Origin of the sequence: Klebsiella sp. CN_Kp075, assembly GCF_040065055.2 — a bacterium.
Taxonomy (GTDB): Bacteria; Pseudomonadota; Gammaproteobacteria; order Enterobacterales; family Enterobacteriaceae; genus Klebsiella; species Klebsiella aerogenes.
Genome location: NZ_CM198050.1, coordinates 57,129 through 114,575, shown reverse-complemented (window position 1 = coordinate 114,575; position 57,447 = coordinate 57,129). Strand labels below are relative to the sequence as shown.

At 57.0% G+C, this 57,447-nt stretch carries 52 protein-coding genes and 1 tRNA gene (2 of these 53 running past the window's edge); 31 read left to right on the top strand and 22 right to left on the bottom strand.

What is annotated here, in order from left to right; all coding sequences use genetic code 11:
* From rpoZ to fpr, 6 genes are all read left to right on the top strand, one after another.
* On the top strand, nt 1-263 hold the 3' portion of the coding sequence (gene rpoZ, locus ABLV78_RS00530) for a DNA-directed RNA polymerase subunit omega (protein WP_000135058.1). 13 nt of this gene lie to the left of the window's left edge; only the last 263 of its 276 coding nucleotides appear in the window; its start codon lies off the left edge, out of view; it ends in the stop codon at nt 261-263.
* Nucleotides 264-281: 18 nt separating this feature from the next.
* Nucleotides 282-2,402: a bifunctional GTP diphosphokinase/guanosine-3',5'-bis pyrophosphate 3'-pyrophosphohydrolase gene (gene spoT, locus ABLV78_RS00525; RefSeq protein ID WP_015369143.1), complete on the top strand. Its 2,121-nt coding sequence runs from the start codon at nt 282-284 to the stop codon at nt 2,400-2,402.
* Nucleotides 2,403-2,498: 96 nt separating this feature from the next.
* Complete coding sequence (trmH, locus tag ABLV78_RS00520; protein ID WP_047047644.1) at nt 2,499-3,188, top strand: tRNA (guanosine(18)-2'-O)-methyltransferase TrmH; 690 nt, start codon at nt 2,499-2,501, stop codon at nt 3,186-3,188.
* Between the two features lie 5 nt (nt 3,189-3,193).
* Nucleotides 3,194-5,275 (top strand): ATP-dependent DNA helicase RecG, encoded by a 2,082-nt coding sequence (gene recG, locus ABLV78_RS00515; RefSeq protein WP_020077678.1) that lies wholly within the window; start codon nt 3,194-3,196, stop codon nt 5,273-5,275.
* A gap of 51 nt (nt 5,276-5,326) precedes the next feature.
* Nucleotides 5,327-6,337 (top strand): class II fructose-bisphosphatase, encoded by a 1,011-nt coding sequence (gene glpX, locus ABLV78_RS00510; RefSeq protein ID WP_015703815.1) that lies wholly within the window; start codon nt 5,327-5,329, stop codon nt 6,335-6,337.
* Between the two features lie 95 nt (nt 6,338-6,432).
* A complete protein-coding gene (gene fpr / locus ABLV78_RS00505; RefSeq protein WP_032709404.1) occupies nt 6,433-7,179 on the top strand; it encodes a ferredoxin--NADP(+) reductase in 747 nt (248 codons plus the stop codon).
* Here fpr and ABLV78_RS00500 read toward each other — a convergent pair whose 3' ends face one another.
* A complete protein-coding gene (locus ABLV78_RS00500) occupies nt 7,180-7,608 on the bottom strand; it encodes a DUF805 domain-containing protein (RefSeq protein WP_045390577.1) in 429 nt (142 codons plus the stop codon).
* 112 nt (nt 7,609-7,720) lie between these two features.
* Between ABLV78_RS00500 and ABLV78_RS00495 the strand changes: the two genes are divergently transcribed.
* Nucleotides 7,721-8,320 carry a DUF1454 family protein gene (locus ABLV78_RS00495; protein ID WP_015369137.1) on the top strand — a complete coding sequence of 200 codons (600 nt, stop codon included), beginning with the start codon at nt 7,721-7,723 and terminating at the stop codon, nt 8,318-8,320.
* Between the two features lie 108 nt (nt 8,321-8,428).
* Nucleotides 8,429-9,196 (top strand): triose-phosphate isomerase, encoded by a 768-nt coding sequence (gene tpiA, locus ABLV78_RS00490; RefSeq protein WP_002922909.1) that lies wholly within the window; start codon nt 8,429-8,431, stop codon nt 9,194-9,196.
* A 98-nt stretch (nt 9,197-9,294) separates the two neighbouring features.
* On the opposite strand, the gene ABLV78_RS00485 is transcribed toward tpiA, so the two are convergent.
* The 4 genes from ABLV78_RS00485 to zapB form a co-directional block, all read right to left on the bottom strand.
* Nucleotides 9,295-10,599: an SLC13 family permease gene (locus tag ABLV78_RS00485; protein WP_015369136.1), complete on the bottom strand. Its 1,305-nt coding sequence runs from the start codon at nt 10,597-10,599 to the stop codon at nt 9,295-9,297.
* A 64-nt stretch (nt 10,600-10,663) separates the two neighbouring features.
* Nucleotides 10,664-11,428, bottom strand: a complete 765-nt coding sequence (locus ABLV78_RS00480) for a CDP-diacylglycerol diphosphatase (RefSeq protein WP_047047638.1) — start codon at nt 11,426-11,428, stop codon at nt 10,664-10,666.
* A gap of 244 nt (nt 11,429-11,672) precedes the next feature.
* Nucleotides 11,673-12,662 (bottom strand): sulfate ABC transporter substrate-binding protein, encoded by a 990-nt coding sequence (locus ABLV78_RS00475; protein WP_015369134.1) that lies wholly within the window; start codon nt 12,660-12,662, stop codon nt 11,673-11,675.
* Nucleotides 12,663-12,813: 151 nt separating this feature from the next.
* Nucleotides 12,814-13,059 carry a septal ring assembly protein ZapB gene (gene zapB, locus ABLV78_RS00470; protein WP_020077673.1) on the bottom strand — a complete coding sequence of 82 codons (246 nt, stop codon included), beginning with the start codon at nt 13,057-13,059 and terminating at the stop codon, nt 12,814-12,816.
* A 438-nt stretch (nt 13,060-13,497) separates the two neighbouring features.
* Between zapB and ABLV78_RS00465 the strand changes: the two genes are divergently transcribed.
* Both ABLV78_RS00465 and glpK read left to right on the top strand, forming a co-directional pair.
* A complete protein-coding gene (locus ABLV78_RS00465) occupies nt 13,498-14,346 on the top strand; it encodes an MIP/aquaporin family protein (RefSeq protein WP_015369132.1) in 849 nt (282 codons plus the stop codon).
* Between the two features lie 21 nt (nt 14,347-14,367).
* Nucleotides 14,368-15,879, top strand: coding sequence for a glycerol kinase GlpK (glpK, locus tag ABLV78_RS00460; protein ID WP_047047635.1), 1,512 nt, complete (start codon nt 14,368-14,370; stop codon nt 15,877-15,879).
* Nucleotides 15,880-15,993: 114 nt separating this feature from the next.
* Here glpK and gltS read toward each other — a convergent pair whose 3' ends face one another.
* On the bottom strand, nt 15,994-17,196 hold the full coding sequence (gene gltS / locus ABLV78_RS00455; protein ID WP_015703819.1) for a sodium/glutamate symporter: 1,203 nt from the start codon (nt 17,194-17,196) through the stop codon (nt 15,994-15,996).
* A gap of 287 nt (nt 17,197-17,483) precedes the next feature.
* On the opposite strand from gltS, the gene ABLV78_RS00450 reads away from it, so the two are divergent.
* The 4 genes from ABLV78_RS00450 (at nt 17,484) to ABLV78_RS00435 (ending at nt 23,903) form a co-directional block, all read left to right on the top strand.
* Entirely contained in the window at nt 17,484-18,875 is a 1,392-nt protein-coding gene (locus ABLV78_RS00450; RefSeq protein WP_015369129.1) for a nucleobase:cation symporter-2 family protein, read from the top strand.
* A gap of 161 nt (nt 18,876-19,036) precedes the next feature.
* Nucleotides 19,037-20,734 (top strand): AsmA family protein, encoded by a 1,698-nt coding sequence (locus tag ABLV78_RS00445; protein WP_047047633.1) that lies wholly within the window; start codon nt 19,037-19,039, stop codon nt 20,732-20,734.
* A 216-nt stretch (nt 20,735-20,950) separates the two neighbouring features.
* Complete coding sequence (locus ABLV78_RS00440; protein WP_045390562.1) at nt 20,951-22,510, top strand: PTS transporter subunit EIIC; 1,560 nt, start codon at nt 20,951-20,953, stop codon at nt 22,508-22,510.
* A 13-nt stretch (nt 22,511-22,523) separates the two neighbouring features.
* Complete coding sequence (locus tag ABLV78_RS00435; RefSeq protein WP_047047630.1) at nt 22,524-23,903, top strand: family 4 glycosyl hydrolase; 1,380 nt, start codon at nt 22,524-22,526, stop codon at nt 23,901-23,903.
* A gap of 168 nt (nt 23,904-24,071) precedes the next feature.
* Here the strand turns inward: ABLV78_RS00435 and ABLV78_RS00430 are convergent, their stop codons facing one another.
* The 3 genes from ABLV78_RS00430 to ABLV78_RS00420 all read right to left on the bottom strand — a co-directional run bounded on the left by ABLV78_RS00430 (nt 24,072) and on the right by ABLV78_RS00420 (nt 28,667).
* A complete protein-coding gene (locus ABLV78_RS00430) occupies nt 24,072-24,794 on the bottom strand; it encodes a MurR/RpiR family transcriptional regulator (RefSeq protein WP_015369125.1) in 723 nt (240 codons plus the stop codon).
* 147 nt (nt 24,795-24,941) lie between these two features.
* Complete coding sequence (gene yicI / locus ABLV78_RS00425; protein ID WP_047047628.1) at nt 24,942-27,260, bottom strand: alpha-xylosidase; 2,319 nt, start codon at nt 27,258-27,260, stop codon at nt 24,942-24,944.
* Nucleotides 27,261-27,272: 12 nt separating this feature from the next.
* Entirely contained in the window at nt 27,273-28,667 is a 1,395-nt protein-coding gene (locus tag ABLV78_RS00420; RefSeq protein WP_015369115.1) for a glycoside-pentoside-hexuronide family transporter, read from the bottom strand.
* 291 nt (nt 28,668-28,958) lie between these two features.
* Between ABLV78_RS00420 and ABLV78_RS00415 the strand changes: the two genes are divergently transcribed.
* Nucleotides 28,959-29,053, top strand: a tRNA-Sec gene (locus ABLV78_RS00415).
* A gap of 282 nt (nt 29,054-29,335) precedes the next feature.
* Nucleotides 29,336-30,880: a reverse transcriptase domain-containing protein gene (locus tag ABLV78_RS00410; protein WP_088389899.1), complete on the top strand. Its 1,545-nt coding sequence runs from the start codon at nt 29,336-29,338 to the stop codon at nt 30,878-30,880.
* On the opposite strand, the gene ABLV78_RS00405 is transcribed toward ABLV78_RS00410, so the two are convergent.
* Nucleotides 30,881-31,072: a hypothetical protein gene (locus ABLV78_RS00405; protein ID WP_047047624.1), complete on the bottom strand. Its 192-nt coding sequence runs from the start codon at nt 31,070-31,072 to the stop codon at nt 30,881-30,883.
* A gap of 136 nt (nt 31,073-31,208) precedes the next feature.
* On the opposite strand from ABLV78_RS00405, the gene ABLV78_RS00400 reads away from it, so the two are divergent.
* Together ABLV78_RS00400 and ABLV78_RS00395 are read left to right on the top strand one after the other, a co-directional pair.
* Nucleotides 31,209-31,496, top strand: a complete 288-nt coding sequence (locus tag ABLV78_RS00400; RefSeq protein WP_047047622.1) for a SymE family type I addiction module toxin — start codon at nt 31,209-31,211, stop codon at nt 31,494-31,496.
* A 223-nt stretch (nt 31,497-31,719) separates the two neighbouring features.
* A complete protein-coding gene (locus tag ABLV78_RS00395) occupies nt 31,720-32,757 on the top strand; it encodes a virulence RhuM family protein (protein WP_047047620.1) in 1,038 nt (345 codons plus the stop codon).
* 284 nt (nt 32,758-33,041) lie between these two features.
* Here ABLV78_RS00395 and ABLV78_RS00390 read toward each other — a convergent pair whose 3' ends face one another.
* Nucleotides 33,042-34,238: a porin family protein gene (locus ABLV78_RS00390; RefSeq protein ID WP_015703847.1), complete on the bottom strand. Its 1,197-nt coding sequence runs from the start codon at nt 34,236-34,238 to the stop codon at nt 33,042-33,044.
* Nucleotides 34,239-34,736: 498 nt separating this feature from the next.
* Between ABLV78_RS00390 and ABLV78_RS00385 the strand changes: the two genes are divergently transcribed.
* The 3 genes from ABLV78_RS00385 (at nt 34,737) to ABLV78_RS00375 (ending at nt 37,253) form a co-directional block, all read left to right on the top strand.
* Complete coding sequence (locus ABLV78_RS00385; RefSeq protein ID WP_047047618.1) at nt 34,737-35,744, top strand: zinc-binding alcohol dehydrogenase family protein; 1,008 nt, start codon at nt 34,737-34,739, stop codon at nt 35,742-35,744.
* On the top strand, nt 35,745-36,047 hold the full coding sequence (locus ABLV78_RS00380) for a putative quinol monooxygenase (protein ID WP_047047615.1): 303 nt from the start codon (nt 35,745-35,747) through the stop codon (nt 36,045-36,047).
* Nucleotides 36,048-36,203: 156 nt separating this feature from the next.
* Nucleotides 36,204-37,253, top strand: a complete 1,050-nt coding sequence (locus ABLV78_RS00375) for an NAD(P)-dependent alcohol dehydrogenase (protein ID WP_047047612.1) — start codon at nt 36,204-36,206, stop codon at nt 37,251-37,253.
* Here ABLV78_RS00375 and ABLV78_RS00370 read toward each other — a convergent pair.
* Complete coding sequence (locus ABLV78_RS00370; RefSeq protein ID WP_047048047.1) at nt 37,250-38,203, bottom strand: GlxA family transcriptional regulator; 954 nt, start codon at nt 38,201-38,203, stop codon at nt 37,250-37,252. The genes ABLV78_RS00375 and ABLV78_RS00370 overlap by 4 nt on opposite strands.
* Nucleotides 38,204-38,224: 21 nt before the next feature.
* The gene (locus tag ABLV78_RS00365) at nt 38,225-39,004 is read right to left on the bottom strand and encodes an MBL fold metallo-hydrolase (protein WP_047047610.1); all 780 of its coding nucleotides are present in this window, start codon (nt 39,002-39,004) and stop codon (nt 38,225-38,227) included.
* 167 nt (nt 39,005-39,171) lie between these two features.
* Here ABLV78_RS00365 and ABLV78_RS00360 point away from each other — a divergent pair, with 167 nt between their 5' ends.
* Nucleotides 39,172-39,714: an NUDIX domain-containing protein gene (locus ABLV78_RS00360; protein WP_047047607.1), complete on the top strand. Its 543-nt coding sequence runs from the start codon at nt 39,172-39,174 to the stop codon at nt 39,712-39,714.
* On the opposite strand, the gene nlpA is transcribed toward ABLV78_RS00360, so the two are convergent.
* Nucleotides 39,715-40,524: a lipoprotein NlpA gene (gene nlpA, locus ABLV78_RS00355; RefSeq protein ID WP_047047605.1), complete on the bottom strand. Its 810-nt coding sequence runs from the start codon at nt 40,522-40,524 to the stop codon at nt 39,715-39,717. It lies immediately after the preceding gene.
* A 130-nt stretch (nt 40,525-40,654) separates the two neighbouring features.
* On the opposite strand from nlpA, the gene ABLV78_RS00350 reads away from it, so the two are divergent.
* Entirely contained in the window at nt 40,655-40,909 is a 255-nt protein-coding gene (locus tag ABLV78_RS00350; RefSeq protein ID WP_081051108.1) for a hypothetical protein, read from the top strand.
* Between the two features lie 155 nt (nt 40,910-41,064).
* On the opposite strand, the gene murP is transcribed toward ABLV78_RS00350, so the two are convergent.
* From murP to eefA, 5 genes are all read right to left on the bottom strand, one after another.
* Complete coding sequence (gene murP, locus ABLV78_RS00345) at nt 41,065-42,498, bottom strand: PTS N-acetylmuramic acid transporter subunit IIBC (RefSeq protein ID WP_047047603.1); 1,434 nt, start codon at nt 42,496-42,498, stop codon at nt 41,065-41,067.
* Between the two features lie 24 nt (nt 42,499-42,522).
* Nucleotides 42,523-43,425: an N-acetylmuramic acid 6-phosphate etherase gene (gene murQ / locus ABLV78_RS00340; protein ID WP_047047600.1), complete on the bottom strand. Its 903-nt coding sequence runs from the start codon at nt 43,423-43,425 to the stop codon at nt 42,523-42,525.
* A gap of 216 nt (nt 43,426-43,641) precedes the next feature.
* Complete coding sequence (gene eefC, locus ABLV78_RS00335; protein WP_032715335.1) at nt 43,642-45,006, bottom strand: multidrug efflux RND transporter outer membrane subunit EefC; 1,365 nt, start codon at nt 45,004-45,006, stop codon at nt 43,642-43,644.
* Nucleotides 45,007-45,009: 3 nt separating this feature from the next.
* Nucleotides 45,010-48,117: a multidrug efflux RND transporter permease subunit EefB gene (gene eefB / locus ABLV78_RS00330; RefSeq protein ID WP_047047595.1), complete on the bottom strand. Its 3,108-nt coding sequence runs from the start codon at nt 48,115-48,117 to the stop codon at nt 45,010-45,012.
* Nucleotides 48,117-49,241: a multidrug efflux RND transporter periplasmic adaptor subunit EefA gene (eefA, locus tag ABLV78_RS00325; protein WP_047047594.1), complete on the bottom strand. Its 1,125-nt coding sequence runs from the start codon at nt 49,239-49,241 to the stop codon at nt 48,117-48,119. Before eefA ends, eefB begins: the two co-directional genes overlap by 1 nt.
* Before the next feature lie 288 nt (nt 49,242-49,529).
* Here eefA and ABLV78_RS00320 point away from each other — a divergent pair, with 288 nt between their 5' ends.
* Nucleotides 49,530-49,946, top strand: coding sequence for a GNAT family N-acetyltransferase (locus tag ABLV78_RS00320; protein ID WP_047047591.1), 417 nt, complete (start codon nt 49,530-49,532; stop codon nt 49,944-49,946).
* A gap of 148 nt (nt 49,947-50,094) precedes the next feature.
* On the opposite strand, the gene ABLV78_RS00315 is transcribed toward ABLV78_RS00320, so the two are convergent.
* Nucleotides 50,095-50,742 (bottom strand): TetR/AcrR family transcriptional regulator, encoded by a 648-nt coding sequence (locus ABLV78_RS00315; RefSeq protein WP_032709455.1) that lies wholly within the window; start codon nt 50,740-50,742, stop codon nt 50,095-50,097.
* A gap of 80 nt (nt 50,743-50,822) precedes the next feature.
* On the opposite strand from ABLV78_RS00315, the gene ABLV78_RS00310 reads away from it, so the two are divergent.
* Nucleotides 50,823-52,316 (top strand): MDR family MFS transporter, encoded by a 1,494-nt coding sequence (locus ABLV78_RS00310; RefSeq protein ID WP_047047588.1) that lies wholly within the window; start codon nt 50,823-50,825, stop codon nt 52,314-52,316.
* On the opposite strand, the gene ABLV78_RS00305 is transcribed toward ABLV78_RS00310, so the two are convergent.
* Entirely contained in the window at nt 52,313-53,284 is a 972-nt protein-coding gene (locus ABLV78_RS00305; protein ID WP_165430616.1) for a LysR substrate-binding domain-containing protein, read from the bottom strand. The genes ABLV78_RS00310 and ABLV78_RS00305 overlap by 4 nt on opposite strands.
* A 39-nt stretch (nt 53,285-53,323) precedes the next feature.
* Here ABLV78_RS00305 and ABLV78_RS00300 point away from each other — a divergent pair, with 39 nt between their 5' ends.
* Both ABLV78_RS00300 and ABLV78_RS00295 read left to right on the top strand, forming a co-directional pair.
* Nucleotides 53,324-53,953: a pyridoxamine 5'-phosphate oxidase family protein gene (locus ABLV78_RS00300; protein WP_015703862.1), complete on the top strand. Its 630-nt coding sequence runs from the start codon at nt 53,324-53,326 to the stop codon at nt 53,951-53,953.
* The gene (locus ABLV78_RS00295; RefSeq protein WP_015369090.1) at nt 53,953-54,423 is read left to right on the top strand and encodes a nuclear transport factor 2 family protein; all 471 of its coding nucleotides are present in this window, start codon (nt 53,953-53,955) and stop codon (nt 54,421-54,423) included. Before ABLV78_RS00300 ends, ABLV78_RS00295 begins: the two co-directional genes overlap by 1 nt.
* 19 nt (nt 54,424-54,442) lie before the next feature.
* Here the strand turns inward: ABLV78_RS00295 and ABLV78_RS00290 are convergent, their stop codons facing one another.
* Entirely contained in the window at nt 54,443-54,979 is a 537-nt protein-coding gene (locus tag ABLV78_RS00290; RefSeq protein WP_015369089.1) for a carboxymuconolactone decarboxylase family protein, read from the bottom strand.
* Nucleotides 54,980-55,095: 116 nt separating this feature from the next.
* Between ABLV78_RS00290 and ABLV78_RS00285 the strand changes: the two genes are divergently transcribed.
* The 4 genes from ABLV78_RS00285 to ABLV78_RS00270 form a co-directional block, all read left to right on the top strand.
* Nucleotides 55,096-56,001: an AraC family transcriptional regulator gene (locus tag ABLV78_RS00285; protein WP_047047585.1), complete on the top strand. Its 906-nt coding sequence runs from the start codon at nt 55,096-55,098 to the stop codon at nt 55,999-56,001.
* Nucleotides 56,002-56,064: 63 nt separating this feature from the next.
* On the top strand, nt 56,065-56,967 hold the full coding sequence (locus tag ABLV78_RS00280; protein WP_015369087.1) for an EamA family transporter: 903 nt from the start codon (nt 56,065-56,067) through the stop codon (nt 56,965-56,967).
* Between the two features lie 101 nt (nt 56,968-57,068).
* On the top strand, nt 57,069-57,359 hold the full coding sequence (locus ABLV78_RS00275) for a YicS family protein (protein ID WP_045390509.1): 291 nt from the start codon (nt 57,069-57,071) through the stop codon (nt 57,357-57,359).
* A 27-nt stretch (nt 57,360-57,386) separates the two neighbouring features.
* A protein-coding gene (locus tag ABLV78_RS00270; protein WP_047048044.1) for a hypothetical protein crosses the window boundary here: on the top strand, nt 57,387-57,447 show its 5' end (the start). 509 nt of this gene lie beyond the right edge of the window; only the first 61 of its 570 coding nucleotides appear in the window; the start codon lies at nt 57,387-57,389; its stop codon lies beyond the right edge, outside the window.

The window sequence follows — 57,447 nt, the reverse complement described above, 5'->3', positions numbered from 1 at the left end:
CTGTTCAGGACGCTGTAGAGAAAATTGGTAACCGTTTTGACCTGGTACTGGTCGCCGCGCGTCGCGCTCGTCAGATGCAGGTAGGCGGAAAGGATCCGCTGGTACCGGAAGAAAACGATAAAACCACCGTTATCGCACTGCGCGAAATCGAAGAAGGTCTGATCAACAACCAGATCCTCGACGTACGTGAGCGCCAGGAACAGCAAGAGCAGGAAGCCGCTGAATTACAAGCCGTTACCGCGATTGCTGAAGGTCGTCGTTAATCACACAGCGGGTCGCCCTTGTATCTGTTTGAAAGCCTGAATCAGCTGATTCAAAACTACCTGCCGGAAGAGCAAATCAAGCGCCTTCGGCAGGCGTATCTCGTTGCACGTGACGCTCACGAGGGTCAGACACGTTCAAGCGGTGAACCCTATATCACGCACCCGGTAGCGGTGGCCTGCATTCTGGCCGAGATGAAACTCGACTACGAAACGCTGATGGCCGCGCTGCTGCATGATGTGATTGAAGATACCCCTGCCACCTACCAGGACATGGAACAGCTTTTTGGTAAAAGCGTCGCCGAACTGGTAGAGGGGGTGTCGAAACTTGATAAGCTCAAGTTCCGCGATAAGAAAGAGGCGCAAGCCGAAAACTTCCGCAAAATGATCATGGCGATGGTGCAGGATATCCGCGTCATCCTCATCAAGCTTGCCGACCGCACCCACAACATGCGCACCCTGGGCTCGCTACGCCCGGATAAACGCCGTCGCATCGCCCGCGAAACGCTGGAAATTTATAGCCCTCTGGCGCACCGTTTAGGTATCCATCACATTAAAACCGAGCTCGAAGAGCTGGGCTTTGAAGCGCTGTACCCTAACCGCTACCGCGTCATTAAAGAAGTGGTCAAAGCGGCGCGCGGCAACCGAAAAGAGATGATTCAGAAAATCCTCTCTGAGATCGAAGGGCGTTTACAGGAAGCGGGGATCCCCTGCCGCGTTAGCGGTCGCGAAAAGCATCTGTACTCTATTTACTGCAAAATGGTGCTCAAAGAGCAGCGTTTTCACTCGATTATGGACATCTACGCCTTCCGCGTTATCGTTCACGATCCCGATATCTGCTATCGCGTGCTGGGCCAAATGCACAGCCTCTACAAGCCGCGTCCAGGCCGTTTCAAAGATTACATCGCCATTCCGAAAGCGAACGGCTATCAATCTTTGCACACCTCGATGATTGGCCCCCACGGCGTCCCGGTCGAGGTACAAATCCGTACCGAAGATATGGACCAGATGGCGGAGATGGGGGTTGCGGCGCACTGGGCTTATAAAGAGCACGGGGGCGAAAGCAGCACGACCGCGCAAATCCGCGCTCAGCGCTGGATGCAAAGCCTGCTGGAACTGCAGCAGAGCGCCGGTAGCTCGTTTGAATTTATCGAGAGCGTTAAATCCGATCTGTTCCCGGATGAGATTTACGTTTTCACCCCGGAAGGGCGCATTGTCGAACTGCCTGCCGGCGCCACGCCGGTGGACTTCGCCTACGCGGTGCATACCGATATCGGCCATGCCTGCGTTGGCGCGCGCGTCGACCGTCAGCCCTATCCGCTGTCGCAGCCGCTCTCCAGCGGCCAGACTGTCGAAATCATTACCGCGCCGGGCGCGCGTCCGAATGCCGCATGGCTGAACTTTGTCGTCAGCTCGAAAGCGCGCGCCAAGATCCGCCAACTGCTGAAGAACCTTAAGCGCGACGATTCCGTCAGCCTTGGCCGCCGATTGCTCAACCACGCGTTAGGCGGCAGCCGCAAGCTGGCAGAAATCCCGCCGGAGAACATCCAGCGCGAACTTGACCGCATGAAGCTTGCCACGCTTGACGATCTGCTGGCGGAAATCGGTCTCGGTAACGCAATGAGCGTGGTGGTGGCGAAAAACCTGCAGCAGGGCGAAGCCTCTGCCGCACCGGTGCCGGCCAACGCGTCGAATCACGGCCATCTGCCGATCAAGGGCGCCGATGGCGTGCTGATTACTTTCGCCAAGTGCTGTCGTCCGATTCCGGGGGACCCGATCATCGCCCACGTCAGCCCAGGCAAAGGGTTGGTTATCCACCATGAATCCTGTCGTAACATCCGCGGCTACCAGAAAGAGCCTGAGAAGTTTATGGCGGTCGAATGGGATAAAGAAACTGCGCAGGAATTTATCGCCGAAATTAAGGTGGATATGTTCAACCACCAGGGCGCGCTGGCTAACCTGACGGCCGCAATCAACACCGCGTCTTCCAATATTCAGAGCCTGAATACGGAAGAAAAAGATGGCCGCGTATACAGCGCCTTTATCCGCCTGACCGCGCGCGACCGCGTGCATCTGGCGAATATCATGCGCAAAATTCGCGTCATGCCGGACGTGATTAAAGTCACTCGTAACCGAAATTAGCTTTTACAAAAATCGAATCCCCAGGAAGGTACTGAAGTACGTGACTGGGGTGAGTGAGTGCAGCTAACGCCGAGGCAGTTCGAAGGATTAAGTAGAATGAATTCACAGCGTTATGCGCGTATCTGCGAGATGCTCGCCAGGCGTCAGCCTGATCTGACGGTCTGCATGGAGCAGGTCCATAAACCCCATAACGTCTCTGCGGTCATCCGCACCGCAGACGCCATCGGCGTACACGAAGTACACGCCATCTGGCCTGGCAGCCGCATGCGTACCATGGCCTCTGCCGCCGCCGGCAGCAATAGTTGGGTGCAGGTGAAAACACACCGCACGATCGGCGATGCCGTCAGCCACTTAAAAGGCCGGGGCATGCAAATCCTCGCGACGCACCTTTCCGACAAAGCCATCGATTTTCGCGAAATCGACTATACGCGCCCGACCTGCATCCTGATGGGCCAGGAGAAAACCGGCATCACCCAGGAAGCGCTGGCGCTGGCAGACCAGGACATCATTATTCCAATGGTCGGTATGGTGCAGTCGCTGAACGTCTCCGTCGCCTCCGCGCTGATCCTTTACGAAGCGCAGCGTCAGCGGCAGAACGCCGGAATGTACCAACGCGCCAATAGCATGCTGCCGCCTGAAGAGCAGCAGCGGCTGCTATTTGAAGGCGGTTACCCGGTGCTGGCACGCGTCGCCAGGCAAAAAGGTCTGCCTTATCCCCACGTCAACGAGCAGGGCGAAGTCGAAGCCGATGCCGAGTGGTGGGCAACGATGCAGGCGGCGAGGTAAATCCGATGTCAGGCCGCCTGTTAGATGCCGTACCGCTCAACTCGCTGACCGGCGTTGGCGCCGCACAGAGCAGCAAACTGGCGAAAATCGGTCTGCATACGGTTCAGGACCTGCTACTACACCTGCCGCTACGCTATGAAGACCGGACTCACCTGTACCAAATCGGCGAACTGCTGCCGGGCGTCTACGCAACCGTAGAGGGTGAGGTGCTCAACAGCAATATCACCTTCGGCGGCCGCCGGATGATGACCTGTCAGATAAGTGACGGTTCCGGCATCCTGACCATGCGTTTTTTCAACTTCAATGCGGCGATGAAAAACAGCCTGGCGACCGGTCGTCGCGTGCTGGCCTACGGCGAAGCTAAACGCGGCAAGTTCGGCGCCGAGATGATCCACCCGGAATATCGCGTGCAGGGCGATATGAGCACCCCGGAGCTGCAGGAAACCCTGACTCCAGTCTACCCGACCACTGAAGGCATTAAGCAGGCGACGCTGCGCAAACTCACCGATCAGGCGCTTGAGCTGCTGGAAACCTGCGCGATTAGCGAACTGCTGCCGCCGGAGCTGGCGCAGGGGATGATGAGTCTGCCGGAGGCGCTGCGTACGCTGCACCGCCCGCCGCCGTCGCTACAGCTCAGCGAGCTGGAGAGCGGTAAACATCCGGCACAGCAGCGTCTTATCCTGGAAGAGTTGCTGGCGCATAATCTCAGCATGCTGGCGCTCCGCGCCGGTGCCCAGCGCTACCATGCGCTGCCGCTCAGCGCCAACGACACGCTGAAAACCCAGCTTCTGGCTTCTCTACCCTTTAAACCAACGGGCGCGCAGGCGCGCGTCACCGCGGAGATCGAGCGCGATATGGCGCTGGACGTGCCGATGATGCGCCTGGTGCAGGGCGACGTCGGATCCGGTAAAACGCTGGTCGCCGCGCTGGCCGCCCTGCGCGCTATCGCCCATGGTAAGCAGGTGGCGCTGATGGCGCCGACCGAACTGCTGGCCGAGCAGCACGCCAATAATTTCCGCAGCTGGTTCGCGCCGCTGGGCATTGAAGTCGGCTGGCTGGCTGGCAAACAAAAAGGCAAAGCGCGCCAGGCGCAGCAGGAAGCCATTGCCAACGGCGAAGTGCAGATGATTGTCGGCACCCACGCCATTTTCCAGGAGCAGGTGCAGTTTAACGGCCTGGCGCTGGTGATTATCGACGAACAACATCGCTTTGGCGTTCATCAACGCCTGGCGCTGTGGGAAAAGGGCCAGCAGCAGGGCTTCCACCCGCATCAACTGATCATGACCGCTACACCGATTCCACGCACCCTGGCGATGACCGCCTATGCCGATCTCGATACCTCGGTTATCGACGAGCTGCCGCCGGGCCGTACCCCGGTCACTACCGTCGCTATCCCGGACACCCGCCGCAGCGACATTATCGACCGCGTGCGCAACGCCTGCACCCAGGAAGGTCGCCAGGCCTATTGGGTCTGTACACTGATTGAAGAGTCCGATCTGCTGGAAGCCCAGGCGGCGGAAGCCACCTGGGAAGAGCTCAAGCTGGCGCTGCCGGAACTTAACATCGGTCTCGTTCACGGGCGAATGAAACCAGCGGAGAAACAGGCCGTGATGCAGGCCTTCAAGCAGGGCGAGATGCACCTACTGGTCGCCACCACGGTGATTGAAGTCGGCGTTGACGTCCCTAACTCAAGCCTGATGATTATCGAAAACCCGGAGCGTCTGGGTCTGGCGCAGCTGCACCAGCTACGCGGGCGCGTCGGGCGCGGCGCCGTCGCCTCCCACTGCGTGCTACTCTATAAATCGCCGCTCTCCAAAACGGCGCAGAAGCGCCTGCAGGTGCTGCGCGACAGCAACGACGGTTTCGTCATCGCCCAGAAAGACCTTGAAATCCGCGGCCCCGGCGAGCTTCTCGGCACCCGCCAGACCGGCAACGCCGAGTTTAAAGTGGCGGACTTGCTGCGCGATCAGGCCATGATCCCCGAGGTTCAGCGCATTGCTCGCCATATTCACGAACGCTATCCGCTGCAGGCACAGGCGCTGATTGAGCGCTGGATGCCGGAAACCGAACGCTATTCCAACGCGTAGCGCGTCCTTTTTGCCGCGCTACGGGCAACTTTTCTACACAATGAGTGGATTATGAAACGAGAACTGGCCATCGAATTTTCGCGTGTCACCGAAGCCGCCGCGCTGGCGGGCTATAAATGGCTGGGCCGCGGCGATAAAAATACCGCCGACGGCGCAGCGGTTAACGCCATGCGCATTATGCTTAACCTCGTCAATATCGACGGCACCATCGTCATCGGCGAGGGCGAAATCGATGAAGCGCCGATGCTCTATATCGGCGAAAAAGTGGGTACCGGCAAAGGCGACGCGGTGGATATCGCCGTCGACCCAATTGAAGGCACCCGCATGACGGCCATGGGCCAGGCCAACGCGCTGGCGGTGATGGCGGTCGGCGATAAAGGCTGCTTCCTCAACGCGCCGGATATGTATATGGAAAAGCTGATTGTCGGCCCCGGCGCTAAAGGCGCTATCGATCTCAATCTGCCGCTGGAAGAGAATTTGCGCAACATCGCCCGCGCGTTGAATAAACCGCTCGCTGAACTGACCGTCACCGTGCTGGCGAAACCCCGCCACGACGCGGTCATTGCGCAACTGCAGCAGTTGGGCGTGCGCGTATTCGCGATCCCCGATGGCGACGTGGCGGCCTCTATCCTTACCTGCATGCCGGATAGCGAAGTCGACGTGCTGTACGGCATCGGCGGCGCGCCGGAAGGCGTGGTTTCGGCGGCGGTGATCCGCGCGCTGGACGGCGATATGCAGGGCCGCCTGCTGGCTCGTCACCACGTGAAGGGCGACAGCGAAGAGAACCGCCGTATCGGTGAAAACGAACTGGCGCGCTGCAAAACCATGGGCATCGAAGCGGGCAAAGTGCTGCGTCTTGATGAAATGGCGCGCAGCGATAACGTCATCTTCTCCGCCACCGGGATTACCAAAGGCGATCTGCTGGACGGCATTACCCGCAAGGGCAATATGGCGACTACTGAAACGCTGCTGATCCGCGGTAAATCGCGGACTATCCGCCGTATTCAGTCGATTCATTACCTCGACCGAAAAGACCCGGACGTCCAGCAACACATCCTGTAAAACATTTGATCAATCGAGCTTTCCAGCCTTTTCGGGCTGGAAATCTTCTCCCGTCGCGGTGAAGATAGACTGACGAGATTGAAAGGAGAGACGCAATGGCAAACTGGGTTACAGGTAAAGTCGTAAAAGTGCAAAACTGGACCGATGCACTGTTTAGCCTCACCATTCACGCGCCCGTTGAGCCGTTCACCGCAGGGCAGTTTGCTAAACTGGGCCTGGATGTTGACGGCGAGCGCGTGCAGCGCGCCTACTCCTACGTCAACGCCCCCAGCAATCCCGATCTCGAGTTCTATCTGGTCACCGTTCCGGAGGGTAAACTCAGCCCGCGACTGGCCGCGCTGAAACCCGGCGACGACGTGCAGATTGTCAGCGAAGCCGCCGGTTTCTTCGTGCTGGAAGAGGTGCCGGACTGCGACACGCTGTGGATGCTCGCCACCGGTACGGCGATCGGCCCCTATCTGTCGATTCTGGAAGAAGGGAAAGACCTGGATCGCTTCAAGAACCTGGTGCTGGTGCATGCGGCGCGCTATGCCGCCGACCTCAGCTATTTACCGCAAATGCGCGAGCTGGAGCAGCGCTATGCCGGCAAATTACGTATCCAGACCGTGGTCAGCCGCGAGACAGCGGAAGGTTCGCTGACGGGCCGGGTGCCGTTCCTGATTGAAACCGGCGCGCTGGAAGAGGCGGTCGGCCTGCCGATGACCGCCGATACCAGCCACGTGATGCTGTGCGGCAACCCGCAGATGGTGCGTGATACCCAGCAGTTGCTGAAAGAGACCCGGCAGATGACCAAACATCTGCGTCGCCGACCGGGCCATATGACGGCAGAGCACTACTGGTAATCAGACGTCCGCTTTCCAGCGGACATCCTGCGTCTCTTTGCCAAACTTATTTTCGCCCTGGGTGCCGACGAACGCGCCCAGGTCGATCAACATCATGACGATAATCAGCGTCGGTACAAAGCGCCCGACGCCCCACTGCCAAACCTGCGGCAACATCGCCCAGTTGCCCGCCAGCAGCATCCACGCCAGAATCATCAGCAGCGCCCAGAGGCCGGATCTCCCGCGATCGTGCAGACGCTTCACCACGACCGCCGCCGTCGGCCAGAGCAGGCAGACGAGAATAAACGCCGCGGTCTGTAAACTCAGCAAATTGCTGCCCGCGAGAGTAAACAGCGCGCTCATGGTCAACACCCAGATAACGATCCAAATCCAGAAATCCCGGCGGCCAATACGGCCTTTAATTGAGAATAACCACTGCTGTAGGGTCATGTTTTATTCCTTATCATCATCATTCGCGTAGTTTACCCTGAAGGCGTCACTTTTTGACAAGCGTGACGGTTCCCGTTTTAATCGTCGGCAGGCAAAAAAAGGAAAGATGGGCATGAAGAAGTGGGCAATCTTAAGTTTGATTGGGCTGACAGCGTTATCTGTCGGCCCGATGGCGTTGTCCGCAGAAACGGAATCCGCCGCCACCGCCCCCTATCTTTTACCCAGCGCGCCGATTTTTGATGTCAGCATCAGCGAGTTCCGCGAGAAATTTAATGCCGATAATCCGAAACTGCCGCTTAACGAGTTTCGTTCTATCGCCTCCAGCCGCGATAAAGCCAACCTGACCCGCGCCGCCACCAAGATTAACGAGAATCTGTATGCCTCTACCGCGCTGGAGCGCGGCACGCTGAAGATTAAATCAATGCAGATAACCTGGCTGCCGATTCAGGGGCCGGAGCAAAAAGCGGCGAAAGCGAAAGCGCAGGAATATATGAGCGCCATTCTTCGCGCCTTTGTGCCGACCCTAAGCCCACTGCAGAGCCAGCAAAAGCTGCAAAAACTGCTGACCGCCGGCAAAGGCAAACGCTACTACACCGAAACCGAAGGCGCGGTGCGCTATGTAGTGGCAGATCACGGGGAAAAAGGGCTAACTTTCGCCATTGAACCGATTAAGCTAGCGCTATCTGAAACGCTGGAAGACAACAATAAATGACAAAAAGCAAAGCCTTTCCAGTGACGAGTCTCTATACTGTTTCACAGACCATGCTGCCCTCTGGGGCGGCTATATTCCTTAATTCGCTTAGTAGCGTGGAGAATTAAAATGCGACATCCTTTAGTGATGGGTAACTGGAAACTGAACGGCAGCCGCCACATGGTAAACGAACTGGTTGCTAACCTGCGTACTGAACTGGCCGGCGTAAGCGGCTGTGCAGTGGCAATCGCGCCGCCGGAAATGTATCTCGACCTGGCTAAGCGTGCGGCAGAAGGCAGCCACATTCACCTGGGCGCGCAGAACGTTGACGTGAACCTGTCCGGCGCATTCACCGGTGAAACCTCCGCCGAAATGCTGAAAGATATCGGCGCGCAGTACATCATCATCGGCCACTCCGAACGCCGTACCTACCACAAAGAATCTGACGAACTGATCGCGAAGAAATTCGCTGTACTGAAAGAGCAGGGCCTGACGCCGGTTCTGTGCATCGGTGAAACCGAAGCTGAAAACGAAGCGGGCAAAACTGAAGAAGTTTGCGCACGTCAGATCGACGCGGTTCTGAAAACTCAGGGCGCAGCCGCTTTTGAAGGCGTGGTTATCGCGTACGAACCAGTATGGGCTATCGGTACCGGTAAATCCGCTACCCCAGCGCAGGCTCAGGCGGTACACAAATTCATCCGTGACCACATTGCTAAAGCTGACGCTAAAATCGCTGAGCAGGTCATCATCCAGTACGGCGGTTCCGTTAACGCTGGCAACGCCGCAGAGCTGTTCACCCAGCCGGACATCGACGGCGCGCTGGTTGGCGGCGCATCCCTGAAAGCAGACGCTTTCGCGGTGATCGTTAAAGCTGCAGAAGCGGCGAAAAAAGCGTAATTCGCTTTCCCGGTGGTGAAACGCCGCCGGGGTTGCTGACAAATTCGCACGAGTCATAACCCGGCTTAGCGCAGCGCGAGCCGGGTTTTATATTATCGCTACAATTTCCCCAATAGCTGATACCACGCGTAATCCAGCGGCAGCAAAATCAAATAGCTCACCGCCGCCAGCGCCAGACATAGCAACATCCCCGCTCTCGCCGGGACTTTACCTAATCCCATCGCCACCACGATCGGCGACGCCTGGTACGGCAGCAGCGGCGTGGAATAACCCAGCACCTGAATCATAATCACGCTCAGCAGCGGAAAGCCGGTCGCGTCGGCAAAGCTCTGCGCAAAAGTCGTATACAGCGCCGGGACGCCGTTGGCGGTCATAATAAAATTCAGCGCGCTGGTAATTCCGGTCAGCGCCAGGAAGCTGGTGAACGGATTATCTTTATCCAGCGGCATCACCTGCAGCAGCGCGTTACCCACCGCGCCGCCAATCCCGGTTTGGGTCACGGTAATCGCCAGTCCCAAAATGCCGGCAACATAAATGCAGGTGCGCATATTCACCCCGCTGGCGAACTCCTCGCCGCTGATAAATCCCACTCGCGGCAGCAGCGTGACCACCGCCGCCGCCAGGCCGGTCCACGCCGGGCCGACACCGTGCCAGCTCTCTGTCACCCATAACGTCAACACCACCGCCAGCAGCCATGCCAGACGCTTTTCGTCGCGGCTCATAGGCGCCAGCGGCGCCAGCTCGCGCGGCGGGTGCGGCTTGCCGGGAAATAGCCAGCAGATCAGCGCCACCAGCACCGCCCCTTTCAGCCAGCCAAGCACCGGCGTATGCAGCAGTAAATAGGGAACGTAATTCAGATGGATCCCGTAAGAGCCTTCTGCCGCGCCGCTCATCACCAGATTCGGCACATTAGCGGGCAAAATGGTCGCAGATAGCTGGAAGGTGCCAAAGCCCACCGCCAGCGCCAGGCCGTACCAGCCGCGCGTGCCGTCGGCTATCCCCGCGCGCCGGGCCATCGCCGCCACGATCGGCATCAACAGCGCGATGCGCCCCATATTTGATGGCATCACGAACGCCAACGCATAACTCAGTAATACCACGCTGCCGACCATCCGCGGCCAGGAGTCGGTGAGCCGCGCCGATAGCGCCTGCGCCGCTCTATCCGCCAGTCCGGTTTTTCGAATGGCGATCCCCAACACAAAGCCGCTGAACACCAGCCAGAACGCCGAGGAAGCAAAACCGCCGAAGATCACCTCCGGCGGAGCGATTTTGGTCATCATCGCCGCCGCGAAGAACAGCAGCGCGGTGATAAATTCCGGTAACAGCGAAGTCGCCCAGAGCACAATGGTGATGCCGACGATCAGCGAAGGGAGGAACAGCGGGTGGGTTAGCCAGAGCGACATGCCTGTCTCCTGTCGTTTTTTTCAGCAAGAATACGACGACAGGAAAGACAGGTAAACGCCAGAACTAGTGGTTTGCGTTAAGAATTGCGCAGCTATGATCCTGAATTTCTTCCGCCGAAGCACGGTTGAGAGTCAGCAGGTTACGCTCTGTCGCCAACAGCACCAGCGAGCCGTCGCTTTGCCGCGCCATCGCTAACGCATAACGCCCCATATGTTCGCGCGCTTCCGGTACCTCTTCCGCCAGCATCAGGAACGGGCTGCGCTGAGCCAGCTCGGTTTCCGTTACCCGACGCGCCAGATATTGATGGCCCTGCAGACCGCCCGGCAAGGGTAGCCAGCGGCTGCTAATCGTCGCCGCATCATTATCTAACTGCGCGCGGACATCGGGACGCAGGCAGGAGATATGAATATGGAAGTGGTTTTGCGTGCGCCCGCTGCGCGAGTTAATCGCCAGCGATACCGCGTTATCATCAATTGGCGCGCCGCGGCGCTGGCTCATAATTTCGCGCCCCTGCCAGGCCTGCCAGAAGAAATTCGGCGTTAGCGGATCCAACAACAGCGGACTTTCGGTACCGTTAATACGGTAGGTCGGCATTAGCAGATATTGCAGCGGGCCGTTGCGATCTTTAAACAACACGTAGCCGCCTTTCAGATTCACTTCCGCGCACGGCGACGGGTTCTGATGTTGCTGCTGATTGGGTACGCACTGCTGCAGGACAATATGACGTAACGCGTTCGGGTTGCCGGAATGCAGCCAATAGTAGCCGCCGGCCAAAGCCGCCAGAATAACCACCAGCAGCGCCCACAAAAAGTATCTTACTCTTCTCATTATCGTTCCCTGTTAAGCCTGAACCGGAAGAGTAACGTAATTTGATGACTAAATGAAAACAGATGGTGGTCGAGGAGTTATCCCGGGTAGCGGCTGGCGCCTTACCCGGGCTACCAGAGAACTGCAGCCCTGCTAAGCGTAGCGCAAGCAGGGACTCCCGGGTAGCGGCTGTCGCCTTACCCGGGCTACCAGACGGCGCAGAATTGTAGCCCTGCTAAGCGTAGCGCCAGCAGGGACAAGAGGATTAACGCTGGCTAATCTGGTCGAAGGTACCGCCGTTGGAGAAGTGCTCCTTCTGCGCTTTCGTCCAGCCGCCGAACTCCTGATCGATGGTAAACAGCTTCAATTTCGGGAACTCGTTGGCATATTTCTTCGCCACATCAGGATCGCGCGGACGATAGAAATTCTTCGCCGCAATCTCCTGGCCTTCCGGCGAGTAGAGATACTTCAGGTACGCTTCCGCCACCTGGCGAGTGCCTTTCTTATCCACCACTTTATCGACGACGGAAACCGTCGGCTCGGCCAGAATGGACTCGCTCGGCGTCACGATTTCAAACTTGTCCTTGCCCAGCTCTTTCGTCGCCAGCAGCGCTTCGTTCTCCCAGGCAATCAGCACGTCGCCGATCCCGCGTTCTACGAAGGTGTTAGTGGAACCGCGCGCGCCGGAATCCAGCACTTCCACGTTTTTATACAGCGCCTTCACGAACTCCTGCGCTTTAGCCTGATCGCCGTGATTCTGATGCAGGGCGTAGCCCCATGCCGCCAGGTAGTTCCAGCGGGCGCCGCCGGAGCTTTTCGGGTTCGGGGTGATGACCGATACGCCTGGTTTAATCAGGTCGTTCCAGTCATGGATCTGTTTTGGGTTGCCCTTACGGACGAGGAACACGATGGTTGAGGTATACGGCGCGGAGTTATCCGGCAGGCGTTTCAGCCAGTTTTTATCGATACGACCGCGTTCGGCAATGGCGTCTACGTCGTAGGCCAGCGCCAGGGTGACGACATCCGCTTCAATCCCGTTGATAACCGACGTCGCCTGTTTGCCGGAGCCGCCGTGCGACTGACGGATCACCACGTTATCGCCGGTTTCCTGCTTCCAGTGCGCGCTAAACGCTTTATTGTACTGTTCGTACAGCTCGCGCGTCGGATCGTACGAGACGTTCAACAGCTGATAATCTTTTGCCAGCACGCTGGCGGATGCCAGCAACAGAGTTAACCCTACGCCCCACTTATTCATCGCACCGCTCTCTTTATGTGTGTTGTGATGAACTTAGCCTGCCAGAAAGCGAATCAATGATTAAAGAATAAAAAAAGATTGGCTATAACCTGGAGATATAAAGCGGGGGATAGAGAAAACCCCCTCCCGGGCGGGAAGGGGCGGGAAGCGATTAGACTTCTTCCATGCGGCCCAGCAGCGCCTGCAGACGATCCTGCCAGCCCTGCTGTTGTTCTCTCAGCTGGCTATTTTCACGCTCCAGCTCTTCACGGCCGTGCTGCGCGCTCTGCACTTCCTGCGCCAGCGTGGTGTTCTTTTCTTTCAGCTCTTCGATTTCCATCTGCAACAGAGTGATGGTATCAATCGCCTGCTGAACTTTTGATTCTAATTTCTCAAACACTTCTAATGACATCGTCATACCTCTCCTGATCTTGCAAGGCGTTGATAGAAACTCGTGTTTCGTATACGCGGTCCCGCCTTAACGAATTAGCGCACAATAGCGGTGTTGTCGTCGATTGTATGAATCCCCGCCTCACCTGTCCAGCGACAACCCGCGCAGATTGCGGTTTGCAACACTTTTCAGTCTTTACCTGGTGCGTTCGCGGCAATTGCCCCGAACTTCTCTGGCGATTGTTAATCAATGAGATAACAAAATACGCAGAAAAAGGTGGGTAAATGTGCCGCAACACGCGTTTATGGCGCGAAAACGCTCATTTTCTTGACGAGGGACACAAATTTAAATTTCGATATTTCTCGTTTATGCTCGTTAACGATAAATTAACACTATGCCTACAAGGCACCGTGGTCGTCCGCGACCAACATACTTACAATAATCACTTCGCTTCAGGATCCGATTATGAGCCAGACATCAACATTAAAAGGCCAGTGCATCGCAGAGTTTCTCGGTACCGGGTTGTTGATCTTTTTCGGCGTTGGGTGCGTAGCTGCGCTCAAAGTCGCAGGAGCCAGCTTCGGTCAGTGGGAAATCAGCATCATCTGGGGTCTGGGGGTGGCTATGGCTATCTACCTGACCGCGGGCGTATCCGGTGCACACCTTAATCCGGCAGTCACCATCGCCTTATGGTTATTCGCCTGCTTTGATGGGCGCAAAGTTGTTCCTTTTATTATTTCGCAATTCGCCGGCGCCTTTTGCGCTGCGGCATTAGTTTACGGGCTTTATTACAATCTTTTCTTCGATTTCGAACACACCCACAACATGGTACGCGGCAGCGTGGAAAGCCTTGAGCTCGCCGGTATCTTCTCGACCTACCCTAACCCGCATATCAATTTTGTGCAGGCCTTCGCGGTAGAAATGGTGATTACCGCTATTCTGATGGGCGTGATTTTAGCACTGACCGACGACGGCAACGGCGTGCCGCGCGGCCCGCTGGCGCCGCTGCTGATTGGCCTGCTGATTGCTGTTATCGGCGCCTCCATGGGCCCACTGACCGGCTTCGCGATGAACCCGGCGCGTGATATCGGACCGAAAGCCTTCGCCTGGCTGGCAGGCTGGGGCAACGTCGCCTTCACCGGCGGCAAAGATATTCCTTATTTCCTGGTGCCGCTGTGCGCACCGGTGGTCGGCGCGGCGCTGGGCGCATTCAGCTACCGCAAATTCATTGGCCGCCATCTGCCTTGCGACACCTGCGTCGAGGAAGAAAAAGAATCCGCTTCTTCCGCGTCGCAACAAAAAGCTTCGCTGTAATCTGACTACGGGACACCAATTATGACCGAGAAAAAATATATCGTTGCGCTCGACCAGGGCACTACCAGCTCCCGCGCCGTCGTGATGGATCACGACGCCAATATCGTCAGCGTATCACAGCGTGAATTCGAACAAATTTATCCGAAGCCAGGCTGGGTTGAGCACGACCCGATGGAGATTTGGGCCTCGCAGAGCTCTACGCTGGTCGAAGTGTTGGCGAAAGCCGACATCAACTCCGACGAAATTGCCGCCATCGGCATCACCAACCAGCGTGAAACCGCCATCGTATGGGAGCGTGAGACCGGCAAGCCTATTTACAACGCTATCGTCTGGCAGTGTCGCCGTACCGCGGATATCTGCGAACAGCTCAAGCGCGACGGCATGGAAGAGTACATCCGTAAAGCCACCGGCCTGGTGGTGGACCCGTACTTCTCCGGCACCAAAGTGAAGTGGATCCTTGACCACGTCGAAGGCGCCCGCGAGCGCGCCCAGCGCGGCGAGCTGCTGTTCGGTACCGTTGATACCTGGCTTATCTGGAAAATGACCCAGGGGCGCGTGCACGTCACCGACTACACCAACGCCTCGCGTACCATGTTGTTCAACATCCATGAACTGGACTGGGACGACAAAATGCTCGACGCGCTGGATATCCCGCGCGCCATGCTGCCGGAAGTACGTAAGTCTTCCGAAGTGTACGGCCAGACCAACATCGGCGGCAAAGGCGGCACCCGTATTCCTATCTCCGGCATCGCCGGCGACCAGCAGGCGGCGCTGTTTGGCCAGCTGTGCGTGAAAGAAGGGATGGCGAAAAATACCTACGGTACCGGCTGCTTCATGTTGATGAACACCGGTGAAAAGGCGGTGACCTCAACCCACGGCCTGCTGACCACCATCGCCTGCGGCCCGACCGGCGAAGTGAACTACGCGCTGGAAGGCGCGGTGTTTATGGCCGGGGCGTCGATTCAGTGGCTGCGTGATGAAATGAAACTCATCAACGATGCTTTCGATTCTGAATACTTCGCCACTAAGGTGAAGGACACCAACGGCGTGTATGTGGTGCCGGCCTTTACCGGTCTTGGCGCGCCGTACTGGGATCCGTATGCCCGCGGCGCGATTTTCGGCCTGACCCGCGGGGTGAACGCCAACCATATTATCCGCGCCACGCTGGAATCGATCGCCTATCAGACGCGTGACGTTCTGGAAGCGATGCAGGCCGACTCCGGTATTCGTCTGCACGCCCTGCGCGTGGACGGCGGCGCTGTCGCCAACAACTTCCTGATGCAGTTCCAGTCCGACATTCTCGGCACCCGCGTGGAACGCCCGGAAGTGCGTGAAGTCACGGCGCTGGGCGCCGCCTATCTGGCAGGTCTGGCGGTCGGCTTCTGGCAAAACCTCGACGAGCTGCAGGAGAAAGCGGTGATTGAACGTGAATTCCGCCCGGGTATTGAAACCACCGAGCGCAACTATCGTTACAGCGGCTGGAAGAAAGCGGTGAAACGCGCGTTAGCGTGGGAAGAGCACGACGAAGCGTAAGATTGCGGAGGTATTCCCGGCTTACGGCGTAAACGCCTTAGCCGGGCTACAAAATCCCAAACAGCACGATCTTGTAGCCCGGACAGGTGCGCAGCACCGCCTCCGGGTTTTTTATCAGCCAAATATCGGCAGCAACAGATACAGCTTAATCACCAGCGCGTTGACGATGTCGATAAAGAACGCCCCCACCATCGGTACCACCAGGAAAGCCATATGCGACGGGCCAAAACGGTCGGTAATCGCCTGCATATTGGCAATCGCCGTCGGCGTCGCGCCAAGCCCGAACCCGCAATGACCGGCTGCCAGCACGGCGGCATCATAGTTCTTGCCCATCATCCGGTAAGTCACAAACACCGCATACAGCGCCATCGCCACCGCCTGCACCGCCAGAATAATAATCATCGGCAGCGCCAGCGACGCCAGTTCCCACAGCTTGAGGCTCATCAGCGCCATCGCGAGGAACAGCGACAGGCTGACGTTGCCCAGTACCGATACCGCGCGGTCAAACACGCGATACAGCCCAGCCAGCGCCAGGCCGTTGCTGAGGATCACGCCGATAAACAGCACGCAGACGAAGGTCGGCAATTCAAACACGGTGCCTGCCAGCAGTTGCGCAACCACCTTCCCTACCGTCAGGCAGATAGCGATTAACGCAATACTTTCAATCAGCACCAGCGAGGTGATCATGCGGCCCATGTCCGGCTTCTCAAACGCCGTCGGCGCCAGCTGGTCGTCCGGCGTACCGTCCGGCGAGGAAGAGTGCTTCACCAGATAACGCGCCACCGGCCCGCCGATTAGGCCGCCGAGCACCAGGCCGAAGGTTGCGCAAGCCATGGCGACCTCGGTGGCGTTGGCAAATCCGTAACGCTCAACGAACAATTTACTCCACGCCGCCCCGGTGCCGTGGCCGCCGGAAAGCGTAATAGAACCGGCCAGCAGACCCATCAGCGGATCCAGCCCCAGCAGCTTCGCCATGCCGATACCGAGCGCGTTCTGCAGCAGCAGCAGGCCTACCACCACAATCAGGAAAGTGCCCAGCACTTTGCCGCCCGCCCGCAGGCTGGCAAGGTTAGCGTTAAGGCCGATAGTGGCGAAGAATGCCAGCATCAGCGGGTCCTTCAGGCTCATATCGAAATCAATTTCGATATCCATGCTTTTTTTCAAAACCAGCAGCGCCAGCGCCACCAGCAGGCCGCCGGCGACGGGTTCAGGAATGGTATATTTTTTGAGGAATGGGACGTTCTGAACGAGCTTTCGCCCTAAAAGCAACACCATGGTTGCGGCAACGAGCGTCGATAAGGTATCGAGATGCAACATAAAAAAGAGCTCCTTATGGGCGCATGATTCATTCACACGCGACGGTATTCCTGGTGTCGATTACTTCTCATCTTGAGGAGTCGGAGAGCGATTTTAAGCAGAAGTGCGCAAAAAATGACAGAAAAAGATATTTTGTATTAGCGTTGATGCGATCAAGCATACAAAATGTTAATTAATTTGTTACATCTATTCAGTGAGGATATTTTTCGCGCCAAATCGTGGCAAACGTTTGCTTTTGGTCTACAGTCCGATAAAATTCCCGCTTTGCCACCTTGGGATTGTTTGTGATGTCCGTTACGACCGCAGAGTCAGAAAATGCGCAACCGGTTGCGCATAAACCAGCCAGCGAATTAATCTATCGCCTCGAAGACCGTCCGCCGCTTCCGCAAACGCTGTTTGCCGCATTCCAGCACCTGCTGGCGATGTTTGTCGCGGTCATCACCCCGGCGCTGCTTATCTGTCAGGCGCTCGGCCTTCCGGCCGAAGATACGCAACACATCATCAGCATGTCGCTGTTCGCCTCCGGCGTGGCATCCATTATCCAGATTAAAGCCTGGGGACCAGTAGGCTCCGGCCTGCTCTCCATCCAGGGCACCAGCTTCAACTTCGTCGCCCCGCTGATTATGGGCGGCACCGCGCTGAAAACCGGCGGCGCCGACGTGCCGACGATGATGGCCGCGCTGTTCGGCACCCTGATGCTGGCGAGCTGCACCGAAATGGTCCTCTCGCGGGTTCTGCATCTGGCGCGCCGCATTATTACGCCGCTGGTCTCCGGCGTGGTGGTGATGATTATCGGCCTGTCGCTGATTCAGGTTGGCCTGACTTCTATCGGCGGCGGCTATGCGGCGATGGCCGACCACACCTTCGGCGCGCCGAAAAACCTGCTGCTGGCGGGCATCGTGCTGGCGCTGATCATTATCCTCAACCGCCAGCGCAACCCGTACCTGCGCATCGCCTCGCTGGTCATCGCGATGGCTGCCGGTTATCTGGCGGCGTGGTTCCTCGATATGCTGCCGGCTAACACCGCGCCTACCAACAGCAGCCTGATCACTATCCCTACGCCGCTCTATTACGGCCTGGGCATCGACTGGAGCCTGCTGCTGCCGCTGATGCTGGTCTTTATGATCACCTCGCTGGAAACGATCGGCGATATCACCGCCACCTCCGACGTCTCTGAACAACCGGTCTCCGGCCCGCTGTATATGAAACGCCTGAAAGGCGGCGTACTGGCGAACGGCCTGAACTCATTTGTTTCCGCCGTTTTCAATACCTTCCCGAACTCCTGCTTCGGCCAGAACAACGGCGTGATCCAGCTGACCGGCGTCGCCAGCCGCTATGTGGGCTTTGTGGTGGCGCTGATGCTGATTGTGCTCGGCCTGTTCCCGGCGGTAAGCGGCTTTGTGCAGCATATTCCTGAGCCGGTACTTGGCGGCGCGACGCTGGTGATGTTCGGTACCATTGCCGCATCCGGCGTGCGCATCGTCTCCCGCGAGCCGCTGAATCGCCGCGCCATTCTGATTATCGCCCTCTCTCTGGCGGTGGGTCTCGGCGTATCGCAGCAGCCGCTGATCCTGCAGTTCGCGCCGGACTGGCTGAAAAACCTGCTCTCCTCCGGTATTGCCGCTGGCGGTATCACGGCGATTGTTCTGAATTTAATCTTCCCACCTGAGAAGAACTAACGCATTGAAGTTGCGCTCCCCGGTATCGCCACGGCGACCAGGGAGCGCGGCGGCTGTAACATCTCTTCACCTCACTTCATCTCATTTCACTATTCCTGCCTTGAGGATTGCGCATAAATCGTGCATAACACGGTGATGTGTACTTATCAGGATGGAAGATCATGAAATTTCTTGGAAAGCTGATTCTCTGGCTGCTGATCGCCCTGCTGGTCGTTATCGTCGCCGCTTACTTTGCGCTGCAAACCCGCTGGGGGGCGCGCCAGGCGAGCAGTTGGTTAAGCGAAAGCACCGGCTGGAAAATCGCCTTCGATAAGATGGCGCATGACTTCTCTTCCCCACTGCATCTGCAGTTGCAAAATGTCACCTTTGGCCGCGACGGCAAGCCGCCGACGCTGGTCGCCAGAACGGTGGATATCGGTTTTAGCACCCGCCAGTTCAGCGACCCGCTGCACGCCGATGAAATCGTCCTCAGCGACGGCACGCTGAATCTCTCTCCGGCTTCCGCCTCGATGCCGTTTGCCGCCGACCGCCTGCAGCTACGCGATATGGCCTTTAACAGCCCGGACAGCGAGTGGAACCTGAGCGCGCAGCGGGTGACCGGCGGCGTGATGCCGTGGCAGCCGGAAGCGGGCGACGTGCTGGGCAGAAAAGCGCAAATTCAGATGAGCGCGGGCTCGATGAATATTAACGGCGTCGAAGCCAGCAACGTCCTGATCCAGGGGGCAATTGATAACGGCGAGGTGACCCTGAGCACCCTTGGCGCCGATATCGCGCGCGGCACGCTGACCGGCAACGCCAAACGCCGCGCCGACGGTAGCTGGCTGGTTGATAACCTGCGCCTGAATGAAATTCGGCTACAGAGCACCAAACCGCTGAATGAGTTCCTTGCGCCGCTCACCTCGGTGCCGTCGCTGCAGATTGGCCGGCTGGATGTGACCGATGCTCGTTTGCAGGGGCCAGGCTGGGCGGTGACCGACCTCGACCTCAACTTGCGCAATCTGACTTTGAGCCATAACGGCTGGCAGAGCGACGACGGGACGCTATCGATGAACGCCAGCGAGTTTATCTACGGTTCGTTGAATTTCCTCGATCCCATCGTCAATGCCGAATTCTCGCCGCAGGGCATTGCGCTGCGCCAGTTCAGCTCCCGCTGGGAGGGCGGCATGGTGCGTACCTCCGGCAACTGGCTGCGCGCCGGTAATGCGCTGGTGCTCGACGATGCCGTCTTCGCCGGGCTGGAATATACGCTGCCGTCCAACTGGAAACAGCTGTGGATGGAGCCGATGCCGGGCTGGCTGCAAAGCCTGACGTTGAAGAAATTCAGCGCCAGCCGAAATCTGATTATCGATATCGACCCGGCCTTCCCGTGGCAGATCACCGCGCTGGACGGTTACGGCGGTGAACTACAGCTGGTGAAAGATGGCCAGTGGGGCGTGTGGAACGGTAGCGCCAACCTCAATGCCGCCGCCGCGACCTTCAACCGCATCGACGTACGCCGCCCGTCGCTGAAGCTGAGCGCGAACGCTTCGACGGTCAACATCAGCGAGCTGAGCGCTTTTACCGAGCGCGGCATTCTGCAGGCGACCGCCGCGGTGTCACAATTGCCGCAACGCCAGGTTAATCTGAGCTTGAACGGCCGCGGCGTGCCGCTGAATATTCTGCAGGCCTGGGGCTGGCCTGCGCTGCCGATTAGCGGCGACGGCAACTTCCAGCTAACCGCGAACGGTAGCATGCAGGCCAATGCGCCGCTGAAACCGAGCGTCAACGGCCAGCTCAGCGCCGCCAATATGGATAAGCAGCAGGCGGCGCAGGTGATGCGCAACGGCGAGGTTAGCAACGCGCCCGCCGCGCCGCAGTAAAGTCATCCTCACCCTGCCCTCTCCCCGCAAAACTCAGCTCTGACAGCTCCCTCTCCCTTTCAGGGAGAGGGAGCTGAAACCTGTGCGCAATGAGCGGCTATTTGTACCTATTTCCCGCAACAGGTTCCTTTCAAATATCAGAATTGCTATAACCAAAATACTGGAAGTTGATAAAAATAATGATCCCCTGTACCTACAAAAATAAAAGGAACAACCATGTCTGTAATACGTCAACGTATTCTGGAGAATATGCAAAAATTCTCCAGGGCCATGATCGGCGCAGTATTGTTCTTGCCGGTCATTGGATTAATTCTGGCTCTCAGTTCCGTCTTAACTAACCCAACTCTTATTGCTGAAACCAGTTTCCTTCATCAATTAGGGCAACTGCTTGGCGATACCTTCTGGCCATTATTCGGTAACCTCGGATTATTGTTTTGCGTGGGAATAAGTTACGGCCTGGCAAAAGATAAAAAAACGGAAGTCGCGCTTGTCTCGGTGATGTGTTTTATCATGTTTCTCGGCGCCAACCATTCATGGCTGGAACATACGCATGCGGTGGCGGAAAAAATTAACGGCGAATATTACGGCACCGGGCAAACGCAGCTATTAGGCTTTGTGGTCGTCGATATGGGGGTATTCCTCGGAATCATCCTTGGCTGCACCATTGCCTGGGTACATAATAAAGTCTCCAATATTGAACTGCCCGGCGCGCTATCGATGTATGGCGGGGCGAAGCTGACGCTGGTCGCGATGACGCCAGTCATTATCTGCTACGCCATTGCTTTTACCTGGATTTGGCCGTTTATGACCCACGGTATTAGCGCGCTGACCGGGTTTATGAAGAACGCCGGCGTCGCGGGAGTGTTTGTCTACGGCTTCTTTGAAAAATTCCTTATTCCCACCGGCTTGCACCATTTCGTGTGGTCGCCTTTCCAGCTCACGCAAATCGGCGGCACGCTGAATGTCGATGGCCAGGTGGTCTCCGGCACCCAGGCGATTTTCCTCGCCTATATGCGCCATCCAGACCTGACCCCGGTGATGAACGACGCGTTGCGTTTCTCGCAACAGGGGATGACCACCATCTTTGGCCTGGCGGGCGCATCGCTGGCGTTTTATCACACCGCGAAGCCGGAGAAGAAAGCGATGGCGAAGGCGATTCTGCTGCCGGCGATTATCACCTCGATGCTAACCGGCATCACCGAACCCATTGAGTTCACCTTCTTATTTGTCTCGCCGCTGCTGTGGGTGATCCATGCGACCTTAACCGCCGCTTCACAGGCAATTTGCGACATCTTCACCGTGCGACCGTGGGGCGCCTCCGGCCTGATTGAATTTCTGATCTACAACCTGCCGCTGCCGGTGTCGTTAACCCGCTGGCCTGGGTACGTGCTGATCGGTATTGGCCAATTTATCGTTTATTACGCGATATTCCGCACGCTGGTCGTGAAGTTAAATCTGAAAACGCCGGGCCGCGAGGATGACGATAACGTCAAGTTATACAGTAAGGCGGACTACCGTAAAAAAGTCAGCGGCCCGCAGTCGATGACAGATGAAATTATTAATGGTTTAGGCGGTAAAGCCAATATTATCTCCGTTGATAACTGTTTCACGCGCCTGAGGGTGGCCGTCCATAATATGGCATTAGTTGATGATGAAATATTAAAAAGCACCGGCGCAAATGGCGTAGTACGCAATCGTAATGAAGTTCAGGTTATTTATGGCGTCAAAGTCGGGCAAGTCCGTTCCCGGGTTGATAGCTGGCTAGCAGAAAATTAATTGGGAGTAATGTATGAAATTAACCGTATTAGGCGGGGGCGGCGTACGCTCTGCATTTCTGGCGAAGTCGCTGGCTTATAACGCGCACCGCATTGGTTTAACGGAAGTGGTATTTCAGGATAGCTCAGCAGAGAATTTATCGCTATTTGGTGAAATCGCCCGCTATGTATTTAATACCATTCGCCCGGATATTCATTTTACTACCACCAGCGATCCGATTGCCGCGCTGCAGGGTACCCATTACGTGATTACCACGCTGCGCGTCGGCGGCGATGAGAGCCGCATCCGCGACGAGCGGATTGCGCTGGAGCATAACTCGCTGGGCCAGGAGACCACCGGCGCGGGCGGTTTTGCCATGGCGATGCGCTCGATCCCGGCGATCCTGCGCTACTGTCAGTTGATCGAGGAACACGCCGACAAAGACGCGATCCTGTTTAACTTTACCAATCCGTCCGGGCTGGTTACCGAGGCGATTATCAAATCCGGTTTCAAACGCCGGGTGTACGGGATTTGCGATGCGCCGTCGGAGCTCATCCGCGAGCTGCCGGAGATCCTCAGCTGCGACCCGCACGACCTGAGCGTGGAATGCTACGGCTTAAACCACTTTTCCTGGTTTACGCATTTCACCGTGCGCGGGGAAGATGTTACCGCCCAGTTGGTCGCCAACCCGGATTTGTATCGCAAAACGGCGATGCAGTACTTCTCGCCGGAGCTGGTCAAACTGTGCGATAACCAGTTGCTCAACGAGTATCTCTATTACTACTACTATCGCGAAGTGGCGCTACGAGCGATTCAACAGGCGCCGGAGACCCGCGGCGAGCAGATTGCCCGTATCAACCACGATATGCGTCAGGAGCTCAGCGGCGTGGATGTTAAAGCGGATCCGCAGGCGGCCTTTACCATCTGGATGAAGCACTACCTGCGCCGCGAAAACAGCTATATGCAGAACGAGTCGCAGCAGGAAAAATTCCATACTCGCGAGCCGTTAACGTTGCGGCAGTTTATCGAAGAGCCGGACACCGGCGGCTACGCCGGGGTGGCGCTGGATATTCTGGAGGCGGTCAACAGCACCACCACCAAACGCATCGTGGTGTCGATACAGAATAACGACACGCTCGATTTTTTACGCCCTGACGATGTAATTGAAATCAGCTGCGATCTGAGCAAAGAGGGTCTTAAGCCGGTGACGCCGGTTAAGGTACCGACTGCGCAGAAAAATATGATTGCCAGCGTGAAGGAGTATGAACGGCTGGCGGTGGCGGCGATTCTGCAGCAGGACAAATCGCTGGCGGTAAGGGCGTTAATGGCTCATCCGCTGGTCGGTTCATATTCGCTGGCGAAGAGGCTGGTTGCGGCCTATCTCGACGATGAACAGTTCGCCGGGTGGCGGTAACGAGTTCACGCTAGATTGAGTAGCCCGGATAAGGCGCCAGCCGCTATCCGGGAACTCCCCCGCTCGCGCTACGCTTAGCGGGGCTACAGCCCACCCGATTGAGTAGCCCGGATAAGGCGACAGCCGCTATCCGGGAACTATCCCCCGCTCGCGCTACGCTTAGCGGGGCTACCTATTGCTACGTACGCTGGTAAACCACATTTTTAACAACCGCTCAAAGCCCAATATGCAGTAGCCAAAAAACGGGTTGCTCCAGTAAATATCATCGTCAAACTTCTGCGGGTCGTGAATAATAAACGCCGTATTCGCGGCCTGCGCCAGCGGGCTTTGATAATCGCCGGTAAAGCAAACCAGGTTTATCTCCTTACCTTCCAGCGCCTTAACCCAATTTAACGCCGAACTGCTGCGTCCGGATTTCGAAATGATCCAGATAGAATCAAAGCGGGCAGCGTTTTTTTGCTCAAGGATTTCGTAATCGGGCCACAGCGCCAGGCTGGCGTTCACGCCGGTAACGAGAAACTTATTATAAATATACTGGGCGATCAGCTGCGAAAAGCCGCTGCCGTGGATCAAAATACGCTGCTGCTCAAGGCCTGCCAGCAGCGGCGTCAGCGCTTCTGCCGGCTGAATGCTCATATAATCGATATCGTTGGTGACATCGAGCTTTGGCATGGTGATATTGAACTTGATGAAATAGACCAGCTCCAGCCAGCCGCTGAACTTAAGCTTCTTCGCCAGCCGCACCAGCGAAGAAGGATTACTGTAGCAGCGCTCCGCGACGGTGCGGATCCCTTCGCGGATACATAGCTGCGGGTCATTTTGAATAAAACGCAGCACGGTCATTTCGGTTTTACTCAACTTCACGTCACGAAAGATATTTTCTAAGTCCATTACGGGCTCCTCTCAGCGGCAGATTACGCTACCACCGGAGAGCAAATCGGTCTGTGGGATGAGTCACCAGAATGAAACGAACGTTACTATATGTGAAATAAATGGAATAAAAAAACCCTCGCCGCTGGCGGAGAGGGTTGTATTGACTTACAGCGTAATCGTCAGCGCATTGCCCTGGGCGCTCACCACCACGCCCAGTTCGCTGCCGACCTGCGTCCCACCCTGCACTCCTGTTATCTGCGGGATATTGCGCAGACACAGCGTCCAGCCGCGGACTTCGCCTTCGCCGCTCACGGTGATGGTGTTGCCCTGGCGCTTCGCCTTCAGAGTGAAGATCGCGGAACCGTCGGCCGCCGGAACCTGACAGACCGTTTCATTGCCATCGCCAAGCTGGAACAGCTGGAAGGCGGTGCCTTCATGCCAGGCATAATCGGGTTTCTGGTCGTTGTTGCCCAGCGCCAGCAGGGTGTTGTCACGAACATAGACCGGCAGACTCAGCACATCGTGACGCTGCTTATGCCAGCGGCTACCCTGCGCTTCATCGTTATGCCACAGATGCGTCCAGCGCCCTTCCGGCAGATAAAATTGCACCTCGCCCGCTTCGGAGAACACCGGCGCCACCAGGACCGAATCGCCGAGCATGTACTGGCGGTCGAGATAGTCGCAGGCGGGATCGTCGGGGAACTCGAGCATCATCGAGCGCAACATCGGAGTGCCGAACTCGTTGGCCAGCGCCGCCTGGCGATAGAGATACGGCATCATGCGGCATTTCAACTGCGTGAAGTGGCGCACCACGTCACAGGACTCTTCGTCGTAGGCCCACGGCACACGATAGGATTTGCTGCCGTGCAGGCGGCTGTGGCTGGAGAGCAGGCCAAAGGCGCACCAGCGCTTATAAACGTGGGCTGGCGCGGTGTTTTCGAAACCGCCGATATCGTGACTCCAGAAGCCGAAGCCGGACATGCCGATCGACAGCCCGCCGCGCAGGCTTTCCGCCATTGATTCGTAGTTGGCGTAGCAGTCGCCGCCCCAGTGCACCGGGAACTGCTGTGCCCCCACCGAGGCGGAGCGGGCGAACAGCACCGCCTCCTGCTCGCCGACGGTCTCTTTCAGCACCTTCCACACCAGCTCGTTATAGATGAATGCGTAGTGGTTGTGCATTTTCTGTGGGTCGGAACCGTCAAACCACTGCACGTCGGTCGGGATACGCTCGCCGAAGTCAGTCTTGAAGCAGTCGACCCCCATCGCCACCAGGCCTTTTAACTTGTCGGCGTACCACTGGCAGGCTTCCGGGTTGGTGAAGTCATAAATCGCCAGCCCCGGCTGCCACTTATCCCACTGCCACAGCGAACCGTCCGGGCGCTTCAGCAGGTAGCCTTTCTCTTTCAGCTCCTTGAACACCGGCGAGCGCTGGCCGATGTACGGGTTGATCCACACGCAGACCTTCAGCCCTTTCGCCTTCAGGCGCTTGATCATCCCCTCCGGGTCCGGGAAAGTTAGCGGATCCCATTCAAAATCGCACCACTGGAAGGCCTTCATCCAGAAGCAGTCGAAGTGGAAGACGTGCAGCGGCAGATGGCGCTCGGCCATACCGTCGATAAAGCTATTTACAGTCGCTTCGTCATAGTTGGTGGTGAACGAGGTCGTCAGCCACAGACCGAACGACCATGCCGGCGGCAGCGCCGGGCGGCCGGTGAACTGGGTATAGCGGTTAAGCACCGCTTTCGGCGTCGGGCCGTCGATCACGAAGTACTCGAGGTATTCGCCTTCAACGCTGAACTGGACTTTAGAGACTTTCTCCGAGCCCACCTCGAAAGAGACACGCTGCGGGTGATTCACCAGCACGCCATAGCCACGGTTGGTCAGGTAGAACGGGATGTTCTTGTAGGATTGCTCGGTGCTGGTGCCGCCGTCTTCGTTCCAGGTTTCTACCGTCTGGCCGTTGCGCACCAGCGCGGTAAAGCGCTCGCCGAGGCCGTAGACGGTTTCGCCGACGCCGAGGTCGAGGCGCTCAAACATGTAGTTGCGCTGGGTCTTGCTATTCTGCACGTAGCCGTTGTTTTTCAGTTGGCTACCGGTGATACGCACGCCGTCGCGCAGAAAATCCAGCGCCCAGAATTCACCTTTAGTCACCCGCACGCTGAGGCTGCCGCTTTTCAGCTCGGCGAAGTCGGCCGTATTTTCTATTTCGACATGGACGTCTTTCTGCACGTTCAGCGGATAGTGCGGACCGTTATCCAGCGCGCCCTGGAAGTGCTCCATGCGCACGCCGATTATCCCTTCCTGAGGCGAGAAAAAGCGCAGGGTGAACAATGGCGTATCCAGCTGCCAGGCGCGTTCGCGGACATCGCGCGGCGCGGCATAAACCACCATTTCATTCCCCCGCCGCTCCACCTCGTAAACCTGTACGGGTTGGATCAGGCTGAGCCTTGGTTGAATGAGCCAGTTTCCATCACTGATTTTCATTAAAACTTCCTCTTAGTTTTGCCATTCTTTTTCGATCGGGGCTGCCGTGAATTCTTGTTCGTTGCGACGCGCGCCCTCGGCCAGCTCGGCCATCATTTTTTTCAGGAACGGCGTTTTCAGCGTGTAGTAGCGTTTGGCTATTACCGCGCTCAGCAGGTAGCACACCGCCGGAACGAGGGTGAACAAGGCGATAATGATGGTGAGGGTGGCGCTGTTCTGGGTTTTAGCGGCGGCGTCATAGCCGCCGCCGGCCAGCATCCAGCCGATCAGCGCGCCGCCCAGCGCCAGCCCTAACTTGAGCACAAACAGGGTGCCGGCGAAGCTGATGCCGGTCAGGCGTTTGCCGTTGCACCATTCGCCGTAGTCGACGGTGTCGGACATCATCACCCACTGGATTGGCGTCACCAGCTGGTGCAGTACGCCAATGATGAAGATAAAGACGAACATGGTGATTTCGGCGTCCATCGGTACGAAGAACATCGCCACGCTGAGCACCGCCAGGAGGGCGTTGGTCCACCAGAAGACGCTGACTTTGCATTTCCAGTCGGTCAGCGGTTTCGCCAGTGCCGACCCAATCAGGTTGCCAACGCAGTAGGTGGTGAGGAAGACGGTGAACAGCGCCGCCGAGCCCATGATCCAGGTGGTGTAGTACATCATCGCGCCGCCGCGAACGCAGACCGCGAGGATATTGAGGATGGTGAGTACGCCAACGATGCGCCACTGGTCGTTGCGCCAGATATCGCGCAAGTCTTCACGCATCGAGGTACTGCTCGGCGGCGCTTCGACACGCTCTTTGGTGGTGAAAAAACAGAAGGCCAGCATCAGGAAGGCAACCACCGAGAGCACAGCAATGCCGCCCTGGAAGCCCAGCGCTTTATCTTCGCCGCCGATAAAGTTGACCAGCGGCATCATCAGCACGGTGGAGAGCATGCCCCCCGCCGTCGCCAGCACGAAGCGCCAGGACTGCAGCGAGATGCGCTGCGTCGGGTTGTCGGTGATCACGCCGCCGAGCGCGCAGTAGGGGATATTCACTACGGTGTAGAGCAGGGTCAGCAGCGTGTAGGTCACGGCGGCGTAGATCAGCTTGCCGTTGTGGCTTAAATCCGGCGAGCTGTAAGCCAGCACGCAGACGAGGCCGAACGGGATAGCGCCGAAGAGGATCCACGGGCGGAACTTACCCCAGCGGCTGCGGGTACGGTCAGCAAGCAAGCCCATGCACGGGTCGGAAATCGCATCCAGCGCCCGCGCCAGCAGGAACATGGTGCCGACAAAGCCGGCGGGGATACCGAAAATATCGGTGTAGAAAAACATCATGTATAACATGACGTTATCAAAAATGATGTGGCTGGCGGCGTCACCCATACCGTAGCCAATTTTCTCTTTGACGGACAGAATATGATCTTTCATTTGCGCACTATTCCCTTAGCGGCACCGCGGATTGGTACCGGTTACGGTTTTTTTAAACCTTTGGCGCAGTAAGATGAATTGCGATATCTCGTTATCAAATTACGTTTCTTGTTTTCTGTGATCGCGGTAGCCCGAAAGAGTGTGAAAAAGTGTAACCCATGGATTTTGAACGGATTTGTCTCAGACTGTTCTGCAAAGTCCAGTTTTAACAGTAAAAAAGTGCGTTTAGGTATGTGGTAAATGCCTGAAAGTAGCTATAATGCGCCCGCCTCCATGTAGCAATCGAGGCGCGGAAGATCGTCATCTCCGGTGAGGTGGCTGGACTTCAAATCCAGTTGGGGCCGCCAGCGGTCCCGGGCAGGTTCAACTCCTGTGATCTTCCGCCAAAGTTTCTCTTTTTTCTTTCCTCCGTCGATTATTTTTAGTTTTCATGATTAATTAGATCTTAATCACTTGCGCTATATATTTTTTTCTTCTATTTTAATTTTATGGCGAAGTAGCCTACGATGGTGAGGCAAAGTACCCAACATTTATAATGTTGATGATGTGTATTTTGGAAACAAAGTACATGACAGTGGGTGACTACTGGAATCCCTGACTTACAGCCTCACCATCGGTCCTTTTATCTTCCTCTTATCCTTTACCTACATCTGATATAAGAAGAAAAAATGATTAATGCAATAAAAAAAGAAATTAAAAGATTAGCACAGAAAAGTTTTCGTAAAAATATAATGCGAGAGCGCAAAGAGAAAAAATATCAGCATCAATTCAAAAAACGAACAGGAATTGAAGCTGGTGCTACGAAAAAAAGACACAACCCGATACTTCATAGACATTTCGATGCAGCTTACTGTGCTAGAAATGCTAATTTTCTAGCCAAGTCTATTTGGCATAAAGTTTTAACTCTTCAATATGAGCCTACGGCTGCAATAAACTATCAGATTCCTAAGCCAGACGGATCAAAACGTAGTATCATGGCTTTTTCAATTCCTGATGCAGCACTTGCTAATGTAATATTAAGGAGAGCACGAGATAGAAATTTAAAACGGTTATCACCATCATCTTTTGCGTACCACCCTGATAAAAATGTATTTGATGCAATAATTGCATTAAATTCCCACGATAAAAAAGGGAAAACATTTGCTGTTCAAATTGACTTCGAAAAATATTTTGACTCAATCCCCTCATGGTACCTTAAGCAACAGATTAATGACGCATCAAAACTAAGTTTAACACCGCATGAACGATATATATTTAGTTCTTTTTTACATCATAAATATTCACCCCATGATGTTTACAATAGCAATCAACATAAGAGAAGAATAAATGGCACACCACAAGGGTCATCAATATCTCTTCTTCTCGCAAATATAACAAATCATGATTTAGATGTTGCACTTTCAGCAGCGCCAGGTAAGTTTGTGCGATTTGCTGATGATGTAGTTGCGCTTTGTAACGATTATAATCAGGCAAAAGAGATAGAAGATTGCTTTTTTCATCATTGTCAAAAAAGTGGACTTAAACTTAACACTAAGAAATCGCCAGGAATTGCAATAATATCTTGCGAAAATCAAGAGATGAGAAGTTATGAATACTTTGACTATTTAGGTTATCGTTTTAACGATGATGGGCTTTCTATCCCCGACAAAACCATATCTAAAATAAAGCAAAAAATCTCACGATTAATTAATTTATATTTGATTTATTACCTCAAGTTTGGATTTAATGGTAACCGCGTATCACGACAAGACAGGTATGATTGGGATTTATTAGGGCTAATATATGAGATAAGGAATTTCCTATATGGCGGTTTGACTGAGGAAGCTATATTAGATTTCTTAGAAAATGGAAAAAAAATACAACACATGCAGGGGCTTATGGGCTTTTACTGCTTAATAGAAAACCCTAAAAAACTACGTGAACTAGATGGATGGATGTTAAATATAATCAGGAGAGCGTTGAAAAAAAGAGAATATATACTTAATAACACTTATCAGGTAAATGCGTTAACACCTACAAATTTAGAATTAATTAAAGGAACTTGGTTAAATATGAACTCATGGACTGGTGCCCATCCCCCTAACCCTAAAATTCCGAGTTTCATTAGAGGCTGGAGAGCAGCAAGAAAATTCTATTTCACTTTTGGCTTAGAGAAAGTTTCACCGCCGACTTATGGGCATTCTTCAGATATTCAAAGCTTTAATAGCTATTAATTATTCTTTTAGCTCAAGACCTAGTCGTTTTATTTCTTGACGCCCCAGGGTCTTGAGCCAGTTTCCCAAACTCATCCCTGCGTCTGCTGCAGCGGCCTCAAACTGCGCTTTCAGCTCCGGCGTTATCCGCATCTGAAAAGTGGGAGCTTTGCCGCATTTTGACTGATTGGTATCACGTTTGGCTGTTGACATGTACGTACCTAAAAGAGCAATGTATAACCATCCAGGTACGTACCTAACCAGATTCCGTCCTGATCTTTAATCGTCCTCATCAGGTACTCGCAATACCTGATGAGGGCTAACCTCACCAACTATCAAGGAGTTGATTATGGCTGATTTGCATTCTACCCCAGATATCACCGTTAGCGGAACCGAGCGTCAGCTGTTGGTTGGCTATCGGCCCAATGGCCGGGATACCAGTACACCAAGTCTTACCCTTTCCGGCAAGTGGCTACGCGAAGCGGGATTCGATACCGGGAAGCCGGTCACGGTTAAGGTGATGGATGGCTGCATTGTATTGCTGCCTCTCAGCGATAAAGAAGAGAAGCTAACAGCCGAATTACGGCATATTCAACAATCGCTGAAAAGCGTCAACGGCACGCTGCAACATACCTGATAGCGCGAGCAAGAAAAATCCCCGGGTGGCGGCTAGCGCCTTACCCGGGCTACCAGACGGCGCAGAACCGTAGCCCTGCTGAGCGCAGCGCGAGCAGGGAAATTCCTCGGATTACGGCTGCCTTAACACCCGTAAACGCGCCAGATTAATCGTTCGTCTAATGAAATTTATGCCCCGCTTCTGACATACTCTACCGTTGTGAACAGGTTGACCCGGAGACCATATGGCAAAGGAAAATATAACGTCGTCCCCAGCAGGTGAGTTCATTATGTTTGCCAGCGGTGATGGGAAAGTGCGCGTTGAATGCCGTTTTGAGCAAGAAACACTATGGCTCCCTCAGGCAGCAATCGCCAGCCTTTATCAAGTCACCCCACAAGCCGTTACACAACATATTAAAGCTATATATGAGGAAGGTGAGCTTGAACAAAACGCAACCTGTAAGTCTTACTTACAAGTTCAACAGGAAGGCAGCCGTCAGGTAAGCCGCAACCGGCTTCACTACAGCCTGCCTGTCATACTCGCTGTTGGCTATCGCGTTCGCTCCTCTCGCGGCACGCAGTTCCGCCAGTGGGCGACCCAGACGCTCCAGGAATACCTGATCAAAGGTTTTGTGATGGACGATGAGCGGCTGAAGAATCCGCCTGTGGGTTCATCGGCTGTACCCGACTATTTCGATGAGATGCTGGAGCGTATTCGCGATATTCGCGCCAGCGAACGCCGCGTTTATTTGCGGGTGCGAGAGATTTTTGCATTAGCGGCTGACTATCAACCGTCGTTAAAAGAAACCACGCAGTTTTTTCAAACTATCCAGAACAAGTTACATTTTGCCTGTACCGGACATACCGCCGCTAAGCTCATTCATCAACGTGCTGACGCCAGTCTGCCGCATATGGGGCTGACCAGCTATAGAGGCGAAGAGGTGCATAAGGGCGACGTGACGGTAGCAAAAAATTATCTCACTCAGGATGAAGTCAATGAGCTTAACCGCGTAGTTAACATGTGGCTGGATTTTGCCGAGGATCAGGCCCGTCGTCGTCAGCAGGTCTTTTTACGCGACTGGCAGGATAAGCTGGATCAATTCCTGCAATTTAACGACCGTGAGGTTTTGCAAGGCGCAGGTAAAGTCAGTAAGAAAATGGCCGATGAAAAAGCGCAGGCGGAATATAGTCAGTTTGCTGAACAACAGCGGCGCTTAAAGGAAGCCGAAGGTGAAAAGGATATCGCCGGTTTGCTACAGTGGAAAACAGAGCCTAAAAAGTAGCTCAGGATGCCTGATAGCGCGAGCTAGCCCCTCGGGTGGCAGCTAACGCCTCATCCGGACTACGCCCGGCATGTGATCTGTAGGCCCGCGCAAGCGTAGCGCCGCCGGGCAATAACCGCGGGTAAAGAGCCGCTTTTGCGCCGGATGGCGGCTGTGCCTTATCCGGCCTACGGTCTGATAACGCGAGCTAGCCCCCGAGTGGCGGCTAGCGCCTTACCCGGGCTACCAGACGGCGCAGAACCGTAGCCCTGCTGAGCGCAGCGCGAGCAGGGAAAATTCCCGCCTCAGAAGTAATAACCAATATTAACGTTGGTGCGGAAGTACCATTTGCCGCTGCCCTCGGACTGGGTGCTGGTCCAGCCGGTGGCGTTCAGCGCGCCGCCCCACGGATTAACGTTCTTCGCCCAGCTGAGATCGACCCAGAACATCACCGGCAGAGCGAAGACCTGTACGCCAAGGGTGTTCATCTGCGAATCGCTCCAGCCGCTTTTATCTTTCCACAGCACGCTGTAGTCATTGTAAAAACGCAGCTTCGACACGCCGCCCCACTTCACATCAACATCGCGGGCGACGTTCAGCGACGCGGTCGTCGCTTTCGCCGGGATCAGGTAGGCCGGCGTCAGGCCGTTGCCGCCCATCAGAATCGTATCGTCGCTGACGCCCGCTGGGTTCTTCGGATCGTATTGGTAGCGAATCAGCTGCGAGGTCAGTTGCCACGGCCCGTTATGTAACATGCCGTGCACGCCTGCCGCCCAGAAGGTACCATCGTCGTCGGTCTCGCGGTTGTGCAACCGCGCCAGCGCCAGCGAGCCGCCCAGCTCGTTATTCCAGCCGCCGCCGTGAAAATCCCGCGCAATACGCACATTCACCTGGTCGCGCTTTTCATTATGCTGCTGATGCTGAGTCGGATAGATAGTGTTTTTTAGCCGATCGTAATCGCCAACGTCCGGCGCATAGCGCAAATTCTCCGGTTCCATCCACGGGAAATAGGCCACATCCAGCGACCAGTTATTATCGTGATATTGATAGTTCACGCCGCTACCGGCGCTCACGCCAAAGCCTAAATAAAACGGAATACCGTAGGACCAGCCAAATTGCGGATAAGGTTCAAGGCCAAATGGTTTGCCGGGGATCCCCAGTTGAATATTATTATTGTTGTCGAAGCGATACCCTACGTAAGCGCGGTCGATGGCGTATTTACGGTGATCCTGAAACCAGAACCCGGCATCAAAGAAATAATTATCATAGAAGCCGCTGCTGTCGATACGGAAGGTATCAAAACGCAGATGCGGCGGGTTGCGGTAATTACTGCCTTTCCAGTCCTCGTAGCGATAGTTCGCCCGCAGCGCGCCGCCGAAATCCAGCCCGGCGAGATTATCCGCGCTGCGCCAGCCGATATGCGGGAACGGCTTGCCGTCGTCCGCCAGCGCCAGCCCGCTGGTCGCGGCTGCCAGCAGCAGAGAAAGGAGTATTTTACGCATAGCACATCCCTCACTTTATTTTTATAAGCGATAAAAAACCGTCGATTAATATCGACTTATTATTTTGTCTCAGCGGTGAAACTCTTAATTAAATAGCATGATGATTTTATTTTTGTTCCAAATACGAAACTCTGTTTATTATTTGATAGCAGAAAAATCGCACGCAGGATGTCGGACGTCAAGGTATAAACCTTGAGCCATAACGCAATATTATTATTCTTCCGGAGTGATATTAATATTTGCGACATGGAGGAGGTAACTTTCTCAAATATGAAACACTATGCTTATGGTAATTTATATTGTTGAACCATCATGGTCCTGGTACCTGACCATCGTACTGTTTATCTGTAGTGGCAGGCGGGCGCAGGATGGGTGGTGTCGCCGATTTTCACTTTTTTTATATAACTGTTATCGCCGCCGGGCCGTTTTTCCCGACGCTAGACCGGTCTATCCTCGACGCATTCACACCATGAATCCTCTTTGTAGATCGGAGAACCTATGAAAGCCATTGCCATTACCCAGGCCGCCGCCGACGGCAACAACATCCCCTTTTTACGCGATATCGATCTGCCGGATCCGCAGGCGCAGGGGCACGATCTGCTGGTCGAGGTCAAAGCCATTTCGGTGAACCCGGTCGACACCAAAGTGCGCGCCGGGTTTAATGCCGATAACCCGCGAGTGCTGGGCTGGGATGCGGTTGGCGTGGTGAAAGCCGTTGGCGAAGCGGTGACGCTGTTCACGCCGGGCGATGAAGTGTGGTACGCCGGCGCGCTGGGCCGCCCCGGCAGCAACAGCGAACTGCAGCTGGTTGATGAACGCATCGTGGCGCTGAAGCCGCGCTCGCTGGAGAATGCCGCCGCCGCCGCGCTGCCTCTGACCGCTATCACCGCCTGGGAATTGCTGTTCCACCGCCTTGGCGTGCAGGAAGGCGGTAACGCCGGCGATACGCTGCTGATTGTCGGCGCGGCGGGCGGCGTTGGCTCTATCCTTACCCAGTTGGCCAGCAAACTCACCAACATGACGGTAATTGGCACCGCATCGCGCCCGGAAAGCCAGAAGTGGGTACGCGAGGCTGGGGCGCATCACGTCATCGACCACAGCAAACCGCTCGCTGAAGAACTGGCGAAAATCGGCATTCATGCCGTGACCCACGTCGCCAGCCTGACCAATACCGATCAGCACTTTAACGAACTGATCGCCGCGCTCGCCCCGCAGGGTAAGCTGGCGCTGATTGATGACCCGGAGAGCCTGGACGTGGTGCCGCTGAAAGCGAAAAGCATTTCGCTGCACTGGGAATTTATGTTCACCCGCTCAATGTTTGAGACGCATGACATGATCGCCCAACATCAGCTACTGACCCGCGTCGCCGCGTTGATTGACGATAACACGCTGCGCACTACCCTTGGCGAACACTACGGCACTATCAACGCCGCCAATCTGCAAAAAGCCCACGCTAAGCTGGAAACCGGGCGCTCGGTCGGCAAAATCGTGCTGGAGGGTTTCTAAATGCGCGACGACACCATTGCGCTTATCGCGGTTCTGAAGGCGAAAGCCGGCCAAACCGAGGCCCTGCGCGACGCGCTGCAGGCGCTGCTGCTGCCAACCCGCGAGGAGCCGGGCAATCTCGACTACGCGCTGTTTCAGCTGCGCGACGCGCCGGGTACCTTCTACATGCGTGAGTCCTGGCGCGACCAACAGGCGCTGGATGAGCATATTGCTCAGCCCTACTTCCAGGCCTTTATCGGCCAGATGGAGAGCCTACTCGCCGAGCCGCTGCGGCTGGATTATCTGACGCCCATCGCGCCTTGATATCACGAGCGCCTCACCTCGGTGAGGCGCCTTTTTTAACCCTTCGAGCTGCGCTTTTCTCATCCTGCCTTAGCCAGGCTACGCTTACCCTTGCCGCGCAAAAAACGCTCACCCCTTCCGCTTGATTTATCACGCTATTGCACAAGAGGTAATGCTATGCAGATCAACGCTATAGGTACGTACTCCGCCAGCCAGCCGCTCGAATCGATGTCTATCACCCGCCGCGAACCCGGCCCACAAGATGTGCAGATCGCCATTGCATACTGCGGCGTCTGCCATTCCGATCTCCATCAGGCGCGAGCGGAATGGGCCGGGACGTTGTATCCCTGCGTGCCGGGCCATGAAATCGTTGGCCGGGTGACGGCGGTCGGCGATGCCGTCTCAGGTTACGCCGTAGGCGATCTGGTGGGCGTCGGCTGTATGGTGGATAGCTGTAAGCAGTGCGAGGAGTGCGCTGAAGGGTTAGAGAACTACTGCGACCATATGGTGCTGACCTATAACGGGCCGACCCAGGACGCGCCAGGGCACACGCTCGGCGGTTATTCACAGCAGATCGTGGTCAATGAACGCTACGTATTGCGGATAAATCATCCCGAAGCGCAGCTCGCCGCCGTCGCGCCGCTGTTGTGCGCCGGGATCACTACCTATTCGCCGCTGCGCCACTGGCACGCCGGGCCGGGCAAAAAAGTCGGCGTCGTCGGCATCGGCGGGTTGGGGCATATGGGGATCAAGTTGGCCCACGCCATGGGGGCCCACGTGGTGGCCTTTACCACCTCCGAATCCAAGCGCGACGCGGCCAGAGCGTTGGGCGCGGATGAGGTCGTAGTGTCGCGTAACGAAGACGAAATGGCGGCCCACGCCAAAAGCTTCGATTTCATCCTCAACACCGTGGCGGCGCCGCACAATCTCGATGCCTTCACCACGCTGCTAAAACGCGATGGCACCATGACGCTGGTTGGCGCCCCGGCCACGCCGCATCCATCGCCGGAAGTGTTCAATCTGATCTTCCGCCGCCGCTCGATTGCCGGCTCGATGATCGGCGGTATCCCGGAAACCCAGGAGATGCTCGACTTCTGCGCCGAACACGGCATCGTCGCCGATATCGAGCTGATTCGCGGCGATCAGATCAACGAAGCCTGGGAAAGAATGGTCAAGGGCGACGTGAAATATCGCTTCGTGATCGACAGTTCGACCCTCGCCGGCTAAACGCCGCGGCGGAAAGTCCGCCGCCACTCCGTCGGGCTGACGCCAAAACGCGCTTTAAACTGCTGGCGCCAGGTGACGGCGGAAAGATAGCCCACCGCTTCCGCCACCTGCTCGACCGGCAAATCCCCCGCTTCGAGCAGGCTCTGGCTACGGCGCAGACGCTCGGCGGTCAACCAGTCGGCGATGCTCATCCCGGTCGCCCGGGCGAAGTGGCGGGTCAGCGTACGGCGGCTCATCGCCACCACCTCGGCCAGCGAATCAAGATTATGCGGCTCGGCAATGTGCTGTTGCAGATAATCCAGCAGGCAGTTAATCCGCGCATCGCGGGTGTTGCGCGGCACCGGCTGGGCGATAAACTGCGCCTGGCCGCCCTCGCGGTGCGGCGGCACGATCATCCGCCGGGCGATCTGGTTGGCGGCGAGGCTGCCAAAACGCTGGCGAATGATATACAGGCAGCAATCTAGCGCCGCCGCGGTCCCCGCCGAGGTAATCACCTTCTGGTCATCGACGTACAGAGCGTTGATATCAAGCTGCACCTGCGGAAACAGGCGCTGGAAATCCTGCTCGAACTCCCAGTGGGTCGCCGCCCGCTTACCGTCGAGTAGCCCGGCGTAGCCAAGGACAAACGCGCCGAGGCACAGGCCGACGATTTCCGCGCCGTTATCACGCGCTCGAACCAGACTCGCGATCAGCGCCTGCGGCGGGCGCTGGTTGACCTCGCCCCAGTAGGGCACCACCACGATATCGGCCTGTTCCATCGCGGTAAAATCGCCGCTGGCGTACAGCGCAAAGCCGTCGCGGGCGCTGAGTAATCCCGGCTGTTCGGCGCAAATCTGCAGATTAAAACGTTTGGTTTCCGAGACCGTATCGCCAAACAGCATACAGGGGACGGCATAATGAAACGGGCTAAAGCCCTCTACGGCGACAATCGCCACGTCGGTTAATGTCATCATCCCTTCCCCTTGAGCAGGTTAATAAACAACGGTTTCCCCATCCTGCGGAATACTGACTACCCCGGCAATCTGATTATCCGCGACGTACTGGCGCATCTCTTCGCGGCTCACCAGACAATGGTTAACCGCCTCCAGGTGGATGGCCATGATTTTCGCTTCCGGCAGGGCGAAATGCGCCTTCAGCAGATCCTCTTTACCCATGATGATCGGGCCAAAGCCGATAACGTGAGCGTAACCGGCGTTAAGCACCACCACATCCGGGCGCAGCTTCAGCATGTCGGCTTCAATCTCATCACGCCAGATGGTATCGCCGACCAGCCACAGCGTCTTCTCCTGTGGATGACGGAACACCAAGCCGCAGGCCTCGCCCAGACGTTCAGCCATCGCCGGTACCGCGTAGGTACGGTCGCTGCCATGTTGCCCGGAAGTGGTTTTCTGCAGACTAACGCCGGCAAATTCACTGTCTACCGACAGCAGGCGGATATCCTGAAATCCCTGGCTGCGCAGCAGCGCGGCGTCGGCCTCATGCTGGACGAAAACCGGCAGGGCTTTCGGGATCGCCGCGATCGCCGCCTCGTCCCAATGATCGCCATGGGTATGGGTGACGATAACCGCGTCAACGTCGATAATCTTTTCGCGGGAAAACGGCAGCGCCACCAGCGGATTACGTAGCTCGCTGCGCGCGGTTCCGGGAAAGCCCGGCCAGGCGCCTTTGTCAGCCAGCATAGGGTCGATCAGGAACTTTTTACCAGCGTATTCAATAATCTGTGTAGCATTGCGGATATGGGTGATGTTCATGTTAGCGTTCCTCTGTGGGGTAATCTGACGAACATCGTACTGAGTACCAGCCTGGCGCAATATGGGCGTTTGGGCAATGATCGATGGAATCGGGCCAACCTGCGACGGTTGCCAATCACAGCCGGCTATGTTGTTCTGAAGGTTAAACTTTCTACAGGAATGGCAGGATGAAGAAGAAACTAACCGCCGCCGATATGCACAACCCGCAGGTCATCGCCGAGACGCCGTGGTTCAGCATGCGCAAGGTAGGTATTGATGTCGCCCCCGGCGAGCGGCGCGACTTTTATTCCATTCACTACCCGCGCCCGGCGGTCGGAATTGTGGCGCTCCAGGATGACAAAGTGCTGCTGATTCGTCATTACCGCTATCTGATCGATAAGGTGGTGTGGGCTATTCCCTCTGGCGGTGTCGATGAAGGCGAAGAGCCCGCCGTCGCCGCGCTGCGCGAACTGCGCGAAGAGACCGGCTGGCAGGCGCAACGCGCCGAGGAAATCATCCGCTACAACCCGTCATACGGCAGCAGCGACCAGCTGTTTATCACCTGGCTCGCCACCGATTTAAGCTGGGTTGGCATGGACGCAGATCAGGATGAAGTGATGGAAACCGGCTGGTTTACCTTCGAGGAGATAAACCAGCTGATCGCCCGCGGCGAAATGCCGGACGGGCTGTCTCTGGTGCCGCTACTGCACCTGATGGCGCAGCGTAGATGATTACCAGCCCGGTACCGCGCCGCCGTTGAAGATGGTTTCTGCCGCCTTCGCCACTTCCGGCGACTGGTACGACTGCATAAACTCTTTCACGTTTTCGGCGTCTTTATTGTCTTCACGCGCCACAATGATGTTCACGTATGGCGAGTTTTTGTCTTCAATAAAGATGCCATCGCGCACCGGCGATAACCCGGTTTGCTGCAGGTAGGTGGTGCTGATAATGGCGACATCGACCTTCGGATCGTCCAGCACCCGCGGCAGCTGCGCGCCCTCCAGCTCCATAATTTTCAGGTTGCGCGGGTTGCTGGTGATATCCACCGCCGTCGGCAGCAGGCCGGTGCCCGCTTTGAGGGTAATCAGTTGCTCTTTTTGCAATAACAATAGCGCGCGGCCGAGGTTGGTCGGGTCGTTGGGAATGGCGATGGTCGCGCCATCTTTAATATCGGCAACGGATTTAATCTTGCGCGAATAGCCGGCCATGGGAAAGACGAAAGTATTGCCGATGGCCACCAGGTGGTAGCCGTGCGCTTTGTTGTCTTGTTCCAGATAGGGACGATGCTGGAAGACGTTGGCATCCAGCTCCCCGGCGTTGGTGGCATCGTTCGGCAGCAGCGAGCCGCTAAAGCCCACCAGCTCGACGTCGAGGCCATATTTTTCTTTCGCCACCTTCTTCGCCACTTCCGCCACATCCTGTTCCGCGCCGTTAATCACGCCGACTTTTATGTGTTTGGCATTGTCATTCTTCTGGTCACAGCCCGCTAACAGCAGGCCAGCCAGCATCACTGCCGCCGCCGTGCGTAAACGCCATTTCATTGTTAGTACCCCGTCAGTCCATGGAAAATCATTATTATATTTCGAGCAAAACTATAACGATTTTGTGCTCGATTTTTAAACACGAAAAGGTATCAATAAGATGAAAATCGTCTAAGCGCGGGATGAAGCGATGGCCAGCAGCTCCCCGGTAGCGCTTACGCTTACCGGGGCTACCGACCGAATGCCCAACCGTAGCCCGGATGAGGCATTAGCCGACATCCGGGACTCTTCCCCGGTAGCGCTTACGCTTACCGGGGCTACCGGCCGAATGCCTAACCGTAGCCCGGATGAGGCGTTAGCCGACATCCGGGACTCTTCCCCGGTAGCGCTTAGCTTACCGGGGCTACCGACCGAATGCCCAACCGTAGCCCGGATGAGGCGTTAGCCGACATCCGGGACTCTTCCCCGGTAGCGCTTACGCTTACCGGGGCAACCGGCCGAATGCCCAACCGTAGCCCGGATGAGGCGTTAGCCGACATCCGGGACTCTTCCCCGGTAGCGCTTACGCTTACCGGGGCAACCGTAGCCGGGGAAATACGCTTAACTCAGGTCGACGTTTTTGCTGGCGAACAGCCAGGTGAGCACAAAACCGCATAGATACGAAACCGCCAGACCGCCGGCATACACCGCCATCCCGGCATAAATTCCGCTTCCGGAGGTCATCAGCGGCAACGCCACCAGCCCCGACGGTCCGAACACTGTGTTCAGGCCGACCGGCAGCCCCAGCCAGGCAATCAGGCCCACGAAGAAACCGCCGCAGGCGCCGCCGATACAGGCGGTAATAAACGGTTTCATACGCGGCAGGGTTACGCCGTAAATCAGCGGTTCGCCAATGCCGAGGAAGCCTGGAATGATCGCTCCTTTGATCTGGGTTCGCAGCAGCGAATCGCGCTTCGCGCGCCAGAACAGCGCCAGCGCCGCGCCCACCTGCCCGGCCCCGGCCATCGCCAGGATCGGGAACAGCGAGTTAAAGCCCTGCGCATCCACCAGCGCAAAATAGACCGGCACAAACCCCTGATGCACGCCGAACATCACCGCAAGCAGGAACAGCCCGGCCAGCACCGCCGAGCCAAACGGATTGCCGTTAAGATGCAGGAACAGCCACGACATACCGGTAAACAGCCAGCCGCCAATCGGCATAATCACCGTAAAGGTCACCGCGCCCATAATCAGCAGCGTCACCGCCGAGGTGAGGATCATATCGAGGTTAGCGGGCATTATCCGCCGCACCTGACGCTCCACCCACGCGCCAAGAATCGAGGCGATTAGCACGCCGATAATATTGCCGCGCGGGTCGATACCGTGGCCGAAGAAGGTCGAAATTCCGGCGTAGAATCCGCTGGTCGCTTCCGGGTTGTAGCCCAGCACGAACAGCGAGGCGATAATCGCGCCGTTCACGCCCGAACCGCCGAAGGCTTTCTGAGCGTTATAGCCAATCAAGATACTCAGGAAGGTAAACATCCCTTTGCTGAATACCTTCATGTAGCCAATCAGCGCCACCAGACTGGCGTTAGGGTGCGTGTTCTCCAGCACGAAGATTTGTTCCGCCAACGTGGCAAAGCCCAGCAGCAGACCGACGGCGATGAATCCGGGGATCAACGGCGTAAAGATAGTGGCGAACTTCGCGAGAAATTTCTGTACCCCGCTGGTCTGTTTGCTCTTCAGCGCCTGCTTTTTTTCCGCCGCCACGTCCGCCAGCGAGGCGGCTGCCTGCGGCGCCGCATCCATCAGGCCGTTCATCATTTCCGCGGCGGTCTGCGCCTTGCCGGGGCCTAATACCACCTGGAACTGTTCATCGCTGACGATAACCCCCATCACGCCGTCAATCTGGCGAATGGCGGCGCTATCGGCCAGGCTTTCATCGCGCAGGGTCAAGCGCAGGCGCGTCATGCAGTTACCCGCCTGCGCCACGTTTGCGGCCCCGCCGACGTGGGCCAGGATCCGCGCTATCATCTCTTTCGTTATTTTTGCCATTGCCTGTTACCTGTCTGTCGGCGCTCAGGTGTTGCCTAGCGCCTTGCGGATATAACCGTTGTTTTTCGCCAGCAGCGACTGCGCTTCTGCGGCGCTTAAGTCAGCCAACACCATCACAATCGCCGTCTTACAGTGGCGGCCGCAGGCATCCAGCGCATTCTGCGCGGTGGCGCGATCGCAATCGGTCGCTTCCATCACGATAGACACCTGGCGCTCAATCAGCTTGGCGTTGGTCGCTTCGACATCCACCATCAGGTTGCTGTAGACCTTGCCGATGCGGATCATCGCCCCGGTGGAGATCATGTTTAGCACCAGCTTCTGCGCGGTGCCGGCTTTCAGGCGGGTCGATCCGGTAACCACTTCCGGGCCGACCACCGGGGTAATCGCCACGTCCGCCAGCTGCGCCATTTCACCGTGCGGGTTACAGCTGACGATAGCGACAAACGCATTCTGGCTATGGGCGTATTCCATCGCACCAATGACGTACGGCGTACGCCCGCTGGCCGCCAGCCCCACCAGCACATCGCGGTTGCTGAAGTTAAGGTTCTGCAGGTCCATCGCCCCTTGCGCTTTATTGTCTTCCACGTTTTCCACGGCGCTCAGAATCGCTTTATGTCCGCCGGCAATAATCCCCACCACCTGTTCCGGACGGGTGCCAAAGGTCGGCGGGCATTCGCTGGCGTCCAGAATACCCAAACGCCCCGACGTGCCGGCGCCGATGTAAATCAGCCGTCCCCCGGCCCGCAGCGCCGCCGCCACTTTATCCACGACTTCCGCTATCTGCGGCAAGTAAGGCGTTATCGCCTGCGCCACTTGCTGATCTTCCTGGTTTATCACCGTCAGCATGTCGACAGTGGAGAGGGTGTCAATGTTGGCGCTGTTGGCGTTGCGTCGCTCGGTCAGCAGTTTGCTCAGGTCGATACTCATAAAAACCTCGTTATTCTCAGTTGCGCGCAGTATAAGGAATTTTTTATTCCATTCATGTGAAGAGTATCACGATTAATACGCTTGGGATAATAGGAGAATTGTAGGTATAGCCAGAGATATTGCGGTAATAAAGGTGGAATATTTTATTACCGCAACCTGGAGTTAACGCATGTGCCAGGAGTGATTAAGGTGCTATAACGCGTCCGAAGAGGAACATTAACTGGCGCCGCCGCCCAGCGATTGCCAGAGCGTAATGCGGTTATTGAGGTCGGTCTGCTGCAGCGACAGCAGCGTCGCCTTCGCCGACCACAGCGTCCGCTGGGCGGTCAGCACCGACAGATAGTCGCCGACCCCGGCCTGATAACTCTTCATCGCGATATCCAGCGACTTCTGCTCGGCGGCAACATACTGCTGCTGGGCATCGAGCTGTTCACTCAGCGTTTCCCGGCGCGCCAGCGCATCGGCAACGTCCTTAAAGGCGCTCTGAATGGATTTCTCGTAGGTGGCAATCAGCCCCTTTTTCTCAGCCTGCGCATAGCGTAGCTGCGCCAGATTACTGCCGCCGGTGAACAGCGGCAGGCTGATGGACGGGGCGAACGACCACACCTGCATGCCATGGCTAAACAGCGACGATAGCGAATCGCTGCCGACCCCGGCGCTGGCGGTCAGCGAAATGGAGGGGAAAAAGTTCGCTCGCGCCGCGCCGATATCGGCATTAGCGCTCTTGAGATTATGTTCCGCCTCCTGAATATCCGGCCGGCGCAACAGTACCGATGATGATACCCCCGCCGGCACCAGTGCGATGCTGTTATCCCCCAGGCTCTCCAGCGTACCGGGCAGCAGGCTCTCCGGCACGGTTTCCCCCGCCAGCAGGTTAATGGCGTTTTTATCCTGCGCCACCAGCGTACGGTAGCTGGCGACGCTGGCTCGCGCCTGCTGATAGACGCTTTCCGCCGAACTTAAATCACCGGCGGAGGCGGTGCCCACCGCCATCTGGCGAGCGACGATTTTGCGCGAGTTCTCCGCGCTATCCATCGTCTGCTGCGCCAGCGCCAGATTGCTATTATCCGTCGCCAGCGTCACCCAGGCGGTGGTCAAATCGGCAATCATCGTCAGTCGGGTATTTTGCGCGGTGAATTCGCTGGCAAGCCAGCTTTCTCGCGCCGCACGAGACAGGCTCTGGTTCTTGCCGAACAAGTCCAGTTCGAAGCTCGAGACCGCGCCGTCAGCCTGCGAGGTAGAACTTAAGCCGCTGGCGATCGTTTTACTGCGGGTATGGCTCAGCTCGGCATCGACGGTGGGAAACAACGATGCGCGCGTTTCGCCATACTGGGCGCGAGCGGCTTCAATATCGGCCAATGCTTTTTGCACATCGCGGTTGCTATTAAGCGCTATGCTGACCACTTTTTTTAACCGCGCATCATTGACCACTTTTTGCCAGTCGCCGACCACCGCCGTTGATTCGCCGTGTGCACCGGGAAGGGTCGCCGGCACCGGCGCGGCCGGGCGCTCGTAGTGCGGGTCAAGAGAGACACAGCCCGCGGTCAGGAGCGCGATAAACATTAAACTCAAACGAAACATAACTTACTCCTGAGAAGGACGTGGGCGGGTAAAGAGACGCTTCACCAACACAAAGAACAGCGGGACGAAGAACACCGCTAGCAGCGTCGCCGTCAGGGTGCCGCCGATAATCCCGGTACCAATCGCCACGCGGCTGTTGGCCCCGGCGCCGGTAGCAATGGCCAGCGGCAGTACCCCGGCGATAAATGCCAGCGAGGTCATGACAATCGGGCGCAGACGGGTCTGCGCGGCGCGGATCGCCGCCCGCGAGAGCGAATAGCCCTCATCCACCGCGGATTCAGCGAACTCAACGATCAGAATGGCGTTCTTCGACGACAGGCCAATGGTCGTCAACAGCGCCACCTGGAAATAGACGTCATTACTTAAGCCGCGCAGCGTGGCCGCCAGCGCCGCGCCAAGCAGGCCTAACGGGATGACCATGATCACCGAGAACGGCACTGACCAGCTTTCATACAGCGCCGCCAGGCACAGGAACACCACCAGAATCGAAATGGCGTACAGGCTCATCGCCTGGCCGCTGGCCAGTTTTTCCTGCAGCGAAATACCGCTCCATGCCCAGGTGGAGCCCGCCGGCAGGCTATCGGCCAGTTTTTCCATTTTGTCCATTGCCGCCCCTGAGCTGAAGCCCGCGGCGTTTTCCCCCTGGATCTCAAAGGCGGCCGAGCCGTTGTAGCGTACCAGGCTTTCCGGGCCGTATTCCCAATGGGTGGTGGCGAACGCGGTGAACGGCGTCATGCTGTTATCGCTGCCGCGGACAAACCATTTACCAAGATCGGACGGCACGGCGCGCGCGTCGCTCTCGCCCTGGATATAGACCTTTTTCACCCGGCCGCGATCGATAAAGTCGTTGACGTACGTGCCGCCCCAGGCGCTGGAGAGCGTATCGGTCACGTCGCTGAGCGACAGCCCCAGCGAGACGGCTTTATTGTTATCGATATCCACCTGCAGCTGTGGCATTTGTGGCAGATCGTTGGCGCGAACCGACTGCAGTTCGCCGCTCTGATTGGCTGCGGCCAGCAGTTGGCTGCGCAGCTTCATCAGGCTATCGCGATCGGTACCCCCGCTGGCCATCAGCTCGAAAGTGAAGCCGTTACTTTGCCCAAGGCCATCCACCGATGGCGGCGTCATGGCGAACAGGGTGGCGTCGCGGATCGCGCCCAGCTCTTTGTTGGCGCGCAGCGCAATGGCCTGCGCGGTATTTTCGTCGCCTTTGCGCTGCGACCAGTTTTTCAATGAGACGAAGGCCATTCCGGCGTTCTGACCGCTGCCACTGAAACTGAAGCCGTCGACGGTGAAGATAACCTCGGTATTGGCTTTCTCTTTGGTGAGGAACCAGTCGGTCACCTGACGGCGCACCTCGGCGGTACGCACCGCCGTCGCCCCGGCAGGCAAGGTGTACTGGACCATGATTTCGCCCTGATCCTCCACCGGCAGGAAGCTGCCCGGCAGTTTCCACATCGCCAACGCCATCGCCCCGCAAATCAAGGCGTAAGCGCCCATCATCACCGCGCCGCGGCGTAGGCCGCCGAGTACGCGACGCTGGTAGCCATCTTCCGTACGCCCCCACAGGCGATTAAAGGCGCCGAAGAAACCTTTGTCATGAGGTTTGGAGTGGCTTAGCAGCGCGCCGCACAGCGCCGGAGTGAGGGTTAACGCTACCACCACCGACAGCATCATCGCCGAGATAATCGTCACCGAGAACTGGCGATAGATTACCCCGGTCGAACCGCCGAAAAAGGCCATTGGCAGGAATACCGCCGACAGCACCAGGGCGATCGCCACCAGCGCGCCGGAGATTTCGCCCATCGATTTTTCGGTGGCTTCGCGGGCGGGCAGCCCTTCGTCGCGCATAATCCGTTCGACGTTTTCCACCACCACAATGGCATCATCCACCAGCAGGCCGATCGCCAGCACCATGGCGAACAGCGTCAGGGTATTAATGGAGTAGCCGAACAGCGCCAGCACCCCAAAGGTGCCAAGTAACACGACCGGTACCGCTACCGCCGGAATGAGCGTCGCGCGGAAATTCTGCAGGAACAGGTACATTACGCAGACCACGAGAATAATCGCTTCAAACAGGGTCTGAATGACGTCCTCGACCGAGATTTTGATGAACTCGGTGCTGTCTTTCGGGTAGGCGATATCGTAGCCCTGCGGCATTTGACGCTGGAATTCAGCGATTTTGCTTTTCACCAGCGTTGCGGTATCCAGCGCGTTGGCGCCGGGTGCCATCATCACCGCAATCCCGGCTGCGGGGTGGCCGTTCAGATTAGCGGTAGCGGTGTAATCCTCGCTGCCCATCTCCACCCGCGCGACATCGCTCAGGCGCACCACCGAACCGTCGGACTGGCTCTTTACAATGATCGCTTTGAACTGGTCAGGTGTTTGCAGCCGCGACTGCGCGCGCACGGTGGCGGTCAATTGCTGGGCATTGGACGACGGTAGCGCGCCGATTTTACCCGCGGAAACCTGCACGTTCTGCGCCTCAATAGCCGACTGTACGTCGGAAGGCATCAACGAGTAAGAGGCGAGTTTGGTCGGGTCCATCCAGACGCGCATCGCGTATTCGGCGCCGAATACCTGCAGGCTGCCGACGCCCTCCACGCGCGCCAGCGGGTCCTGCATATTGCTGACCAGCCAATCGGAGATATCAGAACTGGTGGCGCGGTTGGTTTTGTCATACACCGCGAGGATTAACAGGAAACTGCTTTGCGATTTTTCTACCGTTACGCCAGATTGCTGTACTTCACTCGGCAGACGCGATTCCGCCTGCTGCACTTTATTTTGTACCTGTACCTGAGCAGTGTCCGGATCGGTTCCCTGCTCAAAGGTGACGGTAATACTCACCGTACCATCCGAACTGCTGGTGGAGGTGAAATAAAGTAAGTTATCCAGTCCGGTGAGCTGCTGCTCGATAACCTGGGTGACGCTGTTTTCCAGGGTTTCTGCGGAAGCTCCGGTATAGGTAGCGGATATTTTGACCGCCGGTGGGGCGACGTCCGGATATTGTCCCACCGGCAGCGTGCGGATCGCCAGCGCCCCGGCAAGCATGATAAGGATAGCGATCACCCAGGCAAAGACCGGGCGACGCACGAAGAAACGGGAGAACATCAGGCATTGCCTCCGTTATTTTTGACGGCAACGGCCTTCACCGCTTGTCCGGGGGACACTTTACCGGTGCCTTCGACAATCAGCTTGTCGCCCGCTTTCAGACCGCTCAGCACCAGCCATTTATCGCCGTAGGTATCGCCGGTTTGCACGGTACGCTGCTCAACGTTGTTGTCGGCATCGACAACCAGCGCCGTGGCGTCGCCTTTGGCATCGCGGGTGATACCCTGCTGCGGCGCGAGGATCGCGTCGTTCATGATGCCTTCATCGATACGCGCGCGGACAAACATTCCCGGCAGCAGGACATGCTGCGGGTTGGGGAAGATGGCGCGCAGGGTCACCGAGCCAGTGGATTCATCGACGGCGACTTCGGTGAGCGCCAAACGCCCTTTTTCGGGATAAGTACTGCCATCCTCAAGGGTTAACGTCACGCTGAGGGTATCGCTGTTGCTGGCCAGGCTCTGCCTGCGTAAACGCAGGAGATCGACACTGGATCGCGTCAGATCGACATACATGGTGTCGAGGCCGCGGATCGTCGCCAGCGCGGTATCCTGGTCGGCAGAGACCAGCGCTCCCGGCGTGACCGAGGAGATGCCGATGCGCCCGGCAATCGGCGCGGTGACGGTGGTCCAGTTCAAGTTGATGCGTGCGCTCTCGAGCGCCGCTTTTTTCGACTCCACGCTGGCCTTGTCCTGGGCGCAGGCGGAGGCAGCGTCGTCGGCATCCTGGCGAGAGACGCCGTTATCTCTGACCAACGACGCGTAGCGCTGGGCTTTCTGGCAATCAGAGACCACCAGCGCCTGCGCCTGCTTCAACGCGGCCGCCGCTTCGTTCCAGGTGGCGCGATAACTGGAGGGATCGATCTGGTAAAGGGCCTGCCCGGCCTTCACCATATCGCCTTCGGTAAACAGGCGCTTCTGAATGATGCCACCGACCTGCGGGCGCACTTCGGCGCTGAGCGAGGCGGTAGTGCGGCCAGTCAGTTGGCTGACCACCGGCACCGGATGGGCTTGCAGCGTAACAATTCCCACCTCCGGCGTGGGTTGTTGCGGCGCAGTTGTCTGCGCATTATCGCATCCGCTCAGGAGAAATAATGCTGTCGCGATGGGGGCTATGATGTGTTTCATTTTATTTTCTCAAGATGTAAGACGTCCCCCCGTGAATTAAATCGCGAGGAAAAGAGGGGCGCTGCGGCATTTTCGTCTTAATGGAAATATCGCAATGAAGCTTAGATGTTCCTTAACACTATTATTATTGTGGGGATTCTCAGCCCGCCCTTTCGAAAGTCATAGAAAGGTTATTTCGCTTACTTTGAAGGACAAAATTAAGACAAAAAATAATGGAGAAAATAAGAATATTTTGTGAAAGTCAGTAGAGGAAAATATAACGATAGCCTGTGCAACTGGAGAAACTTAATGGCTCTAATAATTACAAAAAGCATTAATCCCGACGATCAACAAGAATTGTTTGCCGGCCTACGGCAGTATAATCAGCAGTATCTCGACGCAGATCAGTTTGGCGATCTGGGCATTTACTCCCGCGATGAGCAAGCGGTAATGCGCGGCGGGCTTATCGCCAAACGCAAAGGCAACTGGCTATGTATCGAATACCTGTGGGTGAGCGAAACAACGCGCGGCAACGGTCTGGGCCGCGAGCTTATGCAGGAAGCGGAACAGCAGGCGCAGGCGTTGGGCTGCAGTCATTTGTTGGTCGATACCTTTAGCTTCCAGGCGCTGCCGTTTTATCAGAAATTAGGCTATCAGTTGCAGATGTCGCTGCCCGATTTCCCGCACGCGGGTATGCAACGCCATTATTTATCGAAGACACTGTAACGATAACCCCGGATTGCGCTGCGCTTATCCGGGCTACCCGACTGTGCGATTTGGTAGCCCGGACAAGGCGCAACGCGCCGCCTCCGGGAAAATCCCTGCGCCAGGAGAGTCATAACGCAGAAGCAGTGTCGGCATCTGAATTAACACCTTAACCGCCGACCCCGTGGCCCATTAACGCCAGCGCGTGGCTCACAATGGTCTGCCGGGTTACCGCCTGTAAACGCGGGTCGCTATGGATGCGCGAGAACGGCACCAGCACCAGGCTAATCACCGTGGTAAACAGCAGTTCCGGCGCCAGCGCCGGGTTAATTTTCCCCTCCTGCTGCCAGCGGCGAACCGTCTCCAGCATCACCTGAAAACGCTCCTCGCCGAAGCGCGCATCCATGTGCTGGCGCAGCATCGGCATCTCGCCGATGATCTCCTGCATCCACAGCGGCGCGAACCAGGCGTTTTGCTCCGCCATGTCCGCCAGGGTCTCAACCATCATCGTCAACGCCGTCACCGGATCCTGCGGATGGTCGACAAATATGCGGCTGATATCGTTGCGCAGCGGCATAAAGCGCTCTTCCAGCAAATTCTCAATCAGCGCTTCCCGCGACGTAAAATAGTAATTCAGCATCGCCGGCGTCACCCCGGCCTCTTTGGCAATGGCATTTAGCGACACGCGGGCCGCGCCGTGACGAGCAAACAGCGCCAGGGCGATATCGATCAACTGCTCGCGGTTAGCGGTTCCCGGCTTTTTACCGCGTGGCCGACCGGGGCGGCGCGGCGCTTCATTAGCTTTTTGTGCTGGCATATGCTGGCGATCTCTTGACCCGATTCATCATTTCCCTAAATATTAATTATGCATTTAATTAATTTCAAGCGAGTGATGCAATGACATCTGAAGTCGCAAGCCAACCGGCGCCGTCAATCCGCCTGCTGTTCAGCGCCCTGCTGCTGGTGATGCTGCTGTCGGCGCTGGACCAGACCATTGTCTCCACCGCCTTGCCTACTATCGTTGGCGAGCTCGGCGGGCTGGATAAACTCTCGTGGGTGGTCACCGCCTATATCCTCAGCTCGACCATCGTAGTGCCGCTGTACGGTAAATTCGGCGATCTGTTCGGGCGTAAAATCGTGCTGCAGGTGGCGATCGTGTTGTTTCTTGCCGGTTCCGCGCTCTGCGGGCTGGCGCAGAACATGACGCAATTGGTTCTGATGCGCGCGCTACAGGGGCTCGGCGGCGGCGGCCTGATGGTGATCAGCATGGCGGCGGTCGCCGACGTTATCCCACCTGCCAACCGCGGACGCTATCAGGGGCTGTTCGGCGGCGTCTTCGGCCTGGCGACGGTTATCGGCCCGCTGATCGGCGGCTTCCTGGTACAGCACGCCTCGTGGCGCTGGATTTTCTATATCAACCTGCCGCTGGGTCTGTTCGCGCTGCTGGTCATCGGCGCGGTATTCCACAGTAGCAACAAACGTAGCCAGCATCAGATTGACTGGCTGGGGGCGATTTACCTCAGCATGGCGCTGTTGTGCATCATCCTGTTTACCTCGGAAGGCGGCAGCGTCCATGCGTGGAATGATCCGCAGCTGTGGTGCATTCTGGCCTTCGGCATCGTGGGGATCATCGGTTTTATCTACGAAGAACGGATCGCCGCCGAGCCGATTATTCCGCTGTCGCTATTCCGCAACCGTAGCTTCCTGCTGTGTAGTCTGATTGGCTTTGTTATCGGCATGTCGCTGTTCGGTTCGGTCACTTTCCTGCCGCTCTATCTGCAGGTGGTGAAAGAGGCGACGCCAACCGAGGCCGGGTTACAGTTAATCCCGCTGATGGGCGGCCTGCTGCTGACCTCCATCATCAGCGGCCGGGTGATTAGCCACACCGGGAAATACCGGATTTTCCCGATTATCGGTACCCTGCTCGGCGTGACCGGCATGGTGCTGCTGACCCGTATCACCATTCATTCGCCGATGTGGCAGCTCTATCTGTTTACCGGCGTGCTCGGCGCGGGCCTGGGGCTGGTGATGCAGGTACTGGTGCTGGCGGTACAGAACGCGATGCCGGCGCAGATGTACGGCGTCGCCACCTCCGGTGTGACCCTGTTCCGCTCAATTGGCGGCTCCATCGGCGTGGCATTGTTCGGCGCGGTCTTTACCCATGTGCTGCAAAATAACCTGCAGAAACTGCTGCCGGAGGGCGCGGTGCTGCCGCCAGCCATGAATCCGGTGGCGGTACAGCATCTGCCAGCGGCGATCCGTCTCGATTATCTCGACGCCTTCGGCGCGGCGATCCATGCGGCGTTCCTGATGGCGGCCTGCATTATGGCCGTCGCGTTTGTCCTTTCCTGGCTATTGAAGGAGGCGCCGCTGAAAAGCGCGGCGCATTAAGCGGCCCCGGCAATACGCAGCAAGGACTGGCGCAGCGCCGGCGCGGCAAAGTCGATAAATTTCCGCAGCTTAAGCGGCGCCAGCTCCCGCGCGGTATATAACAAATGAACCGGCGCGGGCTCCGGCTCGACGCTTTCCAGCAGCAGACGCAGTTCCCCGCAGCGCAGGCCATCCAGCGCCTGATAGTGCAGCAAGCGGGCCACCCCAACGCCCAGCCGGGCGGCATCGGCGGCGCTCTCCGGCGTGGTGACGGCCAACACCGGCGGCAGATTAATCAGCTGATCTTCCCGTTCAACGGCGCGAAAGCGCCAGCCGCGATAGGGCATCGGCGATTCAATACGGATGATCGGCAGCGCCGCCAGATCGCGCGGACGCTGCGGTTCGCCGTATTTCGCCAACAGCGCGGGATGGGCGCAGGCTACAATGCGCATCGCGCCCAGCCGGGTGGCCACCATGCTGCTATCAGCCAGTTCACCAATCCGTACCGCCAGATCGATATGGTCGCCGACCAGATCGGCATTACTGTCGCTGAGTAACAAACGTACGCGAATTTGCGGATAACGGGCGATAAATTCACTAATGACTGGCAGAACGTGCTGGCGACCAAACATGGTCGGCGCGGAGATCACTAGCTCGCCCTTCGGCTCCTGGTATTCACCCGTTGCCCGGCGTTCGGCGTTTTCCACCTCTTCGAGGATCCGCCGCGCGGCGGCGACATAATCGACGCCGGCATCGGTGAGGGTGAGTTTACGGGTGGTGCGCGTCAATAAACGGACTCCCAGCGCGCTCTCCAGCTCGCCGATATTACGGCTCACGGTAGTCAACGGCGTATTCAGCGCCCGCGCCGCCGCCGACATACTGCCCAGTTCAGTGACTTTCACCAGCAGCGCCATAGCGCTTAATCGGTCCATTATTCTCCCGCTTTTCGGAAAGATGATTACCAGATAAGCAGTATTATCATTTTTCACAGCACAGTCCATGATAGCCCCCTACCTTCAGGAGGCGTTATGGCAGCAACCTTTCTCGATATCGCTATCACCCCGGATGTCATGGATGTGCAACATGAAATGGGCAGCGACCAGCTGTGGCAAACGCCGCACAGCCGCCGTCAGGCGGATCGCTTCGGCGCCAGCGAAGAGGGGATGATCGCTACCCGCGACAGTTTTTATCTGGCGACGGTGTCGCAAAGCGGCTGGCCCTACATTCAGCATCGCGGCGGCCCGCCGGGTTTTCTGCGCCTGCTGGATGACACCACGCTGGCCATGGCCGATTTCGGCGGTAATCGCCAGTACATCACCACCGGCAACCTGCGCGGCAGCGACCGGGCCTGCCTCTTTTTGATGGATTACCCGCGCCGTGCCAGGCTGAAAATCTACGTCACCGTCGAGGTGCTGGCGGCGGAAGAGCAGCCTGAGCTGCTGGCATTAGTGACGCCGACAAACTATCGCGCCCGCATCGAACGCCTGTTTCGTTTTCATCTGCAGGCTTTTGACTGGAACTGCCCGCAGCACATTACGCCGCGCTACAGCGCACAGCAGGTCGCGGAATACAGCCAGAGCCTGCAAGAGCGTATTCATGAACTGGAGCAGGAGAATCAGCGCCTGCAGCAACAATTATCCCCAAAAGGAGAGTTTTGATGAGCGAACAACGTCCCCCGTTACCGCCGTTTACCCGCGACAGCGCCGTGCAGAAGGTGCGCGCCGCCGAAGATGGCTGGAACAGCCGCGATGCGCAAAAAGTCGCGCTGGCTTATACCGTGGATAGCGAATGGCGCAACCGCAGCGAATTTGTCCACGGACGGGGGCAAATCGTGGCGTTTCTGCAGCGAAAATGGCGTAAAGAGCTACAATACCGGCTGATTAAGGAGCTTTGGGCGTGGCAGGATAATCGCATCGCCGTACGCTTTGCCTACGAGTGGTGCGACGACAGCGGCAACTGGTTTCGTTCATACGGCAATGAAAACTGGCAGTTTGATGAGCACGGGCTAATGTCCACGCGCTACGCCTGCATCAACGATTTGCCGATCGCGGAAAGCGAGCGCCTGTTCCACTGGCCCCAGGGTCGCCGCCCTGACGATCATCCGGGGCTAAGCGAATTGGGACTGTAAACAGGCGCGCGACGACGGGTTAATCGGCTTTCGGGAAGTCCACTACCGTGTCGTTAACCCGGTTCACCATGTTGGTGAACAAGATGGCGCTGACGGCGCTGATGATCTCAATCACCTGCTGGTCGCTAAAACCGGCGTGACGCAGCGCGGCGACGTCCGCTTCCGGCAGCGTACCGGTGGTGGTCACCAGGGTTTGGGCGAATTTCACCAGCGCGTCCAGGCGCGCATCTTCCGTATACTCGCCGCGGCGCAGGGCGTGGATTTGCTCGCCGCTGAAGCCCGCTTTTTTGGCCATCAGGGTATGGGCGGCCAGGCAGTAATCACAGCCGGTCGCTTCGCTGACCGATAAATTAATCGCCTCCAGCTCCTGCGCGCTGAGGCTGCTTTTATGCAGCATCGCGTTGTGCGCCAGCGCCTGCTGCAGCGCCGCCGGCGAGTGGCCGCCGATGGTCAGATAGGCATTCGGCACTTTACCCATCGCTTTTTTAATTCCGGCGAAAATATCGGCGGCTTTACCGGTGGCATCTTGTTCACGGATATCGGCTAAACGGCTCATGGTGTACTCCTGTTATTTGAGGGTATGTTGTGGCAATGGAGACATCTTAGTGGTCGGCGACGTGCTAGACTGGCGCTCTTCGTCTCATTTTTTTGTCTTATCGTCTCAGGAGTCGCATGGATAGTTTGAGCCATCTGTTGACGCTGCTGGCCCCGCGTTGCGAAGTGAATCTGCATTGCCGTTTCGGCGGCCGCTGGCAGGCCGGACACGATCAAATGCGAGCGGGCGTGGTGCCGTGGCACTTTGTGTTGCGCGGCGAAGGGCGCCTAACCGTCGGTCATCAAACCCGCCACATGCGCGCCGGCGACGTGATCCTGCTGCCGCACGGTTCGCCGCATCTGATGGAGAGCCTGGTGGAGTGGGGTCAGGTACTGCCCGTCGCCCATCGCTTTAACGGCACGCTAACGGAAGTGCGTACCGCCGTGGAAAGCGACGCGCTGGAGATGCTGTGCGGCGAGTTTTACTTCGGCCCGCACGTCAACTGGCTGTTCGCCGAAGAGTCGGCGCTGATCCATTTACATACCGATGAGCGCGAAGATTGCCCGGAGCTGGATATTTTGCTTAACGTGCTGGTACGCGAAAGCCTGGCGGAACATCCCGGCGGCAGCGCTATCGTGCGCAGCCTTGGCGATACGCTGCTGGTGCTGCTGTTACGTACCCTGCTCGGCGCGCAGGAGCCGCCGGGCGGCCTGTTGCGCCTGATGAGCGATACGCGGCTGATGCCGGCCGTTCTCGCGGTGCTGGCCGCGCCGGAACAGCCGTGGACTATCGAGAGCATGGCGGCGCGGGCGTTTTTATCGCGCGCCACCTTCGCCCGCCATTTTGCCCGCGTCTATCATCTGACGCCGCAGGCGTGGCTGTCGCAGCTACGGATGGCGATGGCCGCTCGCCTGCTGCATCTCGATCGCCAGGCGCGGCTGGAAGTGATTGCCGAACGCTGCGGTTTTCAATCACAGGCTTCATTTGCGAAAACCTTTAAAAAACACTACGGCATGACGCCGGGCGAGTGGCGTCGGCAGTAAAGCGCGCGCCGCGTCATCACCGTGCTATGATTCCTGCTTTGCGCTATTTCACGCGAGGGAAAAATGGGTTCCAGCAAAAGAGGGATGTTGAACGTATTGATCGCCGCGGTCCTGTGGGGCAGTTCCGGGGTCTGCGCGCAGTACATTATGCAGCAAAGTCAGATGTCATCGCCCTATCTGACCATGATCCGCCTGCTGTTCGCCGGGCTGATTTTGCTGATGCTCGCTTTCGTTCACGGCGACAAAATTTTCCGCGTCATGCAAAACCGCAAAGATGCCCTTAGCCTGCTGTTTTTCTCGCTGGTCGGCGCGTTAACCGTGCAGTACACCTTCCTGATGACTATCGAGAAGTCGAACGCCGCCACCGCCACGGTGCTACAGTTTTTGTCGCCGACGATTATCGTCGCCTGGTTCGCGCTGGCGCGTAAGGCGCGGCCTAGTCCCTTTGTGCTGCTGGCGATTGGCACCTCGCTTGCCGGCACCTTCCTGCTGGTCACCCACGGCAACCCGACCTCGCTCTCCATCTCGCCGGCGGCGCTGTTCTGGGGGATCGCTTCTGCCTTCGCGGCGGCGTTTTATACCACCTATCCCTCAACGCTTATCGCCCGCTACGGCACACTGCCGATCGTCGGCTGGAGCATGCTGATTGGCGGGGCGATGCTGTTGCCGTTTTATGGCAGCCAGAGCGCGAACTTTGTGGTGAACGGCCGTCTGCTGCTGGCGTTTTTCTATCTCGTGGTGATCGGCACCTCGCTGACTTTCAGCCTGTATCTCAACGGCGCTCAGAAAATTGGCGGCGCAAAAGCCGGGATCCTCAGCTGCGCCGAGCCGCTGAGCAGCGCCCTGCTCTCTCTCTTGCTATTGGGCATTACCTTTACTCTGCCGGACTGGCTGGGGACGCTGTTGATTCTCTCTTCGGTCATTCTTATCGCGGTGGATTCCCGGCGGCGGGTACGCGCGGCGTAATAGCAATCGTCTGATTTTAAACAACAAAAAATGTCTAACATTTGCGCAATTCACCTGCTGCGCATATAGTTGACTGAAGCGAAAAGTGAAGGAGAAGCGCCATGAAAGCGTGTTGGATGTTGTGTCTGGTTACTGCTCTTAGCGCCAGCGCGGCGTGGGCCGAATCGCCGCTGCAAAGCCTGCAGTTTGAGCAGCAAAAACAGCAAGTGTTGAAAGCGGTGAAGGAAAAATGCGCCCCGGCGAGCACCCTCAGCGATAACGATTTCGCCAATAAAATCCTCGCCTCGAAAGACAACCAGAGTTACGTTCGCGAAGCGACGCTGGCGAAAGAGCGCAATAATCAAAAAGGCTATCTGGCCGCCATTGATAAAATTCGCTGCCCGGGTAAATAACCCGCAGTGATGCAGGCGGATATTCATATGTTTAAAGTACTACCCCACCGCCTGCAGCACTGTCACGACGTGGCGCTCAGCATGAGCA

Coding starts and splice junctions, on each gene's coding strand:
- trmH (WP_047047644.1), top strand. CDS start 2,499: ATGAATTCACAGCGTTATGCGCGTATCTGCGAGATGCTCGCCAGGCGT.
- recG (WP_020077678.1), top strand. CDS start 3,194: ATGTCAGGCCGCCTGTTAGATGCCGTACCGCTCAACTCGCTGACCGGC.
- glpX (WP_015703815.1), top strand. CDS start 5,327: ATGAAACGAGAACTGGCCATCGAATTTTCGCGTGTCACCGAAGCCGCC.
- fpr (WP_032709404.1), top strand. CDS start 6,433: ATGGCAAACTGGGTTACAGGTAAAGTCGTAAAAGTGCAAAACTGGACC.
- ABLV78_RS00500 (WP_045390577.1), bottom strand. CDS start 7,608: ATGACCCTACAGCAGTGGTTATTCTCAATTAAAGGCCGTATTGGCCGC.
- ABLV78_RS00495 (WP_015369137.1), top strand. CDS start 7,721: ATGAAGAAGTGGGCAATCTTAAGTTTGATTGGGCTGACAGCGTTATCT.
- tpiA (WP_002922909.1), top strand. CDS start 8,429: ATGCGACATCCTTTAGTGATGGGTAACTGGAAACTGAACGGCAGCCGC.
- ABLV78_RS00485 (WP_015369136.1), bottom strand. CDS start 10,599: ATGTCGCTCTGGCTAACCCACCCGCTGTTCCTCCCTTCGCTGATCGTC.
- ABLV78_RS00480 (WP_047047638.1), bottom strand. CDS start 11,428: ATGAGAAGAGTAAGATACTTTTTGTGGGCGCTGCTGGTGGTTATTCTG.
- ABLV78_RS00475 (WP_015369134.1), bottom strand. CDS start 12,662: ATGAATAAGTGGGGCGTAGGGTTAACTCTGTTGCTGGCATCCGCCAGC.
- zapB (WP_020077673.1), bottom strand. CDS start 13,059: ATGACGATGTCATTAGAAGTGTTTGAGAAATTAGAATCAAAAGTTCAG.
- ABLV78_RS00465 (WP_015369132.1), top strand. CDS start 13,498: ATGAGCCAGACATCAACATTAAAAGGCCAGTGCATCGCAGAGTTTCTC.
- glpK (WP_047047635.1), top strand. CDS start 14,368: ATGACCGAGAAAAAATATATCGTTGCGCTCGACCAGGGCACTACCAGC.
- gltS (WP_015703819.1), bottom strand. CDS start 17,196: ATGTTGCATCTCGATACCTTATCGACGCTCGTTGCCGCAACCATGGTG.
- ABLV78_RS00450 (WP_015369129.1), top strand. CDS start 17,484: ATGTCCGTTACGACCGCAGAGTCAGAAAATGCGCAACCGGTTGCGCAT.
- ABLV78_RS00445 (WP_047047633.1), top strand. CDS start 19,037: ATGAAATTTCTTGGAAAGCTGATTCTCTGGCTGCTGATCGCCCTGCTG.
- ABLV78_RS00440 (WP_045390562.1), top strand. CDS start 20,951: ATGTCTGTAATACGTCAACGTATTCTGGAGAATATGCAAAAATTCTCC.
- ABLV78_RS00435 (WP_047047630.1), top strand. CDS start 22,524: ATGAAATTAACCGTATTAGGCGGGGGCGGCGTACGCTCTGCATTTCTG.
- ABLV78_RS00430 (WP_015369125.1), bottom strand. CDS start 24,794: ATGGACTTAGAAAATATCTTTCGTGACGTGAAGTTGAGTAAAACCGAA.
- yicI (WP_047047628.1), bottom strand. CDS start 27,260: ATGAAAATCAGTGATGGAAACTGGCTCATTCAACCAAGGCTCAGCCTG.
- ABLV78_RS00420 (WP_015369115.1), bottom strand. CDS start 28,667: ATGAAAGATCATATTCTGTCCGTCAAAGAGAAAATTGGCTACGGTATG.
- ABLV78_RS00410 (WP_088389899.1), top strand. CDS start 29,336: ATGATTAATGCAATAAAAAAAGAAATTAAAAGATTAGCACAGAAAAGT.
- ABLV78_RS00405 (WP_047047624.1), bottom strand. CDS start 31,072: ATGTCAACAGCCAAACGTGATACCAATCAGTCAAAATGCGGCAAAGCT.
- ABLV78_RS00400 (WP_047047622.1), top strand. CDS start 31,209: ATGGCTGATTTGCATTCTACCCCAGATATCACCGTTAGCGGAACCGAG.
- ABLV78_RS00395 (WP_047047620.1), top strand. CDS start 31,720: ATGGCAAAGGAAAATATAACGTCGTCCCCAGCAGGTGAGTTCATTATG.
- ABLV78_RS00390 (WP_015703847.1), bottom strand. CDS start 34,238: ATGCGTAAAATACTCCTTTCTCTGCTGCTGGCAGCCGCGACCAGCGGG.
- ABLV78_RS00385 (WP_047047618.1), top strand. CDS start 34,737: ATGAAAGCCATTGCCATTACCCAGGCCGCCGCCGACGGCAACAACATC.
- ABLV78_RS00380 (WP_047047615.1), top strand. CDS start 35,745: ATGCGCGACGACACCATTGCGCTTATCGCGGTTCTGAAGGCGAAAGCC.
- ABLV78_RS00375 (WP_047047612.1), top strand. CDS start 36,204: ATGCAGATCAACGCTATAGGTACGTACTCCGCCAGCCAGCCGCTCGAA.
- ABLV78_RS00370 (WP_047048047.1), bottom strand. CDS start 38,203: ATGACATTAACCGACGTGGCGATTGTCGCCGTAGAGGGCTTTAGCCCG.
- ABLV78_RS00365 (WP_047047610.1), bottom strand. CDS start 39,004: ATGAACATCACCCATATCCGCAATGCTACACAGATTATTGAATACGCT.
- ABLV78_RS00360 (WP_047047607.1), top strand. CDS start 39,172: ATGAAGAAGAAACTAACCGCCGCCGATATGCACAACCCGCAGGTCATC.
- nlpA (WP_047047605.1), bottom strand. CDS start 40,524: ATGAAATGGCGTTTACGCACGGCGGCGGCAGTGATGCTGGCTGGCCTG.
- ABLV78_RS00350 (WP_081051108.1), top strand. CDS start 40,655: ATGGCCAGCAGCTCCCCGGTAGCGCTTACGCTTACCGGGGCTACCGAC.
- murP (WP_047047603.1), bottom strand. CDS start 42,498: ATGGCAAAAATAACGAAAGAGATGATAGCGCGGATCCTGGCCCACGTC.
- murQ (WP_047047600.1), bottom strand. CDS start 43,425: ATGAGTATCGACCTGAGCAAACTGCTGACCGAGCGACGCAACGCCAAC.
- eefC (WP_032715335.1), bottom strand. CDS start 45,006: ATGTTTCGTTTGAGTTTAATGTTTATCGCGCTCCTGACCGCGGGCTGT.
- eefB (WP_047047595.1), bottom strand. CDS start 48,117: ATGTTCTCCCGTTTCTTCGTGCGTCGCCCGGTCTTTGCCTGGGTGATC.
- eefA (WP_047047594.1), bottom strand. CDS start 49,241: ATGAAACACATCATAGCCCCCATCGCGACAGCATTATTTCTCCTGAGC.
- ABLV78_RS00320 (WP_047047591.1), top strand. CDS start 49,530: ATGGCTCTAATAATTACAAAAAGCATTAATCCCGACGATCAACAAGAA.
- ABLV78_RS00315 (WP_032709455.1), bottom strand. CDS start 50,742: ATGCCAGCACAAAAAGCTAATGAAGCGCCGCGCCGCCCCGGTCGGCCA.
- ABLV78_RS00310 (WP_047047588.1), top strand. CDS start 50,823: ATGACATCTGAAGTCGCAAGCCAACCGGCGCCGTCAATCCGCCTGCTG.
- ABLV78_RS00300 (WP_015703862.1), top strand. CDS start 53,324: ATGGCAGCAACCTTTCTCGATATCGCTATCACCCCGGATGTCATGGAT.
- ABLV78_RS00295 (WP_015369090.1), top strand. CDS start 53,953: ATGAGCGAACAACGTCCCCCGTTACCGCCGTTTACCCGCGACAGCGCC.
- ABLV78_RS00290 (WP_015369089.1), bottom strand. CDS start 54,979: ATGAGCCGTTTAGCCGATATCCGTGAACAAGATGCCACCGGTAAAGCC.
- ABLV78_RS00285 (WP_047047585.1), top strand. CDS start 55,096: ATGGATAGTTTGAGCCATCTGTTGACGCTGCTGGCCCCGCGTTGCGAA.
- ABLV78_RS00280 (WP_015369087.1), top strand. CDS start 56,065: ATGGGTTCCAGCAAAAGAGGGATGTTGAACGTATTGATCGCCGCGGTC.
- ABLV78_RS00275 (WP_045390509.1), top strand. CDS start 57,069: ATGAAAGCGTGTTGGATGTTGTGTCTGGTTACTGCTCTTAGCGCCAGC.